Here is a 40,540-nt window from a genome sequence, read left to right as displayed (position 1 = left end):
GGGCGATGGGCGATGGGCGATGGGCGATGGGCGATGGGCGATGGGCGATGGGCGATGGGCGATGGGCGATGGGCGATCCAAATTTTTTGCAAGAGCCTGACCATGTCAAGCTCTTGCTTCTACTCTTTGCTTTTCCTCTAGCCTCTAGCCTCTAGCCTCTAGCCTCTAGCCTCTAGCCTCTAGCCTCTAGCCAAAGACTACTTAAGCTTATAAATGATACCCGGGTTACAACGGATCATCTCAAACTTATCGGTCAAGCCTGTTAGTGACTCCGACGCCCCCAGCAGCAGATAACCGCCCGGGTTGAGGCTGGCAGCCATTTGGTTGAGTACTTTCGCTTTCATCTCAGGCGAGAAGTAGATCAAGACATTGCGGCAGAAAATCACGTCAAACTTGCCGAGCAACGCATAGCTGTCCTTGAGATTCTGGGGACGGAAGTTCACCATCCGCTTGACCTTGTCATTGACCTTCAGCCGACCATCGCCATTGTCTTCGAAAAACATCCGCCGGCGCTCCATTGATAACCCGCGGCTAAGAGCCAAGTTATCATAAGCCCCGGAACGGCAGGTCTCCAGCATGGTCTGGGAGATATCGGTCGCGGTGATTTGTACTGAGTTCGCCAACATCCCCGGCCTGCGATTCTGGGTCTCCAGAACCGTCATCGCTATAGAGTATGGCTCCTGCCCCGATGAGCTGGCAGACGACCAAATTTTGATCGGCCGCTTATTCGCCGCCAGTTCTGGCAAAATACGGTCGGACAGCACTGTATAAGGGTATATATCACGAAACCACAGCGTTTCATTGGTTGTCATGGCATCAACTGCCGCCACCCGCAGCTCCCGATTACGCCCAGTATTAACCACCTGCAACAGTTCAGATAATGAAGATAATGAAAATTGACTGACTAAAGGACTGAGCCGGCTTCTTACCAAATACTGCTTACTGTCGCCCAGGACAATGCCACACTGGGCTTCGAGGAATCGGCAAAATTCACGGTATTCCTGATCGTTTATTGTTATAACTGTCATCTACTGCTCTAGTATGGTTATTCTGTGCTCGAGTATGCTTTTTATTTTGGCATTGCCGCTTTCACCGCAGCACCGAGTTCGTCAGGATTAAATTTAGGAATAAAGGCGTTAGCCCCAACACGCTCAACCATGGCTTGGTTAAAGACCCCACTCAATGAGGTATGAAGAATAACATGTAGATCCTTAAGTCGAGGATCATTACGGATTTCTGCAGTTAAGGTATAGCCATCCATTTCCGGCATCTCTATATCCGAAATCACCAATGACAACTGCTTGTAGATATCCCCTTCCTGAGCCATTTCGCGCAGCTTGATAATGGCCTCTTTACCATCTTTGACCAGAACACACTCGCAACCGATCGCCTCAATAGCTCGCTGTACCTGCTTGCGCGCCACACTGGAGTCATCAGCAACCAGTATCCTTCTGATATCAGGCAGATCTTCAATCAACTCTTCCAGCACCGTTGCGGTAATATTGGTATTAACCGGGGAAATTTCATCAAGGATCTTCTCGACATCGAGGATCTCGACCAGCTCATTATCGATTTCCGTCACTGCCGTCAGGTAATTGGCCTTACCCGCGCCCTTCGGCGGAGGAAGGATTGATTCCCAGTTCATATTGATAATGCGTTCAACCGAGGAAACCAGGAAGCCCTGAATCGAACGGTTGAATTCCGAGATAATCACAAAGCAGTTATCAAGATCGTCAATAGGACGGCCACCGGTTGCCAGGCTCATATCAATAACGGAAATAGTTTGCCCACGGATATGGGCAATCCCTTTCACCAACGGATGCAGGTTGGGCATCACCGTGAGTTTCGGGCACTGAAGCACTTCCTTAACTTTAAATACGTTGATCCCGTAACGTTGACGTCGATTAAGCCTGAAAGTGAGCAACTCTAGCCTGTTTTGACCAACCAGTTGGGTACGTTGATTCACCGAATCCAATATCCCCGACATATTTAGACGTCTCCTTGTTGTTTGTTTTTATAATTTGATACGTGTTTACTAGAGAAACAGGTGGTTAAATCACATATCATAGCCAATTAAAACTGCTTTTCTGAAACACCTACGGTGTGACGCAGTATCCCATTGTGACTAGCGACATTAAAGAGATAATTACGTGCTTAGCAAGTGGCTTAACATTCATATAATTTGTTTTATCGGCCTTCAGCTCTTTTTCTTTAGCGGTATTCGTCCGGTTTTGGCCAGCCAGGAGGCCGCCACCATGGCACCCGAAGCGATCAGCCAAGCCGCACAAGACCATGTCGCTCACCTAACCGAGCAAGCCAACGGTCGCTATACCATCACCCCCCCTAGCCTCGATAACCGCCTTCGCCTGCCTGAGTGCCCCGAGCCTCTGGTAACCGATATTCCCAACTCCAACTCACTCAGCGGTACGGTGTCGGTACTGGTGCGCTGCGAGCCGTTAAATTGGCAGATCTACGTTCCGGTCCGTGTCCAGCAAGTCCTCAACCGGGTCGTCGCTAAAGCGCCGCTACCAAGAGGCAGCGTCATTACCGCTGCTGATATCAATGTCGAAGAGATTGAACTAAGACGGCAGCGAGGTGCCTCGTTCTCGGCTCCCGAGCAACTCATTGGTTCTAAAGTAAAGCGCCCTGTCCGGCTAGGGGAAATCATATTGGCCAGCGACATCTGCTTGGTATGTCGAAATGATACGGTGCTAATTAAAGCCGGAAATGATGGGCTATCCATTATCACAGAAGGAAAGGCACTTTCAGATGGTTCGCTGGGTGAGCAGATCCGCGTACAGAACAACCGCTCGAAAAAAGTGATAACCGGTGTGGTGAGTGCTGTCGGTGAAGTCACCGTCAGGTATTAAATAGCGAAAAGGTGAAGTATTAATTACCGAAATTTTACGTACAATCCCTAAAGGTTTTGCTATCGTTGTCGATAATACAGTAGCTATAGAGCCAAACTGCACGTTCAAGGAGTTTCTAATGCCTACTATCAACAACATACGTACTAACCAGCCAATGACCAGTGGCGGCAATGTTAGCCATGCCGAAACGGGCAAAGGCAAACCGACGGCTGAAGCCAAAACCAGCGCTACCGATTCGGATTCTGTCTCCCTGAGTAGCCAAGGCCAATCTGTGGGCCAGATCCACCAGCAGCTTGCGACTCAAGAATCCTTTGATACTGAGAAAGTGAACGCGATCAAAGAAGCCATTGCTAATGGCTCCTACGTTATTGATGCCGATAAATTAGCGGCTAATATGATTAAGCTAGAAGACGATTTAAAAGGCCTTTAAGGAACGGATGAGAGTGTATGTCTACTTCTATAGAGCAACTTCTTGAACAGCAACAGAAGAACCTTACCTCTTTGGCTACCCTGCTTGAACAAGAGCAAAAAGCGATTGTCGAACGCCAGTCCGAGCAGATCCTTGAGTGTGCCGAGAAAAAAATGGCGCTAATCAACAATATCAAACTGGTCGATCATCAGCTTTCTGTTCACCCAGACAAAGCAAGGCTTATGGAAGGTGGAGACTTGGCGACTACGGTTAAGTCATTGAAGGCCCAAACCAATGATTGCCAGTCGACTAACGAGGTCAATGGTGAAGCCCTAATGCGTGCCCAGCTCAGCTTCCACAAGCTCAACAACTTGCTGCAACAAAGCCGCGGCAAGCACCAAATGACCTACAACAGCGAAGGGGCCACCCAGAATACCCGCACTCTAGGCACCGATCTCAAAGCCTAAATCCAATACATCATGTCTGCAGAACACGCTTAGAACATGATCTCTTGGCTTTGGGGAACAGCATAAATTTCTGCACTTCCCTTTAATCGCTCCATCCTGTTGATATCCAGCTGCATTTCGGTCACATAATTGTCGCCCAGCGGATAACTTCGGATCACCTCAGCTCCACGGATACTTCCATCGACCGAGCTATCATTGCTTTCAAAATTCAACTGTTGGTCATCCATCTCGGAACGGGCAGAAATACGGATCCCGTAAACCTGCTCAGTCAGCTCGCGGTAGGCGTCGAGTTTTGATGCCCGCATTGCACGCATCCGTTTCTCTTCTATGTTCTTACCAGATTGCTCGCTGATCGATGCATAGCCAATTGCTGTAATAATATCTGTGTTGCGTGTTTCAACCAAAGGCTGACACCCGACAAGAAAAGATAAAACCAACAGATACCAATAACGCATTTCTACTCCTAAGGTTTAATAACAACGGTATTTCTGTCGTGGGACAGCGTTTCATCGCGGATGATCCAGCCATTATCCATTCGCATTCTGTTCAAGCTATCAAGATCACGGCCAATTCGGTCTGCCGGCAAGAAGCCCTGTGCCGAGGCAATCACCACCCGAGAGCGAATACCGATAATACGGGCATTTACCAGCACACCTGCCGATTGGCGTAACATCGTCCCAGCCAGCACGTAATCGACTGGTTGTTCAGAGGGTAATTGCTGCCAATCGCGGCTGAGTGCAAAATCGCCATCTGGGGTTACTTTGATCCCACCCGTGACCTTATAGTCCACCACGGTATAACCACGCTGCTGCATCTGATAAATCAGACCTTCTGAGACAGTATTGCCCAGCCAGTTGGTCTCATCCATGTCTTGGAGATCAACAAACGATGTCACGGCCAACGGTGTGCGAGCAGTTAAATATTGGTTGGACTCAATCAGTTTGGTCGCCATCCCCTCAATAAAGAAGTCCATGGTATGCCGCGGCATCTCATCCAAACTGTGCCGATTACCAGTGTAAGGTTCTTTACCGTTGTAAATGGGAGAATAGGCGCATGATGTTACCAACATTGCCATCAACACAATTGCCCACTTTTTCATAATTTACAGCTCCAATTGAAAAGAGACTTCAGACCCATAGCTTGTTATCGTAGGCTCAAACAAAAACTTTATTGTTAAAGTCAAAAATTCGGGAATGCTCTTTGCATTACCCTTTGAATACTATGAAAGCCGCCATTCAATCTCGTTACCGATAGTGGCACTCTCGCTTCTACTTGTTCGCATTCAACTTACAGTAGATAAGCAATTATTATACCTAAAGTGGAAGACATGAGAAAAAAGATCCTCCTCACCCTAAGCTGTCTCTGGTTAGTCATGACCCTGCCAGTCAATGCCGCATGGTATGAAGTTACCGGCTCAGCCGTTGTCCTGCAAAGCGAGGCTCAAGCCCGACAGAGCGCACTGGAAGATGCCGTGTTACAGGTGATCCGCTATGCCGGTGCCGATCTTTCCTCCTTCAATCGCGTTAAGCCCTACCTCAAAAACAGCCGTGAACATTACCAGTTCAGTGGTAGTGAGCTGCGTCAAATTACGGTAACTAAAACGAATAAGAAAAGCGGCAACCTTTACCTAACGGCACAAGTCGAGGTATTCCCCTCGGCAAGAACTTGCCACAAGGTACAATATAAAAAAGGCTTGCTACTGGGCGAGTTTGATATCCGCTCACCGCAGCATGCCTCACTTGGCGGGATCTACCAACTCGGAGACAACTTTACCTCTGTATTGAAGCGGCAACTAGAAACCCGCTCACAAAGTTTTGTGGTCTCAGGCACTACCCGCGTTCAAATCAACCCAGGCTACCCAAGCCAAATGGTCATGCTTGCAGAAGATAATGACGCCCAATACATTATCAGTGGCCAAATCACTGATCTGACGTCCACTTTGGATCAGAAGCTTTTGCGTAGCGATACAATCAATCGGCAATTTGCTGCCGAGCTTCAGCTACTTGATGGCAAGACTGGCGAGATACTTATGCAGAACCAATACCGTGAAGTCGCCAACTGGCCGTTTTCACGCACCAGCCAAGTCGATACCGGTAGTGCACGTTTCTGGCAATCGGCTTACGGCCAAGCTGTACAGCGAGTCAGTCAGAACATGATGCTGGATCTTGAAAGCAATCTAGCCTGCCGCACCAACTTGCCTGAAGTCGTGCGTAACCATGGTAATACCGTTCATATCAACCAAGGCCGCAAGCATGGCGTCAAGCAAGGTGATCAACTCGCTCTATGGCACAGCGCTGGGTTTATTGATCAGAACGGGATCCCAAGAAACCGTATGGTGCAGACCGATATCACTCTGGTGGTAGATCGGGTTTACGAGAAGTCAGCAGAGCTAAGCGTTGAGCAAGCTGAGCTTGCCAACAGCATCCAACCTGGTGATTTGCTAACCAAACAGATTGATGATTAGTAGTAATCACTTAATTTATTGGTATTTTTTTGTATAATGGTGGAATCAAGCAATGCTTGTTGCTCCCTTAGCTCAGCTGGATAGAGCGTCCCCCTCCTAAGGGGAAGGCCGCAGGTTCGACTCCTGCAGGGAGCGCCATATTCTAAGGCCCAGCTACCATTACGTAGCTGGGCCTTTTTCATTTTGGCTTGTTGTTTACATCGTAAAATCAATACTGATGTATAGGTTACCCAACTCATACTCTTTCCAGTGCAAATCCAAGATCAATTACTTATCCAGGTTGGTATAAAGCGGAGTAACAAAGAAGTCTTAAAACGAAAAAACCTCGCCTAAGCGAGGTTTTAAAATTTGGTGGAGCTATGCGGGATCGAACCGCAGACCTCTTCGCTGCCAGCGAAGCGCTCTCCCAGCTGAGCTATAGCCCCAAATTGTGGAATTGATAATAAAAACTTAGTTAAATCATGTCAATAGATGCATTTGGGAGTTTGTCACTTCAATCATGGTTTCGTGATTTTTGTCACACCAAATTTCTTATAGCCATAACTAACCCATTCGGCACAAAGAAAAACGGAAAGGCCATAACCCTTCCGTTTAATCTTTGTGACAGAAAAATAAGCTTAGCTGTTTGCTTCACGCTCTGCGATAAATGCCAGTGCCATCTTGATACGAGCCGCGACGCGCTCTTTACCAATCAGCTGCATAACGGCGTCAACAGATGGTGACTGGCCTTGACCGGTAACAGATACGCGTAATGGCATACCCACTTTACCCATACCAAGTTCCAGCTCTTCACAGGTTTCTTTAATCACATTGTGAAGGTTTTCAGTCGTCCACTCTTCAAGTGCTTCAACTTTTGCCAGCGCCAGTTCAAGCGCACCTTTAGCAACTGGGCGTAGGTGCTTCTTCGCAGCACCGGCTTCAAACTCGCTGAAGTCCTGGTAGAAGTAACGTGACTGCTCAGCTAGTTCAATCAGCGTATTACAACGCTCACCCACCAACTTAATCACGTCAGTGATTGCTGGGCCGTCTGTAATAGCAATTTCTTTTTGATCCAAATGCCACTGCAGGTACTCTGCAACGTACTCTGGTTCAGCCGTCTTGATGTAGTGGTTATTCAACCACAACAGCTTGTCGGTATTAAATGCAGAGGCAGACTTGCTGATTGAATCGAGGCTAAATAGCTTGATCATCTCTTCCAGCGAGAAGATTTCCTGATCACCGTGAGACCAACCCAGACGAACCAAGTAGTTCAGAAGGGCCTGAGGCAAGTAACCTTCATCACGGTATTGCATCACGCTTACCGCACCATGGCGCTTAGAAAGCTTGGCACCGTCATCACCCAGGATCATTGCACAGTGAGCAAACTCTGGTACCGGTGCACCAAGCGCTTCATAGATGTTGATCTGGCGAGGCGTGTTGTTGATATGATCTTCACCACGAACAACCTGAGTGATCCCCATATCCCAGTCATCAACAACTACACAGAAGTTGTAGGTTGGGCTGCCATCGGTACGGCGAATGATAAGATCATCCAGTTCACTGTTAGCAATTTCAATACGACCACGAACGTGGTCATCAAATACTACCGTTCCCTCTTTCGGGTTACGGAAACGGATAACAAATGGCGAGTCTTCCGTTGCTGCAGCATTTGCCGCGACAATTTTTGGATGATTTGCATCGTAGCGAGGTTTTACACCTGCCGCCATCTGCTCTTCACGAAGTTCGTCTAGTAACTCTTTCGGGCAGTAACACTTATACGCCTTGTCTTCAGCCATCAACTGATCAATAAGCTGGTTGTAACGATCAAAACGTTTGGTCTGGTAGTAAGGCCCCTCATCCCAATTCAGACCCAGCCACTCCATACCTTCAAGAATGGCGTCGATCGCTTCCTGTGTAGAGCGCTCTAGGTCAGTATCTTCGATACGAAGAACAAATTCGCCACCCATATGTTTAGCAAACAACCAAGAATAAAGAGCCGTACGAGCACCACCAACGTGCAAAAAGCCTGTTGGGCTCGGTGCAAAGCGAGTTTTAACCGTCATTGAACATTACCTAGTTTATGAAGGAGCAGCAGTACCGAAAGCGTACCACTGCAAAAAAATATGGCTGATATTCTATCATTGTTAAGCAAATCTACAATCTTATCTCTTCCGCGTAGTTCAATAGGCTGTAAGCTCACCTGAAGGGGCGATTCTATCAACCCTGACCATACATAAGCGTGTCGAGTCACATGCCTGCAGGCAAATAAATGCAGGCAAAACAGTAAAGAAAAGGTTACAAGATCTAATAAACCTTAAGGTTCTGCTATCGCTAATGACAAAAACGGATCTCTGGTGTTTTAAAGGAAAAACCAAATACAAAATAACATGCAGTTTTCATAAACTTTATTTAACAACCGAAAGAGTATGAATTAACTATTATTTTTCCTTGTTAATTTACTTAATAAAAATACTCATCAAGCTAAATAAACGAATAAATAAAATTTAAACGACAAAAAAAATCACATCTTAAAAATAAGAATATCTATTTTAATAGGTTTGACCGATAACAAACCAAAGACATAAGAGATTGATCTATAAGGACAAAACAAAAATAAATCGCCATACTTATTTATTTGTATAAATTTAGGTTAATTTTCGAAATTTTTTGACCTTTCACTTATCCTATACATAAACTGAATTGGAGAGATAAGCAACGGAGTTAATTATCTGAATTTAAGCAATGGAAGGCTTACTCTAATTCATCTAATAAAGTTGAGGTTATTATGAAAAGTGTAATTGCTATAGCAATGGCAACATTCTTATTTTTATCAGGTAATGCAATGGCTAACTCAAGCTCTGGTGGTGCAAAAGCCTCTTCAGCTGCTGGCCCTTGGATCGACTGTATCCTGCCCGATGGTAAAGTTGAGTATATGCCACTGATGATTTGCAAGATTCAGAAGAATGGCAAAGTTAAATAGCACTTTGAATAGGGAGTGGTAATCATACCCCCACTCCCGTAGAATTTTTCTGCAGTTACTGAGACTGTGCCCAATGCAGGAAGGTTTGTTTCTGTTCAGCCGTCAGGCGAAGATAATCGGCCTGCAGAAGGATCAAAGCGTTATCATTTACCGCTAATGAAACTTCAGGCTGGATTTGTTGTGGCTTAGTCGCAACAGCTGGCCCTGATGCGCTGGTTAGAAGTAACTGTGGTCTTACATCTTTAGCAACAAAGCCTTGAGCAAGGTTATAATCGTCAAGCTCTTTGACATAATCGCGCATCATACCTGACGTGCGAAGTAGAATACCTTGATGAAAAGAGTCAAAAGATTGGCTTCCTTCATCAATTTTCATCACAGGATTTTTATCAAAGCCATTGATTTGATGGTCACGGACAATATGCCTGGTTGGGCCGACTGATAATTCAGTGTCTTCAACATCAAACGTCAGCACGACGGGTTCTGAAATGAGCTTTTTATATTCACCGCTATATGACACAAGCTTCGATACTCGGACCACTAATTGATTAGCGCCATTATCCAACGTTATTGATTCAGGGCTTTTGGCAAGAAGTCCCATCGACTCCCCATTGGCTACCAGCAATTCCAAGTCTTTATCAAATGTTACCTCTACTGCCGCGTTGGCTATTCCAGCAGATAGTAAAGCAGTAGTGGCAATAAAGGTTTTCAGTGTGTTTATCATATCTACCCCTAGAAGAAAAAAGCGAGCATCTGATTCCGATGCTCGCAGTTGTGTTTATACCATGTCTAAGATGACTTAGAAGTAGTATTCAGCACCTAATAGAATACGTGTACCGTCATGCTCATCGCTATTACCAAACATGTCGTAGTTACGAACATCCAAGAACAGGTAAGTGCTTGGTAGTAAGTAACCTAGGCGACCTGTGATTGCTTGAGATGCAGTGTCTTTTGTGAGGCCACGACCATCTTCAAGGTCTATAGCATTATCGGCATCCGTTGTGGCAGCATAACCCAGCTTGTATACCCACTTATCGTTCATGATGTACTGTGCAGTTGCAGAGTAGGCGTCTTGCTGATTGTCAGTCTTATCATCCCACATTGGCTTATACGCCGCGGTGAATTGGAAGTCACCGACCCACAAAGTACCACCAAGGATTGCATAAGACACATCGCCAGCTTTTTCGCCATCACTGTCCGTGTACGATGCTTGGTTGTAGTAACCCGCATGGATATTGAACATGTCTGTGGTGTAGCCTGCAGCGATACTTGATACTAGTGCATCGTTTGTCTCTGTCATGCCACTTAGGGTCGCTTGCATCTTGAAGCCGCCCCAGTTAGCTGAGTCGTAGCGGACAACGTCGTTAGCACGGTCTTGGAAGCCAACGTCCATAGCATTGTGCCAATCGAACACGTTACCAAGACCTGGGTTTGAGTGAGGCCAATCGACGTAATCGTAAGCAGCGACTAGCTGACGACCGATTTTAATTTGACCGAAGTTATCAAACTCTAGACCTAGGTATGTATCACGACCACCAAACGAACCTTGTCCATCACCGTTACCTTCACGGTTCCAAGCGTTACCTGTTTCAATCTGGTAGATGAAAGCAGGACCAAAGTTGTCATAGGCAACTTTACCACGTAGGCCTAGACGAGATTCGATTTCAACAACAGTGTTGTCTTCTGCACCTTTTGCATCAGCTTGCCATAATTGCAAACTACCTGCTGCCTGACCGTATAGCACTACGCTCTCACCAGCAAGTTCGATTGCTGCATTCGCATTGCCTGCTACTGCGGTCATTGCAATAGCCGCACCCAATAGAGAACGTTTGAACATCTTATCCATGGAATAAACTCCTAAAAATACTAGCTGTGTTTACTTGTGCCTAAAAGGTTGGCCGCCGTGGGCAACAAGTAACTCTCCCGATATGTTAGCCGGGTAGTTTCCCGACCAATTCATATTTTTTCGTTTTAAGCTGAACTGCTGTCTAACTTCACCCCTAAGACTACTTTCACAGCAAAAAACATCAAACAGAACTTAATTTATTGTTTAAAAAATATGACTCAGTGCAAACTTTGGGGCGATTAGTGATCCGGATCAACCCAGCTCACCCAAAAGCAAGCAACGACAATAAAATTAATAAAAACAATATCTTACCCACATCACCTCTTGTTGTTTATTGTTTGGGGATGTTTTTGACACATTCCTTTGTAATTGATTACATCCTTTCTGACAGTCCCATAACAGCTGAAAAGCCCCTATGATTTCGAGTCGAAAAATAACTACAAAAAAATACCATAACCATAAAAAAACAGCTCTAAGGACATAGCCTTAGAGCTGCTTAACGTTAATTCCGTCAATAAATTATATTTTAACGTTTTTAACGAGCCATGAAGTCTACAAGCTGCTGTTCATCCCAGATTTCGATGCCAAGCTCTTGAGCTTTGGTCAATTTTGACCCTGCCGCTTCACCAGCAACCAGTAGGTCCGTCTTTTTAGAAACACTTCCGGTTACCTTGGCACCCAGGTTTTGCAGTGCAGCCTTCGCATCTGAACGCGTTAACTGCGACAAGCTGCCGGTCAAAACAACGATTTTCCCTTCTAGGGGTAATTCAACATCATCATCGCGCTTTTCAATCGCCGGCCAATGGATTCCTACCGCAATAAGATCCTCAATCACAGCCAGGTTATGCGCCTCACGGAAGAAGTTATAAACATGGGCAGCAACTATCTCACCGACATCTGAGACTTCAATTAGCTGCTCTTTGCTTGCGGCTTCAATCGCTGGCAAGGTTTCAAAGTGAGCAGCCAAGTTAGCCGCTGTTGCCTCGCCCACTTCTCGAATACCTAACGAATATAAGAAACGTGCAAGTGTGGTTAGCTTAGAGGCAGCCAGTGAATCCACTAGCTTCTGTGCAGATTTCGGCCCCATCCTTTCTAACACAGTGACGACACCCGCTGATAGCTTGAACAGATCAGCAGGCGTTGCCACCATTTCGCGATCAACCAGTTGTTCAATGATTTTTACGCCACAGCCATCCACATCCAATGCTTTACGAGATACAAAATGCTTCAAGGCTTCTTTTCGTTGTGCCTGGCAGAATAGACCGCCAGAACAACGAGCAACCGCTTCACCTTCCACTCGCTCAACTTTTGAATCACACACCGGGCAAGATTCAGGAAAAACAATCGGCTTTGCATCGGCCGGACGACGGGATTCAATAACAGAGGCAATCTGTGGGATCACATCACCGGCCCGGCGGATCACTACCGTATCACCGACCATTACGCCAAGACGGGCAATTTCATCGGCATTGTGTAGCGTTGCATTACTGACAGTCACACCACCAACAAAGACGGGCTCTAATTTTGCCACCGGGGTAATTGCACCGGTTCGACCCACTTGGAACTCGACGTTATTCAATATTGTGAGTTCTTCCTGAGCTGGGAATTTATAGGCAATGGCCCAGCGAGGAGCACGAGCGACAAAACCTAGCTTCTGCTGAAGCGCAACATCATCAATCTTGATCACCACACCGTCGATTTCATACGGCAGGGCTTCACGCTTATCGCCGATCATCTTATGGTAAGTGATCACCTCATCCATACTGGCCAACTGGCGGATTTCCGGGCACATCGGCAGACCCCATCCTTTAAGCTGGACCAAGCGTTCATACTGACTTGGTGCCAACTCCAAACCTTCAACGACACCCACGGAGTAAGCATAAAAACTCAAAGGGCGAGTCGCGGTGATCTTTGAGTCAAGCTGACGCAAACTACCTGCCGCTGCATTACGGGGATTGGCAAAAGCCTTTTCGCCTTTCTTCAACGCTTTTTCATTCAGCGCTTCAAAGCCTTTTTTCGGCATGAAAACTTCGCCACGTACTTCAAGACGAGCCGGCCAACCTTCACCGCGAAGTTTCAACGGTATCGAGCGGATAGTACGCACATTCTCAGTAATATTCTCCCCCATAGCGCCATCACCTCGGGTGGCTGCCTGGATCAATACGCCATTTTCATACATCAAACTTACTGCCAAGCCGTCTAGTTTCGGCTCACAGCAGTAAGTCAGCGAGGATTCCGACAACAAGCGATCCAACATTCGCTTTTCAAAGGCATGAAGGTCATCATCATTGAACGCATTGTCCAACGACAGCATCGGAATTTCATGGGTGATCTGGGTAAAGCCGTCAAGCGGCTTGCCACCGACTCGCTGACTTGGGGAATCCACAGTTACAAGCTCCGGAGATTCAGCCTCAAGTGCCAGCAACTGCTGCATCATACGGTCGTATTCAACATCAGGAATTTCCGGGTTGTCTTCTACGTAATAGCGGTGACCGTGATAGGCGAGAAGTTCACGCAACTCGTCAAGTTGCTGCTGAATGTCGTGACTCATATATGTACCTGTTCTAATACCAAGTCGCTTTACCCTCTAGGGCTAGCTCGGAAAAGGATATAAAAAAACAAGGCCCCTTATACCAAAACGTATAAAGGGCCAATTTGTATTCGTTCCACTCAATGTGGTTATAGCGGATCAGTTAACAGTATAACGCTGGGCTTTATCTCTATAGCCACTGATCCTATGGGGGGTGATCAGGTTACGCTCATGATCAAGCACATCACCACCAAGGCTATCCGCAATACGCTGAACGGTTTGCAACATAATGTTAAAGCTCTGATCTGCCCGACCAACCGCACAAGGAAGCATCAAATAAAATGCAACTCCCGGCGTTTCAAAGCTATCACTACCGCCTTCAGGGAAATGCGCCGGATGGACCATGTTAGTAACGCTAAAGATCGCAGGCCCTGTACCAGCCGCATCAACATGGCGATGATAGACTGAGTTCTCACCAAAAATCAGGTGGTTTTGCTCAAAAGCGTTAAAAAGTCGGCTGCCGCGGAATAACTCACCATTTCGAGCATGGATATTCAGCACCAGGTAGTCAGGAGGAAGTACTTCGGCCTCCGCTGGTTGTTTTGGCTCTTCGACTGGCTTCGAGGCTTCGTCTAAAGTCGGTTCAACGACAGGCTCAAGCGCTGCCATTTCAACTGTATCGGCAGGCTGTCTCAATTCAGGGGCTGCAACCTCAACCTCTGCAGAAGAAACATTCTGCTCTTGCTCAGTTAAACTAACTGTGTGTCGAGCAACTTGCTGGTTACTTTCGATTGACTCAATGGATGCAGTTTCATCAAAAGTAACTTGCTCAGCACTTTCAACATTTAAAACAGGCTCGACCTTTTCAGCGGCCTTCTTATTAGGCTGCTGCTGGATAGGAGGCTGTGGCGCGATCAGCTCTTGCTTCACGGCTTGCGGCTCAGTTTGGACATGAGACTGTGGTTCGGCTGGCACCGAATTATCCAAAGACGCAGGCACAACCACTTTTTCTACCACAGGCTCTTCGGCTTGCATGTTCTTAGCTTCAGAAACAGACGTCATTTCACTTTGTACAGGCGCAGGCGCTGGAGTCGCAACGACTTGTCCGTCCAATAGCGGGTCAGCATCCAGCTTCGCACCAAAGTGCAATTCTGGCTCTTTCCTTTCCTGACGAGGCGCTTCAGCAGACGCATTTTCAGAGCCTAAGACCCTAACGCTGCCTACACCATCCTTATCAAAACCTTCCGAATCTCGGGAAGCCTTGTTCAACTTACCCAGTGGCTTCTCACCAAATTTTGCAGGCTTTTCCTTCCGACTACTCCACAATCCGTGAAGTAATAGCCCTGCAATAGCGAGCGCACCGACAATAATAAGAACCAGACGCAATTCCTGCATATGAATACTCTGAATTTACTTGTAACCCATAACCGGGCAAATCAACATCTGGATTACATCCACTGGCAAGCCAGTGTGTAACCTCAACGACTTAGCTTGGCACTTTTTATCACAAACTGACATGACATTATGACAATAAAGTGCAAATTAAAAAACCAACGACAGTCCTTCAGTGAAGTCGTTTACAACATTCATTATGGACTTAACTTTACTCTAATGTATCAAAACTCAAATCAGAATGAGAAGACGAATGTCGTTATTCGTGCAAGATAGTGCTACCGAGCACAAAAATGAACAAGCTTTGACCGTTTTTGCCAATATCCAGCTGACGCTATGCGGCGTTAATTTGCTTATAGCTATTAATCACCGTTACTATCACTGCCAACACTGATCATTTATGTCTGTATTCTGATTATTTGCCAAGGAGCCAATATGCAATCGTCCCGGCAGCCCCACCCCCAACTTTCAGCCCCGTTGAGTGGTGCCGGTTATTTCTTTCGTGGAATTTCGCTGGCAACCCAACCGGGCACACGACGCTTCGTGCTTTTCCCTCTACTGATTAATATCGTTCTGTTCGGTACGGCATTTGGTTTAGTGCTAAGCCAGCTCGGTACATGGATAGACGGTTGGATGAACCAGCTGCCAAGCTGGCTCGATTGGCTGTCCTACCTACTTTGGCCACTGCTTGCCATTGCGACCTTGGTCACCTTCTCCTATCTGTTCAGTACAATAGCCAACTGGATCGCCGCGCCCTTCAATGGACTCCTCGCCGAACACCTCGAAGCCAAGCTGACAGGCCAAAAGGCACCCGATACTGGTATCACCGAGGTAATGAAAGATTTTCCGCGGATCATGCACCGTGAATGGATCAAGCTGAAGTATTACATGCCCAAAGCGCTCGGACTGTTCATTTTGCTGTGGATCCCCGCCGTTGGCCAGACTGTCGGCCCGGTACTGTGGTTCTTGTTCAGTGCCTGGATGATGAGTATCCAGTACGCCGATTACCCGTTTGACAACCACAAGGTCCCTTTCACGACCATGCGCGACGCATTGAAAACCAAACGCGGTACATCATTGAGCTTTGGTAGTTTAGTCATGGTGTGCACCATGACCCCTATCGTCAACTTGTTTGTAATGCCGGTTGCGGTGTGTGGCGCAACCGCCATGTGGGTCGACCACTACCGTGAGCAGCACAGGAACTTTTAATCTGGCGACTGGCTAATGGCGACAGGCGAGCGGAAAGTAACCGCTCGTCTTTCTTAGTTACTTGGCCTTCCATACGGATTTCCCATATAACAATAAGATATAACTACAAATTACTTTGCAAACGTCGTTTACGAGTTATGCTTAACGTGTCTTATATTTTTTAACGCGTTACGAAGGAACGACAACAATGAGCAAGATCTACGAAGATAACTCCCTAACAATTGGTAACACTCCGCTCGTTCGCCTTAACCGAGTCAGTAAAGGGAACGTCTTGGCTAAAGTTGAAGCACGCAACCCAAGCTTCAGCGTTAAATGTCGTATCGGCGCTAATATGATTTGGGATGCCGAGAAGAAAGGTATTTTGAAAGAAGGTGTTGAGCTTGTTGAACCAACAAGTGGTAACACAGGTATTGCTCTTGCGTTTGTTGCTTCAGCCCGTGGCTATAAACTTACCCTGACCATGCCAGAAAGCATGAGCCTAGAGCGCCGTAAGCTGCTAAAAGCTCTGGGCGCAAACCTTGTTCTGACCGAAGCACCAAAAGGCATGAAAGGTGCTATCGAGAAGGCCGAAGAAATTGTCGCCTCTGACCCAGACAAATACCTACTACTTCAGCAATTCAACAATCCAGCCAACCCTGAAATCCACGAAAAAACAACGGGTCCTGAAATTTGGGATGCGACCGAAGGCAACGTTGATGTGTTCGTTTCAGGTGTCGGTACCGGCGGTACACTGACCGGTGTTAGCCGCTATATCAAACAGCAGAAAGGCAAGGCGATTACGACGGTTGCTGTCGAACCATCCGAGTCACCGGTTATCACTCAAGCGCTTAATGGTGATGAGATCAAACCGGCTCCGCACAAAATCCAAGGTATTGGTGCAGGCTTCATTCCTGGCAACCTTGAACTTGATTTGATTGACGAAGTTGAGCTTGTAAGCTCAGAAGATGCGATTGATATGGCACGCCGCCTAATGGAAGAAGAAGGCATCTTGGCTGGTATATCTTCTGGCGCGGCAGTGGTAGCAGCAAATCGCATCGCCGAACGTACGGAATTTGCCGGCAAAAACATCGTTGTTGTGCTACCAAGTTCAGGTGAACGTTACCTTTCAACTGCATTGTTTGCCGGTATCTTCACCGACAAAGAAACCCAACAGTGATCACACTTTTAGGTGTTACCACTCCAAATTCGCCTAAAAAGCCTCCCTACGGGGGGGCTTTTTGTTGCATTTTGGCCGTAGCTTTAATATAAATCCGTTGTGTTTATTTTTAGCTTCAAAATAAAAGGTCAAAAAACAAACTGGCCGAAGTTAGAAAAGCGAGAAAAGTCACTAAAAATTGACTTGGATTAATCTCAAACACCGAACTGTTGGGTAGTTTATAATCCCAGTTAGCGAGCTTAGCGTAAACAGGTTAAGCTTACTTTCAGTTACGTTAATATTAAATAAATAATATCTATATCGGGGTGAAAAATGTATCAGAAGCAAGTTGAGATCACTGCAGAAAACGGTCTACACACTCGTCCAGCTGCTCAGTTCGTTAAAGAAGCAAAATCTTTCGACGCTGACATCACAGTGACTTCAAACGGCAAAAGTGCAAGCGCTAAGAGCCTATTCAAGCTTCAAACTCTAGGTCTAGTTAAAGGCACAGTAGTAACTATCGCTGCTGAAGGTGCTCAGGCTCAACAAGCTGTTGACCACCTAGTTGCTCTAATGGACGAACTGCACTAATACGCAGTCTGTTTATTACTTCCCCTAGTTTCAAGTATATTTTAAGGTAAGGCTATGATTTCAGGTATCCTGGCGTCTCCTGGTATTGCTTTTGGTAAAGCACTACTTTTGCAGGAAGAAGCGATTGTTCTAAACAAAACGCCAATCACTGCGGACCAAGTTGAGAGCGAAATTCAACGTTTTTTCGACGCTCGAAAAAAATCTTCTGAGCAACTAGAAGTTATCAAAGAAAAAGCACGTGTGACCTTCGGTGAAGAGAAGGAAGCCATCTTTGAAGGCCACATCATGTTGCTGGAAGATGAAGAGCTAGAAGAAGAAATCATAGCCTTCATTAAAGAAAACAATGCCTCTGCTGATCTTGCTATCTACAGCATTATCGAAGAGCAAGCAGCAACGCTTGAGTCATTGGATGATGAATACCTAAAAGAACGTGCTACCGACATCCGCGATATCGGTAACCGTTTTGTGAAAAACGCACTGGGTATCAGCATCGTCAACCTAAGCGCAATCAATGAAGAAGTTATCCTGGTTGCAAACGACCTGACACCTTCTGAAACTGCGCAAATCAACCTAGATTACGTACTTGGCTTCATCACTGATATCGGTGGTCGTACTTCGCACACCTCTATCATGGCCCGTTCTCTAGAGCTACCTGCTATCGTAGGTACAAACGACATTACAGCTCAGGTTAAGAACGGCGATATGCTGATTCTTGATGCAATCAACAACAAGGTTGTTATCAACCCATCTGACGCTGAAGTAACCCAATTCAAAGCGATCCGTGATGCAAACATTGCCGAGAAAGAAGAGCTAGCAAAACTGAAAGATTTGCCAGCTATCACTCTTGACGGCAAGCAAGTGGAAGTCTGCGGTAACATCGGTACAGTAAAAGACTGTGACGGTATTAATCGTAACGGTGGTGAAGGTGTTGGCCTGTACCGTACCGAGTTCCTGTTCATGGACCGCGATGCACTTCCTACCGAGGAAGAGCAATACGCAGCATACAAAGCCGTTGCCGAAGCAATGCATGGCGAACCAGTGATCATCCGTACTATGGATATCGGTGGTGACAAAGATCTACCGTACATGGATCTGCCACAAGAAATGAACCCATTCCTAGGCTGGCGTGCAGTTCGAATCAGTCTTGACCGTCGCGAAATCCTACGTGACCAGCTTCGTGGTATCCTACGTGCATCTGCGCACGGCAAGATCCGCATCATGTTCCCGATGATTATCTCTGTTGAAGAAATCCGCGAACTAAAAGCAGCAATTGAAGAATACAAAGCAGAACTTCGCACTGAAGGCTTGCCATTCGACGAAAACATCGAAATCGGTGTAATGGTTGAAACACCTGCTGCTGCAGCAATCGCTCACCACCTGGCAAAAGAAGTTGAGTTCTTTAGTATTGGTACTAATGACTTAACCCAGTATACTCTTGCTGTTGACCGTGGTAATGAGCTGATTTCTCACCTTTACAACCCACTATCACCTGCAGTCCTAACTGTGATCAAGCAAGTTATCGACGCTTCTCACAAAGAAGGCAAATGGACAGGTATGTGTGGCGAGCTAGCGGGTGATGAGCGTGCAACCCTACTGCTTCTAGGTATGGGTTTGGACGAATTCAGCATGAGCGGAATTTCGATTCCACGTATTAAAAAGATTATCCGCAACGCTAATTTCGCTGATGTTAAAGCAATGGCTGAGCAAGCGCTTGCTATGCCTACTGCTGCTGAAATTGAAGCTCACGTAGAAAAATTCATCGCAGAAAAGACCATCTGCTAATATAGCTGCAGATAGAATAAAAACGCTTAGGAGCAACGATATGGGTCTGTTTGACAAATTGAAGAAGCTGGTTTCTGATGACAACACTGAAACTGGTGCTATCGAAATCATCGCACCGCTTTCTGGTGAAATCGTAAACATCGAAGATGTGCCAGATGTTGTTTTCGCAGAGAAAATCGTTGGTGACGGTATCGCTATTAAACCTGCTGGCAACAAAATGGTTGCACCAGTAAACGGTACTATCGGCAAGATCTTCGAAACAAACCACGCTTTCTCTATCGAGTCTGACGACGGCATCGAGCTATTCGTTCACTTCGGTATCGACACTGTTGAACTTAAAGGTGAAGGCTTCACTCGCATCGCAGAGGAAGGCCAGACAGTTAAAGTTGGTGACACTGTTATCGAATTCGATCTAGCACTTCTAGAAGAGAAAGCGAAATCAACTCTTACTCCAGTTGTTATCTCTAACATGGACGAAATCAAAGAGCTGAACAAACTTTCTGGCGCAACAACTGTGGGTGAAACTCCAGTTCTTCGCATCAAGAAGTAAGATTGTTTCAATCTTTGCAAAAGCGCTGCCCTCGGGCGGCGCTTTTTGTTTATCTGGCGATTGACGATTCAAAATTTACTTTTGAGTAATACCAAACTGGATAAGTAGTTGATCAAGTATTTGCGCTGGAAAAATCGTTGTTATCAAGGCAGATATTGCAGTAACTAGTGGCTCTAATTACAAAATATATAACGCAGAGAGCAGCGATTTTAACCAGCAAGACTGATCAAATATTTATGTAGCTTGGTATAATAAGACGCAATAAAAATAGGAGGCAATACAAACATTACCTCCTATCTTTCATATTCCCAAGCACCAAGCTTTACCTCTGGCCCAGCGCCCATGGCCTACAGCCACTCTTACAAAGAGTTAAGCACTTCTACCGATGGTGCGAAGAAGTACGCACCGGTTACTGCTGTAGTGAAACGCAACAACTGATCGGTTTTACCGTCTGTGTGGCCGTACATGCTCTCCAGCATCACTTTGAAGTTATGCTGAGTATGACAATATGCAATGAACAACAAGCCGTGATCGCCGCTTACAGAGCCATATGGCAAGCTATGGCGAACTATCTTCAGCCCCTTGCCTTCTTCTTTAATATCAACACGTCCAACGTGTGATGCAGCAGGTACATCTTCCAGTTCAATAGAATCAGGCTTAGTACGACCGACTACTTTTTCCTGCGCCTGTATATTCAAGCGATTCCAAGCCGGTAGGTTATGCACAAAACGCTGTAACATCACAAAGCTGCCACCAGCGAAGTCTCCCTCTTGGATCAGTGCAACATCCTGACGTGCTTCTAGCGTTTTAGGGTTCTCGGTCCCATCAACGAAATCAGTCATATCGCGCGAATCAAGATATTTGAAACCGTAGGTTTCATCCATGATTTCCACATGCTCGGCGATAGGCGAAATAAATTGACGTAGCAGGTAGAAATTCAAATCATGACGGCTTGAATTAAGATGCAGCAATACATCACCACCTGTGGCTGGTGCCGTAACCTGGCCCTCACCTAATGCTTCAAAGTCGTCAAAATCTGCAGGCAGCCCCTTTTCCAGGGATGCCCAGAATGTCTTGCCGAAGGCAATACTGGCACGAAGTTCAGCATCCGGCTGCTGACTGTTTATCTCATCGACCAATGTATGAACTTGCTGGCAGCGCTCAATAAGCGCCTTGTTGTCACCCGTTGCCTTCATGACAACATACAATGCGAATGGTCCTGCTTCAGGCAAAATCAAAGGTTGCGCCGTAGCCATATTTTTCTCCTAACTTATTATCCTTGCTGATACAGCATTATTCTGATCAGAGTATAACGAGAATACAACAAGGAAAATTGATCATTGTCAGCAGAGCAGACTTACACAAGGAAAATCAATCGCGTAGAGCACATATCACCAACGGTTATATCAACGATTACAATGTCATACTTTTCGCTCTCTCACCCTTGCGGGATATAATAACGCTGATAAGGGGACAGGCAGTGGCACAGTGCTAGATACTGCCGTTTAGTCTACGTCTTTCAAACCTACAGGCAGCAAAAAACCCGCGATTGCGGGTTTTTAAAAATATCAAGGTAACATCTAGCGCTTATACCGACGTCACTTCAACTTGAAGCTTCACTTGCTGATCACCACCGTTATCAAGCCCTTCAAACTTTGTTGGGACATTCAAGCCAGTAGATATTGTTGGCGACACCAGTGTTCGCCAGCCGCCGTCATCAAGCCGCTCCTGAACCTTGAACGCGATCTTCACTTCTTCCGCGGAGACTTCCAACAGCTCGGCGCTGCCGACTAATTCTCGACGACTATCATCATTATCGATATTACTACCAAAAAAGACTGTTTCTTCTCCTGGCAATAATGACAGCGAGGTATTCACTGACTGAGTGCTACCTGTTGCGCCCGTTAATTCAAAATTTACATCTAATAGCCAATCGGCCATGGCTAACGGGCTTAGCAGTGCGCTGAACAGCACCAACCCTTTACCCCAATCACTCATTGTACTTACCTCTCTACGGGCTTGTCCGCAAATGTATTTCTGACCCTGGAGCTTCTAAGCAGGTATCCACCAAGCCAGAATGTCAGCAGCAGGCTGACCGCTCGGGTCCAGCTGAAGGCCCCTTGGGTCAACATCAGCTGATACATTTGCAAAACACAATCTGTTGTATAGGTCAGCAGTAGGATCCCTTTCCCATGCTGCCATACCAAATTTATTAATTTATTATTTTTGTGTCGGTAACCGGCCAGCCACATATAGATCAGTGCAGGGAGTCCCAACAGCATTGCCAGATATAAGTTATCTCGCAAGGGATACAAAACTTCCAAGATCTGGGCACCTTGCTGGCGACTTGCGCCCGCCATGACAAAAATGACCCATCCCTTGGCACTGAACAACCAGCAAAGCCACAGCATGGCTGATGGTTTCAACAAGCCATGCTTGTCGTACGTTTCTATCGGATATAACACTTACTTTCCCCGCTCCTCACTGCTTAATATGCAATGGAGGTTTTGCCTCAAAATTTCAATAACCAACGTCTTCTGTGGCTATTACGGGCATAATTGTATAACCGGGGCCGATATAACAACACTGTTCAGTACTAAGCACACATTAATCGATCTGGTCACAACCGCTACCCGTAGAGGCAAATTATGTGGTTCAACGCACTGTTTGGATATTGAACTTGCAGGTATGATCACGTTTTACTGAATGAAATATGTTAATTTTCTAGTTTTATTACAAAAGTCACATCAGGAATAATTATTCTCTACTAGCTATACTTTCCTAAATAAGCTTTTAAATTCATAGCCTTAATAGATATTAATTGCAATTTAACCCCTTGTTCACTTCTCATTCATATGACGTAAAATTCCTACCACTTTTGATGAATATAAATTTCCGAAGTGTGCGAATTAATATTATCAGCGGTATAATTCGGCAAAAGAAAATGATGGTTCGGATTAACAATGGTAAACAAAAAAGTCCAAGGGACCCCGTCCCCAGAAACTCAAGCAGAAGCACTAAAGATTGCTCGTGCAACTCAGAAACCAGGGCAGACCAAAGACCAAACTAAACTGATAGCTCAAGGGATCCAGCACGGCATCGAGCAATACAAAAAACAGCAGAAAGCCAAAGCCCGTGAGCGCGATAAGCTACGGAAAAAACAAACCAGAGACAGGGCCCAGGATATAGAAGCTACAGCTGTAGAAACCGCAACACCGCAGCAGGAGGTCGTCAAGAGTAAACAACACTGGCTCCCGTGGTTATTGCTGGTTGCCTCTTGGCTAGGCTTCATTGGTTACCTTCAACTCGGTTAAATCTCACAAGGATTCATGGATGATTGAACAACATCGTTTTCGCTTTATTCCCTTAGTGGCCATGTTAGGAATGTTGGTTGGATGCGGTAGCCCAGACTCTGCTTCTAAATATGCAACAATAGAGGTAAACCAGCCTTGCGGCGAAAAGCCTAACTGTGTCAGTACCGTCGATACCCGAGAAGCGCACAACTTGGCACCGTTTGAACTTAGCCACAAGGGCCTTGAGCATTGGGAACACATTGAACAGCTGGCGCTGTCTCTTCCAGGAGCCTCCCTCGCCACAAAGAAAGACGATTATTTTCGGGTGGAATGTACCAGCAAAATCTTCCGGTTTGTTGATGATTTCGAAGTCCGAAAACAAGCCAACCAACTCATTGTTCGCTCTGAATCCCGTACCGGCTATTCCGATTTCGGGGTTAACCGAGACCGCGCAGATAGCTTTCGGGTGATGCTGGAGAAAGAAGGGTACTTAACCCTCAACTAAAAACTGAACAGATAAATCGTTGTTAATTGCAGTAGTTAGTGGCTCTAATTACAAAATATCTAACACAGAGAACAGCGATTTTAACCAGCAAGGCTGATCAAATATTTATGTAGGTTGGTATTACTTGCAGTTCGGGAGGAGAAATGCAAAAAGCCATGCTGAGCGGCATGGCTTTCATTTACCGAAGGCAGGATACGCCTCTAGATATTTTTATCCTTACCTAACGACAATAGCATGATACAAATCACCGCTACAGCCGCGAAGCCAGACAGGATAATAACAGGCATGGCCGCATAGCCCAGTACATGCCAGAAGATAGATTCTAATGTACTCATTGTTTCTCCTTATCCGGGCTTACTGCCAACCTTCAATGTCTTTCATATCAGGCAGTTTATGAGCAATACCCTTATGACAATCGACACAGGTCTTATCACCTGACGCTAGGGCCGTTGAGTGCTGCTTCGCACTGCGGCTACCCTGCTCGGAGAAATCCATGTATTCGAATTCGTGACAGTTACGACACTCCTGCGAATCATTTTCTTTCATCCTGTGCCATTCCCGGTTAGCAAGATAACCCCGTCGCTCTTCGAATTTCTCTTGAGTATCAATTGTCCCCATCGCATGAGCCACCAGCTCTTTTGATGCCTGAACCTTACGAACAATTTTATCGGTCCAATTATGCGGTACGTGGCAGTCTGAACAAATTGCACGAACCCCCGAGCGATTAGCAAAGTGAACCGTTTCACGGATCTCTTTCACGATCGGTGCGTGACAACCAGCGCAGAATTCTTCGGTGTTCGTGGCTTCCATACCGGTGTTGAACGCACCCCAGAACAGCAAGCCGCCCATAAAGCCCATAAAGAGCACCAGACCCACTGCGACCTTACTTGGTGAGGAAAACCTACGCCAAAAGGTTTTTAACATTTTCATTGATAGCCTCTCTTTAAAACTGGCTAATTAACGCAGTGCGTCGACACGCTCAAAATCATTTTCAACCAACGGCTTCGCATCCGCTTGTGGCACATGACACTGAAGACAGAAGTAACGAGCCGGTGATACATCGGACAATACCTGCCCTTCACGTGGTGACTGGTAATGCGTCACGCTGATCTTGGTTGCGCCCATTTCATTGGCATTTTTCCAGCTATGACAAGCCAGACATTTGTTGGCATTCTTTGACACTTCGTAATTACGGATCGTGTGCGGTACCAACGGCGGTTGGTACACGTAATCGCTGTCGATCGTACCTTGATCACGAGGGTAGCGTTTCATTGGATCCGCAGCACGGGTAGCTTCCAGCTCGCTTGCACCACGCAATGACTCTAGGCCACCGATACCACCAGGGTTTTGCAACTCTTCTGCACTATGCACAGCACCAGCCAGCACCATGCCTAGTGCCATTACTGCTACGACTAATCGTTTCATTGTATTCTCCGCCTACAGGCTAAACTCAGGTCAAGGTAGGGCTGTCCGGCATAATGCCAGACAGCCAACCTATTCAATTTATTGCTATTTATACTTTGGTGATTTTCACAGGGCACTTCTTGAAGTCGGTCTGCTTCGAAAGCGGATCGGTTGCATCCAGAATCAACTTATTCACCAAAATACGGGCATCAAAGAATGGGATAAATACCAAGCCCACTGGCGGGCGGTTACGGCCACGGGTCTCAACGCGACAACGTACTTCACCACGGCGAGAGGTAACTAGCACTTCATCACCGCGACGCAGACCGCGAGATTCAGCATCATCCGGGTGCAAGTAGCACAGTGCATCCGGAACCGCTTTGTATAGCTCAGGGACACGACGAGTCATGGTACCGGTATGCCAATGCTCAAGAACACGACCGGTCGACATCCATAGGTCGTATTCTGCATCAGGCACTTCCGGGGCAGGCTCAAACGGTGCAAAGATGATATTTGCTTTGCCATCGTTGTGGCCGTAGAAACGGAAACCTTCACCTGCTGGTACGTATGAGTCATGGCCCTCAGAGAAACGCCACTTGGTCTCTTTGCCATCAACAACTGGCCAGCGCAGACCACGAACCTGGTGGTAGGTGTCGTATGGTGCTAAATCGTGCGCTTTACCGCGACCGAACGCGGCATACTCTTCGAACAAGCCTTTCTGAACGTAGAAGCCTTGTGCTTTGGCATCATCGTTCAATGACTGCGCATCAGAAAGTGGGAATTTATCGATCTGGCCATTTTTGAACAGCATGTCGTACATGGTCTTGCCGCGGTACTGTGGTGCTTTCGCAACTAGCTCTTCACCCCATACTTCTTCAACGGTGAAACGCTTGGAGAACTCCATGATCTGCCAAAGGTCAGATTTAGATTCACCTTGCGTTTCTACCTGCTGATACCAAACCTGAGTACGGCGCTCTGCGTTACCGTAAGCACCTTCTTTCTCTACCCACATTGCGGTTGGCAGAACAAGATCAGCCGCTTGAGCTGTTGCCGTTGGGTACGGATCAGAACAGACAATAAAGTTATCTGGGTTACGGTAACCCGGCAGACGCTCTTCGTTAATGTTCGGACCAGCCTGCATATTGTTGTTACACATTACCCAGTAAGCGTTCATCTTACCGTCTTTCAACATACGGTCATGCTGTACGGCGTGATAGCCTGGTTTTGGCGGAATAGTGCCTTCCGGCAGTTTCCAAATTTTCTCTGCAATCGCACGGTGCTTAGGATTTGCAACCACCATGTCAGCAGGAAGACGGTGGGCAAACGTACCCACTTCACGCGCAGTACCGCACGCAGATGGCTGACCCGTTAGCGAGAATGGGCTGTTACCAGGCTGAGAGATCTTACCGGTTAGCAAGTGAATGTTATAAACAAGGCTGTTCATCCACACACCACGGGTGTGTTGGTTCATGCCCATGGTCCACAATGACATCACTTTGGTCTTTGGATCGGCGTATTGTTTCGCCAACTCAATCAGCTTCTCTTGTGAAACACCTGACATCTCAGAGGCTTTTTCTACCGTGTATTCAGCAACAGAGGCTTTATACTCGTCGAATGTCATCGCATGCATCGCACCCGAGTTAGCATGTTTCGCTTTCTGCTGCAGTGGATGTTCATCACGCAGACCATAGCCGATATCGGTTTCAGCACGCTTGAAGTTGGTGTGCTTGTTCACAAACGCCCAGTTAACCGCATCATTCTGGATGATGTAGTTCGCGATGAAGTTTGCAATCGCAAGGTCGGTCTGTGGTTCGAAGATCATGCCGTTGTCTGCAAGTTCAAACGAACGGTGGTAATACGTCGATAACACATTCACTTTAACATGTGGGTTGCTTAGGCGACGGTCAGTCAGGCGAGTCCATAGCACTGGGTGCATTTCCGCCATGTTAGAGCCCCAAAGCACAAAGGAGTCAGCATTTTCGAAATCGTCGTAACAGCCCATCGGCTCATCGATACCAAAAGTACGCATGAAGCCAACGACCGCAGACGCCATACAGTGGCGTGCATTCGGGTCAATGTTGTTTGAACGGAAACCCGCCTTCATCATTTTCGATGCCGCGTAGCCTTCCATTACCGTCCACTGGCCCGAGCCGAACATACCGACGCCAGAAGGACCGTGTTTCTTCAGTGCTTCTTTCCATTTCTCAGCCATTACATCGAATGCTTTATCCCAAGATACTGACTGGAAATCGCCGTCTTTAGCGTATTGACCATTTTTCATACGCAACATTGGCGTTTGTAGACGATCCTTGCCGTACATAATCTTCGACAGGAAATAACCTTTGATACAGTTCAAGCCCTTGTTGACTGGTGCTTCAGGATCACCCTGAGTAGCCACAACACGACCATTCTGCGTACCAACAAGTACCGAACAACCTGTACCACAAAAACGACAAGGCGCTTTATCCCACTTAATTTTGGTTTCGTCAGAACTAACGATTAAGTTAGTTGCTGATGCTGGCAACGAAATCCCCGCCACAGCTGCTGCCGATGCAGCGGCGTTTGCTTTCACAAACGCGCGTCTTGTCATTTTCATGAATCTTCCTCAGATTGCGAGTCGAACTGTTCGATTTGGTGATACACTAAAAACGTGGTTAAAACGTGTTCTAAGTTATTAATTTTATCTATTGTGTCAGTCACATAGCCCTGGTTTTCAGTTTCCAGAACCACGATAATCTTACCTTCTTCACTGTCGCCGTATATTTCTGCATTCGGCATTGCTACGATCTGCTCTTTCACAGAGGTCAGATACTCCGGCTTTACATGAACAACCAAGCTGGAAATGTGTACTTCTTGTAATGCCATCGTTAATTCTCTTCGTTTTTGTGATTCACCATGATGATCGCCGATGCCGGACATACCGACACACATGCGCCACATCCTGTACAGGCTGACGTATCCAGTTCTGGCCGAGCGACACCGCCCACTTGCAACCGAAACCGGATAGCCATTACCTCACACGCATCGCCGCAGCTTCGGCACTCAATATTCCGGTGGGCAAGGCAACCCTCATTAACTTGCGCCACCAAAGGCCATGGCTGCTCTGATTTCGGCTGGAATAAGGGCTCGGGACAAGCCTCGGCACAGCGGTAACAGAATGTGCATTCACCACGCTGAAAGTCGACAGCAGGAAAACCACCGTCGCCTTTGGCAATAATCTGTGTTTCACACGCGTTGATACACTTGTTGCACCGGGTACAGGTATCGGTGAACGTCTCTTCATCCACCACCCAGGGCATTCGCTGCAGGTCAGGCTTGCGACGCCGTGTCATTAACCGACGACGGGAACGATCAAACATTGACTCAGTCCTTCGTAAAATATTATTAATAAAAATAGTGATTACGGGCAGCAGCTTGGCTATAAAAGCAAGGTGTACCAATAAACAGCTTGAATGATTTACAACAAATAATCACAAGCTGTCATTTTTTTACACGACAAGTGTAAATCCCGTAATAAATGCTTAAATACCTAGTAAGGGCTAATTAGGGGCTAAATTTGTCTTGGATCAATAAATTCAAATGCGTGCCCTCTCAATATAGAAAAGCCAATTTTTCTTTTGGGCAGCTAATATTTACCCCGATAACATTAAAATCACCCGCTCATCCATTAAACATAGACCAGAAATAAAAAGTAAAAACGCTTTCTCTTTATCTTTAAGATAACGATTTAAAAGGAAAATTTGTGAAAAATAGGCCTCTAAAGCCCGTCACTACTACGATAGCTAGAACCATGCTAGCAATCTTGCTTCTTTCTGTGGTCACAACCAGTTTTGCCCTGCTGACCCTAGCGTCTAGCTTAAATGATGCTGAAGCGGTTAATGTCTCTGGTTCATTAAGGATGCAAAGCTACCGGTTAGCCTATGATATCCAGACCCAATCTCACCACCTAGAAGCCCATTTAGATATGTTCGAGAAGTCCTTGTTCTCGCCATCCATGGCTGCACTCGAACATTGGACGGTACCGACCAATATCAAGATGCACTACTACAATTTAATTGGCCGTTGGGAAGATCTGCACCCCTTGCTACACAATGGCAATGAACAACTATTTCTCAGCGAAGTTGTCAATTTTGTCGACCGGATCGATCAATTTGTCTATGAGTTACAAGAATTCTCTATCATCAAGTTGCAGGTGCTGTCGGTCGTGGGGGGACTTGGCTTGAGTTTGATTCTGATTGCGGCTCTGTTCACCATTCATTACACCCAGCGCAAGATCGTGACCCCTCTCAATCAAATGGTCACTGCCAGCGAACAAATACAGGAAGGGAAATTCGAACTCATCCTCGATGTCAAAAGTGATAATGAGCTGGGGATCTTAGCCGGTACCTTCACCACCATGGCGGCAGAGCTCGGCAAGCTATATCGCAACCTTGAGATGAAAGTCGATGAAAAAACCCGCCGCCTGCGCCAAGCCAATGATTCGCTTCAGGTCCTGTATGACTGCTCGCAGGAATTATCCCGAAGCCGCCTCAGCACAAAAAACTTTGCGGTCATGCTCGATACCCTGCTTGATATTGAAGGGCTAACCGCCGCCAAGTTGATCATCGAAGAAAGCAGTGGTAACAACACCGAAATTATTGCAGGCGAGCCGTCTGGCAATAACTGGCATTACCATGATCTTGAGCTAGACGGCCAAGTACTCGGCCAGTTGTGGTGGCAAGACACCCTGCCTTGCCCTGATAAAAACTTGATTGACAACCTGTCCCGTACGCTAGCCCGTGGGATCTACTATAACCGGGCGCAAAAGCAATCTGAGCAGTTATTATTGATGGAAGAGCGTGCTACGATTGCCCGTGAGTTGCATGATTCTTTGGCACAATCACTGTCTTACCTTAAAATCCAAGTCACCCTACTAAAAAGGCAACTTGGGCAAGGTGATCAGCAACAGACCATGGCGATCATCAGTGATATAGATCAAGGCCTTTCAGGCGCTTACACCCAGCTTCGAGAATTACTAAGCACCTTTCGCCTCACAATCAAAGAAGCGAATTTTGGTGAAGCATTGGTAGAAATGCTAAAACCATTGGAAGAGCAAAGTAATGCGTTACTGATTATTGATAACCAACTCTCATCACTCAGTTTGGATGCCCACCACCAAGTACACCTGTTGCAGTTAATCAGGGAGGCTGTACTTAATGCGATTAAGCATGCACAGGCTGACGAAATCATTGTTACCTGCCAACAAGAGTTGGATACCGTAACGATTAATATCAGTGATGATGGAATAGGCTTTGACCCGGCTAATGAAAAGCTCAATCATTACGGCCTAGCAATTATGACCGAACGTGCTTCACGCCTATACGGTACACTGGAAATCAATACAACCAAGGGGACTGGTTGCGAAGTCACCCTTCAATTTCAACCTGAGCCCCAAGGATAAAATTATGACGTGTTGGAAAATTATGATTGTTGATGATCACCCCTTAATGCGCAGGGGGATCAGCCAGCTTCTTAGCTTTGAAAATGACTTCGAGATAGTTGGTGAAGCGAGCAACGGTGCAGATGCGGTGTTACTTGCTCAGGAAAAAGATCCCGATCTTATCCTGCTTGACCTGAACATGAAGGGTATGTCCGGCCTCGATACCCTCAATGCCATGCGTGCAGAAGGGATCCAAGCACGCATTGTCGTGCTGACGGTGTCTGACAGCCGCTCAGATGTTAAAGCATTGGTCAATGCCGGTGCCGACGGCTATCTTCTGAAAGATACCGAACCCGATCAACTGATTGCCTTACTGAAACAGGCAATGTGCGGTGGTCAAGCCTTCAGTGATTTGGTCCGCGAGTACCTAGCTGACAACACCGAACAAGATTCCCTGCTTGATACCCTGACTGATCGGGAAATGCAGATCCTAAAAGAGGTGGCAAGAGGATATCGCAACAAACAAATAGCCGATAACCTCTTCATCTCAGAAGCAACCGTTAAGGTGCACATGAAGAGTTTGTTGAAAAAACTCCAAGTGAAATCAAGAACAGCCGCCACGGTGCTTTACCTGGAATCTCAGGGGCAATAATGGGCAAAGCGGGACCCTGCCCCTACACTTTGGGTGCCAACCAAGTCTCGCTATACAGCCCTCCGGGCTTCTCGAGTTCAGTGAACTTGATTGGTAACGCTTATTATTGTGAAAGCACTAAGTAATAAAAAAACCGCACGAATGCGGTTTTTTTATTAACACGATACTGAAGAGATAATATCCCTTTCTTTCGATTCAACCCAGCTAACATCAAACGGCCCCCAATCACTGAGCTGATAGTAGCCATCGTTATGGCGCTTGCCATCTTGGACAAAAGCCAATTCAATGCCAAACCCTGGTAAGGCTTTAAGTACATCCTGAATGGTACGACGTGGCCAACCGGTAATTTCAATCAGCTTAGGAACATTGGGACGATCTAGCTGCTCAACAAGCAAAGCAAGATAAAGACGACGGGCAAAAACCGGATTCAATTCCATTGAGACCTCCATAATTTAAGGTTTTCATTATTCCGACTTCTGCCCAAAGGGTGTTGAGTTTGATCAATATGAGGGAGGATTTCCCTGTATTGGTCGTTATTTTCGGTGATCTAGGTCTCAATATTCAAGACCTTGTCATTCCGGAAACAAAAAATACATGTTTAAACAACAACTTGAAATATCACACAAAAGTACTCTATTCAGCGCTGTATCACAACTTGGCAAGCACTTTTTTGTCATGGCCAGGTATGCATTCTCACACTTATCATTATCCATACTTCATCTTGTCTTCTATACTTTCGCCAATCGCCCCTACACCCGCCTACAAAGGAGCAACTATGACCCCAGCCTTCTGGTGCATTATCGTCATGATACTGATTAACTATTTACTGGCGGGTATTGGTGGCTGGTTGACGGTCCGCCAGACCGGTAAACTCAATATCAACCAGCCACGCATCCAAGACCGCGAACTCACCGGAGCGGCTGCCAGAGTAAAAGCAGCCCAGGCTAATGGCTGGGAAATCCTATCGGTCTTCTCGAGCTGTGTTTTTATTGCCCAGCTCTCAGGTGTACCAGCCCATGAATCGGCCCTGCCCGCCTACTTATTTATCATCAGCCGGGTGCTCTATTTTATTTGTTATGCTTTCAAACTCAGCCCATGGCGTACTATCGTTTTTGTCCTTGGGATCTTGGCCAATATGTGGCTGATAAAACTGGCTATCAGCTACGGCGGCTGAAGCCATTGCACCCCCCGCCTAATCCCGCTATAAAGAGAGACCAAGTTCACAAAACAAGTCAGCCAGAATAACTATGAGTACAATTGCTTACGGCATCAAAAATTGCGACACCATCAAAAAAATGAAAAAGTGGCTAGAAGCCGAAAATGTTGAGTACGCCTTCCATGACTACCGTGTCGACGGCCTAGACCGTGGCATGCTCGAGCAGTTTGAATCAAAACTAGGCTGGGAAGCCATGGTCAACAAGCGCGGTACCACTTACCGCCAGCTAACCGACGAGCAAAAAGCCGGCCTGAACCAGCAAAGCGCGATTGAGTTAATGCTGGAATACCCAGCCATGATCAAACGCCCGCTGTTGGTTCACAACAACAGCTACCACTTGGGCTTCAAGCCTGCCCAGTACCAAGAAATTTTCCAAACGAACTAAGGAAGGATACAAGGATGTCAGATAGCCCGGTTCTCGCCCTGGCGAAAGACTTTATCAGCCGCCAGTCAGTGACCCCTGAAGATGCTGGCTGCCAGGACGTTATGATTGAACGCCTGGAAAAACTCGGCTTTAAAATCGAAACCATGGTGTTTGAAGATACCACCAACCTTTGGGCCCGCCGCGGCACCGAAGCACCACTGTTTGTCTTTGCTGGCCATACTGATGTCGTGCCTGCGGGTAACCTCGATAAATGGCATACCGCGCCTTTCGAGCCAACCATCATCGATGGCTACCTGCATGGCCGCGGCGCAGCCGATATGAAAGGCTCACTGGCCTGTATCATTGTGGCCATCGAGCGCTTCCTGGCCGAAAACCCTGATCACAAAGGCTCTATCGCTTTGCTGATCACCTCGGACGAGGAAGGGCCTTTCATTAATGGAACCACCCGCGTCATTGATACGCTGGAAGCCCGTAATGAAAAAATCGATATGTGCATTGTCGGTGAGCCATCAAGCACCCATGCAGTCGGTGATGTGGTCAAAAATGGCCGTCGTGGTTCTATCACTGGTGATATCAATATCAAAGGTACCCAAGGCCATGTTGCCTATCCACACCTTGCCGATAACCCGGTTCACCGTGCAATGCCTGCACTGGCCGAGCTGGCTGCAACAACGTGGGACAATGGCAATGCCTACTTCCCGCCGACGAGCTTCCAAATCGCCAACTTATCTGCAGGGACCGGCGCTTCGAATGTGATCCCGGGCGAGTTCCACGTTCAGTTCAATTTCCGGTTCAGTACCGAACTGACTGTCGATGATATTAAGCGCAAGGTCCACTCTGTGCTTGATGCCCACGGCCTAGATTACGAGCTCGCTTGGACCTTCAGTGGTCACCCGTTCCTCACCGATGAAGGCACCCTGCTTGACGCTGTGATCGAAGCGATAGAAGAAGTGAACCATAAAAAACCTGAGCTACTAACCACTGGCGGTACGTCTGACGGCCGTTTCATCGCCCGCACCGGTGCGCAAGTTATTGAGCTTGGTCCCGTCAACGCCACCATTCACAAAGTGAATGAATGTGTGAAGGTCGCTGATCTGGAAAAACTCACCGATATGTACCAGAAAGTGATGGAAAAAGCCCTTTAATGGTTAACCACCCAAGCAAAGCCCGGCAGCATACCGCCGGGCAACTTACCGGGCAAGAGACCAGCCATCTGGTCTCATTAAACCCAACTGGCGGGCACCCTTATGTCCACCAGCAAATGCTCCCGGCCTTTCAAGCGCTAAAAGAGACAGCCAACCAAAACGGTTTTGACCTTCAGCTTGCCAGTGCCTTCAGGCCTTTTGAGCGCCAATTGCTGATTTGGAACAACAAGTTTTCCGGCAAGCAGCCACTGCTCGATAGCAATAGCCAGCCGCTTGATCCTGCTACCCTCGATGCACTTGAGAAAATCCACGCCATCATGCGCTGGTCAGCCCTGCCCGGCGCTAGCCGCCACCACTGGGGAACCGATATCGATGTGTACGCGGCAAACTGCTTACCCAAAGATACACAACTGCAGCTCGAGCCTTGGGAGTACGCGAAAGGTGGCCACCAAGCTGAGTTCAGACAATGGCTAGCAGCCAATATGGCCAACTTTGGCTTCTACCTTCCCTATGCCGATGATCGCGGTGGCGTTGCGTGTGAGCCTTGGCATATTAGCTACTTTCCCGTGAGCGAATATTTACTTTCACAGCTCACACCAGATCTGCTCAAGCGCACACTTAGCCAATCAGAGCTTGCAGGAAAGTCGCACATACTGGAAAACCTTGATAGTCTCTATAGTAAGTACATAGAGAATATCTGTGAGGTGTAAATGGAATGGCTACTCAACCCGTGGGTTATCAGCATCATTGTCGTCAGCGTGGTGGTCGGTAACATTGCGGCGCTGAAATACACCGCTAACATGAAATTTGGCTACAAGGACAAAGTCAAATACATGTACGATAAGAGTCGGCGCGAGCAAGAGCTCGACGAGCTAATAGAAAAACAAACCGCTAACGATAAAAACCAAGATTTAAAAAACCTCAAAAACCACATATAAAAAAACGAGAGCATCACGCTCTCGTTTTTTTATATCTCTATCAGTCAACTCTTGGCTTTATACCAACCATTTTTCCTACGTAATAAATAGATCAATTACTTATCCAGATTGGTATTAATACGGAAGCACTTCACCATATAAATTTCTGCACTGCCTTAGTAGCAATGAGTTCTATGTCAGTTTATCTAGAACCAAGAGGAAGCGCGGAGTTTACGATAGTAAATGAGCACTTCCGATGCAGTTATCGCATTAACTGACGACGATAAATCAATTAAGCTCGTGGGAGGTAGTCTGCGATACCAACCCACTTATAGCTTGTTAACTCTTCCAGCCCCATCGGACCACGGGCATGCAGCTTCTGGGTCGACACGGCAACTTCCGCGCCGAGACCAAACTGTGCGCCATCGGTAAAGCGGGTTGAAGCATTGACGTAAACCGCCGCTGAGCCGGCTGCATTGACGAACCGCTCTGCCGCGACCAGATCGTTGGTCATGATCGCATCGGAGTGGCTGGCGTTGTGCTTACGCATATGGGCGATGGCTTCTTCCACATCTTTGACAACTTTGATCCCTAGCGTGAAGCTCAACCATTCGGTGTCGTAGTCACCTGTAGCTACACGGCGTAGGCTTGCCGCTTTGCCTTCAAGTAGCTCGTAGGCATTCTCGTCAGCCACTAGGTCAACATTGCTTACATTTAAGCGCTCGGTCAGACGAGGCAAGAAAGCCTCTGCGACTTTCTCATGGACCAGTAAGGTATCAAGGGCATTACAGGCCGACGGACGCTGTACCTTGGCATTCTCCACTACATCTAGCGTGCGCGAGAGATCTGCCGAGGCGTCAACGTAAACATGGCTAATACCGAAACCGCCAATTATCACTGGGATAGTGCTGTTTTCCTTACACATCTTGTGTAGGCCTGCACCGCCGCGCGGGATGATCATATCAACATACTGATCCATCTTCAGCAATTGGGAAACCAACTCACGATCAGGTTTTTCAATGTACTGTACCGAAGCTGTTGGCAGCCCAGTTTTCTCAAGAGCAACCTGGATCACTTTAACCAGCTCCATATTGGAATGGAACGTCTCGCGACCACCACGAAGGATACTGGCGTTACCGGTTTTCAGGCACAAGGCAGCGATATCGATAGTCACATTCGGCCGAGCTTCATAAATCACGCCAACCACACCTAGCGGTACGCGACGGCGGCTCAGTCGCATTCCGTTTTCCAGTACTTTGCTATCTAGCTCAGCACCCACAGGATCGTTAAGGCTGATCACGTTGCGGACATCATTGGCAATACCGACCAAACGCTCGGCATTGAGTAACAGGCGATCAACGAGCGCATCAGTCATACCAGCTTCTTTAGCAGCGGCAATATCTTTGGCGTTGGCCGCCAAAATCACGTCTTGGTTTGCTTCTAGCTCATCGGCAATCACAGCCAATGCACGGTTTTTCTGTTTTGTTGCTGCCGTTGCCAGTTCGAAGGCAGCCTGTTGCGCCGCTTGGCCCATCAGTTCAAGATTCATGTTCTTTTCCCTTACGTTTCAATACGAGTTAGATGACTACCAAGTCGTCACGGTGTACAGCAACTGGGCCATATTCATAACCCAACACCTGATAAATATCTTGACTGTGCTTACCAGCAATTTTCGCCAGATCGTCGCTAGAGTATCGGCTGATCCCGCGGGCAAGCAGTTCGCCTTGGGTATTGAAAATCCGAGCCACTTCTCCACGCTCGAACTCGCCTTTCACCTTGGTGATCCCTTTCGACAGCAGGCTACTTCCGCGCTGCTGCACAGCAACCGCTGCACCTTGGTCGATCACGATATCTCCAGCAGGCGGAGGACCAGCCAAAATCCAACGTTTACGGCTTTCCAGCGGTGACTCCAACGGTAAGAAACGGGTACCGACAGACGTACCTAGCGCTAAATCTGCCACCACATCAGGACGGCTACCGGCAGCGATAATCACTTCAATACCCGCACGACGTGCAACATCAGCTGCTTGCAACTTGGTTGCCATGCCACCGGTACCCAGACCACCGACACTGCCACCTGCGATCTTACGCAAGGTTTCATCGATAGTATGAACTTCACGGATCAACTCAGCGTCTGGGTTGTTGCGAGGGTCGGCAGTAAACAGCCCTGGCTGATCAGTCAGCAGCAATAGCTTATCGGCCCCAGCCAAGATACCGACCAATGCCGAGAGATTATCGTTATCACCCACTTTGATCTCAGTGGTTGCAACGGCATCATTCTCGTTCACAACCGGGATAATACCGTTATCCAGTAGGGCAACAATCATATCGCGGGCATTGAGGTAACGCTCGCGATCATCAAGATCCGCACGGGTTAACAACATCTGCCCCACGTGCAAGCCATAGATTCCGAACAGGCTCTCCCACTCTTGGATCAAGCGGCTTTGACCAACAGCTGCCAGTAATTGCTTACTCGCCATGTTTTTGGGCAGTTCGGGGTATCCTAAATGTTCTCGGCCAGCGGCAATCGCGCCAGATGTCACGATAATGATCTTGTGGCCCTGACGGCGCAATTGTGCGCACTGACGAACCAGTTCAACCATATGGGCACGATCCAGCTTTAGTGTTCCGCCGGTCAATACGCTGGTACCCAGCTTGACAACGATAGTCTGCGAACTGTGCCTGACGTCTTGGTTTTGAGACCCGTTTTTCGAGCCTACGGTTACCAAGTCCTTGTTTTTTTCATTTAGGATATTTGTCTCTGCCATGGGGATAAAACAAAAAGAATAAGTAGAATGATGTTGTATCAATACCCTATCTAAATCACAAGAAAAATGCGCCAATTAGGCGCATTTTTCTTCATTTAACATCAGGCTGGATAGTTAGGCGACACTACCTAGTTCAGGCTCTTTTAAGACCTTTGAGGGCGATAAGGTCAGTTCAAACTCTTTTTGCAACAAACCTTCTAATTTCGGATAAAAATCGTCTAATGTTTGCTGCACCGCTTTCTCATGTTTGGCAGGAACCGGATCTTTCACCCATTCACCAGCACCGTCATAACGACCAAAGCCATAGTGATAGTCAAAGCCCTCATCATTGGCCTCGATGATGAACCACCAGCCCCAAAATTCACGCTCATCAGGCGCCTTTTTGGCGCTAACACAGCTTGAAAGGCAGTCAAAGAAAAAATGCCCTTCAGAAGACAGAGGCTGACGTAAATAGGGTCCCAAAGCCGTCAGTTTTGTCATCAAACGCCCATGGGGCGGGAAAGTCTTTTCGGTCGTCATAGTCATCTCCATCCCTAGCAATAATTTACCTATTCCATTTAAGCCATAAACCGCTCGCTTGGCAACAATTTATTTACAAAACAGACATATTGATAAAGACTTCTTGATATTGATACGTGCTAGGCGAGCTTTTCCTTCAGCCAATCAACAACCGTGATCATTGCGCGGTGGTAGCCATCATGCAGCGGCTTATTTGGCATAGTAACGGCTTTCCCCCCTCTGCTCGACATCGCAATAAGCTGGTTATCGAATTCCGAACACACCGGATCATCCTTAAGGCCAATACCCAACATCGGCACATCAACCTTACGGCGCCCTAACAAGCCCTGATTCTTCAGCGACCAAGCTGAAAGGTGGGCGACTAGACTCGATTTAGAAACGCCATTTTTACCTAATCGTGATGCAATCATGTCGAGGTACATTCTAGGCATAGCATCCAAACGCTTAGGATCAGCCAAGAAGCTATGGATAATTCCGCCAATGCTAACACAGGTTTTCAGCCTGGACGGCTCAAGAAAACCAAGCCGGATGGCCGCATTTCCCCCCAAGCGCAGCCCCAGCATTGCAACACGGGTATGATCAACCCATGGCACATCCATAAGCTGCTGCAGCAGTGCCTGATGCAGTCGGCTGGTATCTTCGGTCAATGACCAATGGCTACTGTGGCCGACCGAAGGCATATCCAGGGTGATCATCGCAAAGCCCGCAGGCCCGAAGTACTTTTGATACAAACGCAATAGATCTGACTGCAGGGTATCCAAACCACCACTGACAATCACTGTTGGCAATAGCTTGTCGGTACGAGGCAAGTGAATAAAAGCTTGGAATGTCTTGTTCTCGTATTTGACATCAATGGTCCGCATTTGGTGTGGCATGTTTTCCATTGCATCGCGATAAGCCTGGTTGGCTTGCAACTCAGCTTGGGTAGAAAGATCATCCCCCTTTAGATGCGGGTAGGCACCGATGCTGTAATGCATACTGGCAGTGATTAACTGTTCGGCTGCTTTTTCCTTTTCGCCCTGCGCCAGCAAATCTCGCGCAGCCTTGTGGTACATCCCCCCGGATTGGCACCACTCATACACCCAGTTTCCCGGCTTGTAACCGATAACAGTATCAAGTAAATCATCGCGGGTACGTGGTGCATCGGAATTGGCCATCCTAGAAAGGATCGCTTCGAGCTCTATCGGATCAACCCCCTGCCAGATCCATTGCGGTCGCCGCATTACACGGTACCAGCCAACTTCACTATCTCCGTCAAGGGCGCTGTGGATTGGTGTATCGACGACATTGGCCAATTTCACCAAACTCGACGTTTCTTTGGAGGTTTGCCTAGGGGCAAAGAGCTTTTCGGAAAGATTGGTATTGGACGATTCAGACACGTTCAGCTCCATATTGATACGCACAAGCCGAACTAAACAGATTAAACAAACTGGGCAGCCTCAGCATAGTCATCAGCGCCCAGCACCTGTTCAGTTATCTGCATGTGCTTATAGTGTTTATATTTTTAAAGTATACCACCCAACAGGTACTTACAGTATGAGCCGACAGACAAATCCCACCAGTTGCAGAACCAGTACACCTCAGCAAAAGAACTCAGCTATGCTTTTACTTACCTATCAGTATTTCATACGGTGGTAAGTATGCGATATGCCCTTTGTCTTTGTGCTTCGCTTTTTTTCTCTTCATCAGTACTCGCTTTTGGTAGTGGCGGTTCATTGGGGGGCAACCCCGGCGAGGCCTCTGGCGGTGTCAATGCCAAAACCCCTCTATGCTTAGACGTATCAGGTGAACGGATCCCCGATAGTTTCCAGACCAAATACCAACGCCAATGTACAATCACCGGTAATACTATGGTTGATCTCATCAACTACAACAACTACTACCGCAACAAACCCAATGGCGAGTCCCTATCGGATATCAGAGCTAAAGCCAGTTAATACCATGCTTTTCAAGAATACCAATCTGGATAAGTAGTTGATCAAGTATTTATGTAGGTTGGTATAACATTTTAAGCATAAAAAAAGGAGCCATAGGCTCCTTCAGATTGATGACAAAGGCCTGGCTTTTAAGCTAGGCCTTTGATCTAATAGAGGTATCGAAATATGGATATCTCGAC

43 protein-coding genes and 2 tRNA genes are annotated in these 40,540 nt (G+C 47.1%); 21 read left to right on the top strand and 24 right to left on the bottom strand.

Features of this window, described 5'->3' with window-relative positions; all coding sequences use genetic code 11:
- Positions 1 to 197 precede the first annotated feature (197 nt).
- On the bottom strand, positions 198 to 1,028 hold the full coding sequence (locus tag ACVA53_RS21690; RefSeq protein WP_446506229.1) for a CheR family methyltransferase: 831 nt from the start codon (positions 1,026 to 1,028) through the stop codon (positions 198 to 200).
- 41 nt (positions 1,029 to 1,069) lie between these two features.
- On the bottom strand, positions 1,070 to 1,987 hold the full coding sequence (locus tag ACVA53_RS21685) for a chemotaxis protein CheV (RefSeq protein WP_255042132.1): 918 nt from the start codon (positions 1,985 to 1,987) through the stop codon (positions 1,070 to 1,072).
- A gap of 268 nt (positions 1,988 to 2,255) precedes the next feature.
- Between ACVA53_RS21685 and flgA the strand changes: the two genes are divergently transcribed.
- From flgA to ACVA53_RS21670, 3 genes are all read left to right on the top strand, one after another.
- A complete protein-coding gene (gene flgA / locus ACVA53_RS21680; protein ID WP_255042130.1) occupies positions 2,256 to 2,870 on the top strand; it encodes a flagellar basal body P-ring formation chaperone FlgA in 615 nt (204 codons plus the stop codon).
- 118 nt (positions 2,871 to 2,988) lie between these two features.
- On the top strand, positions 2,989 to 3,300 hold the full coding sequence (gene flgM, locus ACVA53_RS21675) for a flagellar biosynthesis anti-sigma factor FlgM (RefSeq protein WP_446506228.1): 312 nt from the start codon (positions 2,989 to 2,991) through the stop codon (positions 3,298 to 3,300).
- A gap of 17 nt (positions 3,301 to 3,317) precedes the next feature.
- A complete protein-coding gene (locus ACVA53_RS21670) occupies positions 3,318 to 3,746 on the top strand; it encodes a flagella synthesis protein FlgN (protein WP_255042125.1) in 429 nt (142 codons plus the stop codon).
- A gap of 29 nt (positions 3,747 to 3,775) precedes the next feature.
- Here the strand turns inward: ACVA53_RS21670 and ACVA53_RS21665 are convergent, their stop codons facing one another.
- Both ACVA53_RS21665 and ACVA53_RS21660 read right to left on the bottom strand, forming a co-directional pair.
- Positions 3,776 to 4,201, bottom strand: coding sequence for an LPP20 family lipoprotein (locus ACVA53_RS21665; RefSeq protein ID WP_255042123.1), 426 nt, complete (start codon positions 4,199 to 4,201; stop codon positions 3,776 to 3,778).
- 8 nt (positions 4,202 to 4,209) lie between these two features.
- On the bottom strand, positions 4,210 to 4,845 hold the full coding sequence (locus ACVA53_RS21660; RefSeq protein WP_446506227.1) for a FlgO family outer membrane protein: 636 nt from the start codon (positions 4,843 to 4,845) through the stop codon (positions 4,210 to 4,212).
- 228 nt (positions 4,846 to 5,073) lie between these two features.
- On the opposite strand from ACVA53_RS21660, the gene ACVA53_RS21655 reads away from it, so the two are divergent.
- Both ACVA53_RS21655 and ACVA53_RS21650 read left to right on the top strand, forming a co-directional pair.
- Positions 5,074 to 6,210 carry a flagellar assembly protein FlgT gene (locus ACVA53_RS21655; protein ID WP_446506226.1) on the top strand — a complete coding sequence of 379 codons (1,137 nt, stop codon included), beginning with the start codon at positions 5,074 to 5,076 and terminating at the stop codon, positions 6,208 to 6,210.
- Between the two features lie 61 nt (positions 6,211 to 6,271).
- A tRNA-Arg gene (locus ACVA53_RS21650) sits at positions 6,272 to 6,348 on the top strand.
- A 211-nt stretch (positions 6,349 to 6,559) separates the two neighbouring features.
- Here the strand turns inward: ACVA53_RS21650 and ACVA53_RS21645 are convergent.
- Both ACVA53_RS21645 and gltX read right to left on the bottom strand, forming a co-directional pair.
- Positions 6,560 to 6,635: transfer RNA gene (locus ACVA53_RS21645), tRNA-Ala, on the bottom strand.
- Between the two features lie 192 nt (positions 6,636 to 6,827).
- On the bottom strand, positions 6,828 to 8,252 hold the full coding sequence (gltX, locus tag ACVA53_RS21640; protein ID WP_446506225.1) for a glutamate--tRNA ligase: 1,425 nt from the start codon (positions 8,250 to 8,252) through the stop codon (positions 6,828 to 6,830).
- Between the two features lie 722 nt (positions 8,253 to 8,974).
- Between gltX and ACVA53_RS21635 the strand changes: the two genes are divergently transcribed.
- The gene (locus ACVA53_RS21635; protein WP_255042119.1) at positions 8,975 to 9,169 is read left to right on the top strand and encodes a hypothetical protein; all 195 of its coding nucleotides are present in this window, start codon (positions 8,975 to 8,977) and stop codon (positions 9,167 to 9,169) included.
- A gap of 55 nt (positions 9,170 to 9,224) precedes the next feature.
- Here the strand turns inward: ACVA53_RS21635 and ACVA53_RS21630 are convergent, their stop codons facing one another.
- From ACVA53_RS21630 to zipA, 4 genes are all read right to left on the bottom strand, one after another.
- Positions 9,225 to 9,890: a DUF2057 family protein gene (locus tag ACVA53_RS21630; RefSeq protein WP_255042117.1), complete on the bottom strand. Its 666-nt coding sequence runs from the start codon at positions 9,888 to 9,890 to the stop codon at positions 9,225 to 9,227.
- A 75-nt stretch (positions 9,891 to 9,965) separates the two neighbouring features.
- Entirely contained in the window at positions 9,966 to 11,012 is a 1,047-nt protein-coding gene (locus ACVA53_RS21625; protein ID WP_255042116.1) for a porin, read from the bottom strand.
- A gap of 535 nt (positions 11,013 to 11,547) precedes the next feature.
- On the bottom strand, positions 11,548 to 13,563 hold the full coding sequence (gene ligA / locus ACVA53_RS21620) for an NAD-dependent DNA ligase LigA (RefSeq protein ID WP_446506224.1): 2,016 nt from the start codon (positions 13,561 to 13,563) through the stop codon (positions 11,548 to 11,550).
- Positions 13,564 to 13,701: 138 nt separating this feature from the next.
- Positions 13,702 to 14,937 (bottom strand): cell division protein ZipA, encoded by a 1,236-nt coding sequence (gene zipA / locus ACVA53_RS21615; RefSeq protein ID WP_446506223.1) that lies wholly within the window; start codon positions 14,935 to 14,937, stop codon positions 13,702 to 13,704.
- A gap of 432 nt (positions 14,938 to 15,369) precedes the next feature.
- On the opposite strand from zipA, the gene cysZ reads away from it, so the two are divergent.
- From cysZ to crr, 5 genes are all read left to right on the top strand, one after another.
- Positions 15,370 to 16,143 (top strand): sulfate transporter CysZ, encoded by a 774-nt coding sequence (cysZ, locus tag ACVA53_RS21610; protein ID WP_446506222.1) that lies wholly within the window; start codon positions 15,370 to 15,372, stop codon positions 16,141 to 16,143.
- A 187-nt stretch (positions 16,144 to 16,330) separates the two neighbouring features.
- Positions 16,331 to 17,299 carry a cysteine synthase A gene (gene cysK, locus ACVA53_RS21605; protein WP_446506221.1) on the top strand — a complete coding sequence of 323 codons (969 nt, stop codon included), beginning with the start codon at positions 16,331 to 16,333 and terminating at the stop codon, positions 17,297 to 17,299.
- Positions 17,300 to 17,611: 312 nt separating this feature from the next.
- Positions 17,612 to 17,869, top strand: coding sequence for an HPr family phosphocarrier protein (locus ACVA53_RS21600; RefSeq protein ID WP_255042110.1), 258 nt, complete (start codon positions 17,612 to 17,614; stop codon positions 17,867 to 17,869).
- A 54-nt stretch (positions 17,870 to 17,923) separates the two neighbouring features.
- Positions 17,924 to 19,651, top strand: a complete 1,728-nt coding sequence (gene ptsI, locus ACVA53_RS21595; RefSeq protein WP_446506220.1) for a phosphoenolpyruvate-protein phosphotransferase PtsI — start codon at positions 17,924 to 17,926, stop codon at positions 19,649 to 19,651.
- Positions 19,652 to 19,691: 40 nt separating this feature from the next.
- Positions 19,692 to 20,201 carry a PTS glucose transporter subunit IIA gene (crr, locus tag ACVA53_RS21590; RefSeq protein WP_446506219.1) on the top strand — a complete coding sequence of 170 codons (510 nt, stop codon included), beginning with the start codon at positions 19,692 to 19,694 and terminating at the stop codon, positions 20,199 to 20,201.
- A 359-nt stretch (positions 20,202 to 20,560) separates the two neighbouring features.
- On the opposite strand, the gene ACVA53_RS21585 is transcribed toward crr, so the two are convergent.
- From ACVA53_RS21585 to ACVA53_RS21575, 3 genes are all read right to left on the bottom strand, one after another.
- A complete protein-coding gene (locus ACVA53_RS21585) occupies positions 20,561 to 21,457 on the bottom strand; it encodes a Dyp-type peroxidase (protein ID WP_446506218.1) in 897 nt (298 codons plus the stop codon).
- A gap of 331 nt (positions 21,458 to 21,788) precedes the next feature.
- Positions 21,789 to 22,199 carry a hypothetical protein gene (locus ACVA53_RS21580; RefSeq protein ID WP_446506217.1) on the bottom strand — a complete coding sequence of 137 codons (411 nt, stop codon included), beginning with the start codon at positions 22,197 to 22,199 and terminating at the stop codon, positions 21,789 to 21,791.
- 5 nt (positions 22,200 to 22,204) lie between these two features.
- A complete protein-coding gene (locus tag ACVA53_RS21575) occupies positions 22,205 to 22,666 on the bottom strand; it encodes a DUF2919 domain-containing protein (protein WP_446506216.1) in 462 nt (153 codons plus the stop codon).
- A gap of 498 nt (positions 22,667 to 23,164) precedes the next feature.
- On the opposite strand from ACVA53_RS21575, the gene ACVA53_RS21570 reads away from it, so the two are divergent.
- Both ACVA53_RS21570 and ACVA53_RS21565 read left to right on the top strand, forming a co-directional pair.
- Positions 23,165 to 23,515, top strand: coding sequence for a DUF2956 domain-containing protein (locus ACVA53_RS21570; RefSeq protein ID WP_446506215.1), 351 nt, complete (start codon positions 23,165 to 23,167; stop codon positions 23,513 to 23,515).
- Positions 23,516 to 23,534: 19 nt separating this feature from the next.
- Positions 23,535 to 23,999, top strand: a complete 465-nt coding sequence (locus ACVA53_RS21565) for a DUF1499 domain-containing protein (protein ID WP_446506214.1) — start codon at positions 23,535 to 23,537, stop codon at positions 23,997 to 23,999.
- A 200-nt stretch (positions 24,000 to 24,199) separates the two neighbouring features.
- Here ACVA53_RS21565 and ACVA53_RS21560 read toward each other — a convergent pair whose 3' ends face one another.
- From ACVA53_RS21560 to napF, 6 genes are all read right to left on the bottom strand, one after another.
- Positions 24,200 to 24,334 carry a TIGR02808 family protein gene (locus ACVA53_RS21560; protein ID WP_107350611.1) on the bottom strand — a complete coding sequence of 45 codons (135 nt, stop codon included), beginning with the start codon at positions 24,332 to 24,334 and terminating at the stop codon, positions 24,200 to 24,202.
- A gap of 19 nt (positions 24,335 to 24,353) precedes the next feature.
- A complete protein-coding gene (locus ACVA53_RS21555; RefSeq protein WP_255040720.1) occupies positions 24,354 to 24,929 on the bottom strand; it encodes a NapC/NirT family cytochrome c in 576 nt (191 codons plus the stop codon).
- Positions 24,930 to 24,956: 27 nt separating this feature from the next.
- Positions 24,957 to 25,424 (bottom strand): nitrate reductase cytochrome c-type subunit, encoded by a 468-nt coding sequence (locus tag ACVA53_RS21550; protein ID WP_255040719.1) that lies wholly within the window; start codon positions 25,422 to 25,424, stop codon positions 24,957 to 24,959.
- An 88-nt stretch (positions 25,425 to 25,512) separates the two neighbouring features.
- Positions 25,513 to 27,999 (bottom strand): periplasmic nitrate reductase subunit alpha, encoded by a 2,487-nt coding sequence (gene napA / locus ACVA53_RS21545; protein ID WP_446506213.1) that lies wholly within the window; start codon positions 27,997 to 27,999, stop codon positions 25,513 to 25,515.
- Positions 27,996 to 28,268, bottom strand: a complete 273-nt coding sequence (locus tag ACVA53_RS21540; protein ID WP_255040717.1) for a chaperone NapD — start codon at positions 28,266 to 28,268, stop codon at positions 27,996 to 27,998. The genes napA and ACVA53_RS21540 overlap by 4 nt, the downstream gene beginning before the upstream one ends.
- Before the next feature lie 2 nt (positions 28,269 to 28,270).
- Positions 28,271 to 28,762, bottom strand: a complete 492-nt coding sequence (gene napF, locus ACVA53_RS21535; RefSeq protein ID WP_255040716.1) for a ferredoxin-type protein NapF — start codon at positions 28,760 to 28,762, stop codon at positions 28,271 to 28,273.
- Between the two features lie 383 nt (positions 28,763 to 29,145).
- Between napF and narQ the strand changes: the two genes are divergently transcribed.
- Positions 29,146 to 30,843, top strand: coding sequence for a nitrate/nitrite two-component system sensor histidine kinase NarQ (narQ, locus tag ACVA53_RS21530; protein WP_446506212.1), 1,698 nt, complete (start codon positions 29,146 to 29,148; stop codon positions 30,841 to 30,843).
- Between the two features lie 4 nt (positions 30,844 to 30,847).
- The gene (locus tag ACVA53_RS21525) at positions 30,848 to 31,474 is read left to right on the top strand and encodes a response regulator (protein WP_446506211.1); all 627 of its coding nucleotides are present in this window, start codon (positions 30,848 to 30,850) and stop codon (positions 31,472 to 31,474) included.
- 155 nt (positions 31,475 to 31,629) lie between these two features.
- Here ACVA53_RS21525 and ACVA53_RS21520 read toward each other — a convergent pair whose 3' ends face one another.
- Positions 31,630 to 31,911, bottom strand: coding sequence for a winged helix-turn-helix domain-containing protein (locus tag ACVA53_RS21520; RefSeq protein WP_107350603.1), 282 nt, complete (start codon positions 31,909 to 31,911; stop codon positions 31,630 to 31,632).
- 338 nt (positions 31,912 to 32,249) lie between these two features.
- On the opposite strand from ACVA53_RS21520, the gene ACVA53_RS21515 reads away from it, so the two are divergent.
- The 5 genes from ACVA53_RS21515 (at position 32,250) to ACVA53_RS21495 (ending at position 35,158) form a co-directional block, all read left to right on the top strand.
- Positions 32,250 to 32,648, top strand: a complete 399-nt coding sequence (locus ACVA53_RS21515; protein ID WP_255040713.1) for an MAPEG family protein — start codon at positions 32,250 to 32,252, stop codon at positions 32,646 to 32,648.
- A 73-nt stretch (positions 32,649 to 32,721) separates the two neighbouring features.
- Positions 32,722 to 33,075: an ArsC family reductase gene (locus ACVA53_RS21510; RefSeq protein WP_446506210.1), complete on the top strand. Its 354-nt coding sequence runs from the start codon at positions 32,722 to 32,724 to the stop codon at positions 33,073 to 33,075.
- Between the two features lie 14 nt (positions 33,076 to 33,089).
- Positions 33,090 to 34,220, top strand: coding sequence for a succinyl-diaminopimelate desuccinylase (dapE, locus tag ACVA53_RS21505; protein ID WP_446506209.1), 1,131 nt, complete (start codon positions 33,090 to 33,092; stop codon positions 34,218 to 34,220).
- On the top strand, positions 34,220 to 34,930 hold the full coding sequence (locus ACVA53_RS21500; protein ID WP_446506208.1) for a M15 family metallopeptidase: 711 nt from the start codon (positions 34,220 to 34,222) through the stop codon (positions 34,928 to 34,930). The genes dapE and ACVA53_RS21500 overlap by 1 nt, the downstream gene beginning before the upstream one ends.
- On the top strand, positions 34,931 to 35,158 hold the full coding sequence (locus ACVA53_RS21495; RefSeq protein ID WP_255040709.1) for a DUF2897 family protein: 228 nt from the start codon (positions 34,931 to 34,933) through the stop codon (positions 35,156 to 35,158).
- Between the two features lie 271 nt (positions 35,159 to 35,429).
- Here ACVA53_RS21495 and ACVA53_RS21490 read toward each other — a convergent pair whose 3' ends face one another.
- The 4 genes from ACVA53_RS21490 to frsA form a co-directional block, all read right to left on the bottom strand.
- On the bottom strand, positions 35,430 to 36,686 hold the full coding sequence (locus tag ACVA53_RS21490; RefSeq protein ID WP_255040708.1) for a glutamate-5-semialdehyde dehydrogenase: 1,257 nt from the start codon (positions 36,684 to 36,686) through the stop codon (positions 35,430 to 35,432).
- 28 nt (positions 36,687 to 36,714) lie between these two features.
- A complete protein-coding gene (gene proB, locus ACVA53_RS21485) occupies positions 36,715 to 37,905 on the bottom strand; it encodes a glutamate 5-kinase (protein WP_255040707.1) in 1,191 nt (396 codons plus the stop codon).
- A gap of 114 nt (positions 37,906 to 38,019) precedes the next feature.
- On the bottom strand, positions 38,020 to 38,424 hold the full coding sequence (crl, locus tag ACVA53_RS21480; RefSeq protein ID WP_255040706.1) for a sigma factor-binding protein Crl: 405 nt from the start codon (positions 38,422 to 38,424) through the stop codon (positions 38,020 to 38,022).
- 119 nt (positions 38,425 to 38,543) lie between these two features.
- Complete coding sequence (frsA, locus tag ACVA53_RS21475; RefSeq protein ID WP_255040705.1) at positions 38,544 to 39,803, bottom strand: esterase FrsA; 1,260 nt, start codon at positions 39,801 to 39,803, stop codon at positions 38,544 to 38,546.
- A gap of 261 nt (positions 39,804 to 40,064) precedes the next feature.
- Here frsA and ACVA53_RS21470 point away from each other — a divergent pair, with 261 nt between their 5' ends.
- Positions 40,065 to 40,361 carry a hypothetical protein gene (locus ACVA53_RS21470; RefSeq protein ID WP_255040704.1) on the top strand — a complete coding sequence of 99 codons (297 nt, stop codon included), beginning with the start codon at positions 40,065 to 40,067 and terminating at the stop codon, positions 40,359 to 40,361.
- The last annotated feature ends 179 nt before the right edge of the window (positions 40,362 to 40,540 follow it).

It is taken from the genome of Photobacterium sp. DNB23_23_1, assembly GCF_052873815.1.
Note: the sequence above shows the minus strand (reverse complement) of the source record. Positions and strands in the feature narration are given on the sequence as shown.

What these genes read in the sequence shown, in the direction of transcription:
- ACVA53_RS21665 (WP_255042123.1), bottom strand. Translation starts at nt 4,201, where the DNA reads ATGCGTTATTGGTATCTGTTGGTTTTATCTTTTCTTGTCGGGTGTCAG.
- ACVA53_RS21685 (WP_255042132.1), bottom strand. Translation starts at nt 1,987, where the DNA reads ATGTCGGGGATATTGGATTCGGTGAATCAACGTACCCAACTGGTTGGT.
- ACVA53_RS21600 (WP_255042110.1), top strand. Translation starts at nt 17,612, where the DNA reads ATGTATCAGAAGCAAGTTGAGATCACTGCAGAAAACGGTCTACACACT.
- ACVA53_RS21490 (WP_255040708.1), bottom strand. Translation starts at nt 36,686, where the DNA reads ATGAATCTTGAACTGATGGGCCAAGCGGCGCAACAGGCTGCCTTCGAA.
- proB (WP_255040707.1), bottom strand. Translation starts at nt 37,905, where the DNA reads ATGGCAGAGACAAATATCCTAAATGAAAAAAACAAGGACTTGGTAACC.
- ligA (WP_446506224.1), bottom strand. Translation starts at nt 13,563, where the DNA reads ATGAGTCACGACATTCAGCAGCAACTTGACGAGTTGCGTGAACTTCTC.
- cysZ (WP_446506222.1), top strand. Translation starts at nt 15,370, where the DNA reads ATGCAATCGTCCCGGCAGCCCCACCCCCAACTTTCAGCCCCGTTGAGT.
- flgA (WP_255042130.1), top strand. Translation starts at nt 2,256, where the DNA reads ATGGCACCCGAAGCGATCAGCCAAGCCGCACAAGACCATGTCGCTCAC.
- ACVA53_RS21630 (WP_255042117.1), bottom strand. Translation starts at nt 9,890, where the DNA reads ATGATAAACACACTGAAAACCTTTATTGCCACTACTGCTTTACTATCT.
- zipA (WP_446506223.1), bottom strand. Translation starts at nt 14,937, where the DNA reads ATGCAGGAATTGCGTCTGGTTCTTATTATTGTCGGTGCGCTCGCTATT.
- ACVA53_RS21500 (WP_446506208.1), top strand. Translation starts at nt 34,220, where the DNA reads ATGGTTAACCACCCAAGCAAAGCCCGGCAGCATACCGCCGGGCAACTT.
- ACVA53_RS21585 (WP_446506218.1), bottom strand. Translation starts at nt 21,457, where the DNA reads ATGGCTACGGCGCAACCTTTGATTTTGCCTGAAGCAGGACCATTCGCA.
- ACVA53_RS21495 (WP_255040709.1), top strand. Translation starts at nt 34,931, where the DNA reads ATGGAATGGCTACTCAACCCGTGGGTTATCAGCATCATTGTCGTCAGC.
- ACVA53_RS21525 (WP_446506211.1), top strand. Translation starts at nt 30,848, where the DNA reads ATGACGTGTTGGAAAATTATGATTGTTGATGATCACCCCTTAATGCGC.
- ACVA53_RS21550 (WP_255040719.1), bottom strand. Translation starts at nt 25,424, where the DNA reads ATGAAACGATTAGTCGTAGCAGTAATGGCACTAGGCATGGTGCTGGCT.
- ACVA53_RS21670 (WP_255042125.1), top strand. Translation starts at nt 3,318, where the DNA reads ATGTCTACTTCTATAGAGCAACTTCTTGAACAGCAACAGAAGAACCTT.
- ACVA53_RS21560 (WP_107350611.1), bottom strand. Translation starts at nt 24,334, where the DNA reads ATGAGTACATTAGAATCTATCTTCTGGCATGTACTGGGCTATGCGGCC.
- gltX (WP_446506225.1), bottom strand. Translation starts at nt 8,252, where the DNA reads ATGACGGTTAAAACTCGCTTTGCACCGAGCCCAACAGGCTTTTTGCAC.
- crr (WP_446506219.1), top strand. Translation starts at nt 19,692, where the DNA reads ATGGGTCTGTTTGACAAATTGAAGAAGCTGGTTTCTGATGACAACACT.
- cysK (WP_446506221.1), top strand. Translation starts at nt 16,331, where the DNA reads ATGAGCAAGATCTACGAAGATAACTCCCTAACAATTGGTAACACTCCG.
- ACVA53_RS21540 (WP_255040717.1), bottom strand. Translation starts at nt 28,268, where the DNA reads ATGGCATTACAAGAAGTACACATTTCCAGCTTGGTTGTTCATGTAAAG.
- ACVA53_RS21635 (WP_255042119.1), top strand. Translation starts at nt 8,975, where the DNA reads ATGAAAAGTGTAATTGCTATAGCAATGGCAACATTCTTATTTTTATCA.
- ACVA53_RS21510 (WP_446506210.1), top strand. Translation starts at nt 32,722, where the DNA reads ATGAGTACAATTGCTTACGGCATCAAAAATTGCGACACCATCAAAAAA.
- crl (WP_255040706.1), bottom strand. Translation starts at nt 38,424, where the DNA reads ATGACGACCGAAAAGACTTTCCCGCCCCATGGGCGTTTGATGACAAAA.
- ACVA53_RS21625 (WP_255042116.1), bottom strand. Translation starts at nt 11,012, where the DNA reads ATGGATAAGATGTTCAAACGTTCTCTATTGGGTGCGGCTATTGCAATG.
- ACVA53_RS21570 (WP_446506215.1), top strand. Translation starts at nt 23,165, where the DNA reads ATGGTAAACAAAAAAGTCCAAGGGACCCCGTCCCCAGAAACTCAAGCA.
- dapE (WP_446506209.1), top strand. Translation starts at nt 33,090, where the DNA reads ATGTCAGATAGCCCGGTTCTCGCCCTGGCGAAAGACTTTATCAGCCGC.
- flgM (WP_446506228.1), top strand. Translation starts at nt 2,989, where the DNA reads ATGCCTACTATCAACAACATACGTACTAACCAGCCAATGACCAGTGGC.
- ACVA53_RS21555 (WP_255040720.1), bottom strand. Translation starts at nt 24,929, where the DNA reads ATGAAAATGTTAAAAACCTTTTGGCGTAGGTTTTCCTCACCAAGTAAG.
- ACVA53_RS21655 (WP_446506226.1), top strand. Translation starts at nt 5,074, where the DNA reads ATGAGAAAAAAGATCCTCCTCACCCTAAGCTGTCTCTGGTTAGTCATG.
- ACVA53_RS21660 (WP_446506227.1), bottom strand. Translation starts at nt 4,845, where the DNA reads ATGAAAAAGTGGGCAATTGTGTTGATGGCAATGTTGGTAACATCATGC.
- ptsI (WP_446506220.1), top strand. Translation starts at nt 17,924, where the DNA reads ATGATTTCAGGTATCCTGGCGTCTCCTGGTATTGCTTTTGGTAAAGCA.
- ACVA53_RS21520 (WP_107350603.1), bottom strand. Translation starts at nt 31,911, where the DNA reads ATGGAATTGAATCCGGTTTTTGCCCGTCGTCTTTATCTTGCTTTGCTT.
- ACVA53_RS21515 (WP_255040713.1), top strand. Translation starts at nt 32,250, where the DNA reads ATGACCCCAGCCTTCTGGTGCATTATCGTCATGATACTGATTAACTAT.
- napF (WP_255040716.1), bottom strand. Translation starts at nt 28,762, where the DNA reads ATGTTTGATCGTTCCCGTCGTCGGTTAATGACACGGCGTCGCAAGCCT.
- ACVA53_RS21580 (WP_446506217.1), bottom strand. Translation starts at nt 22,199, where the DNA reads ATGAGTGATTGGGGTAAAGGGTTGGTGCTGTTCAGCGCACTGCTAAGC.
- ACVA53_RS21690 (WP_446506229.1), bottom strand. Translation starts at nt 1,028, where the DNA reads ATGACAGTTATAACAATAAACGATCAGGAATACCGTGAATTTTGCCGA.
- napA (WP_446506213.1), bottom strand. Translation starts at nt 27,999, where the DNA reads ATGAAAATGACAAGACGCGCGTTTGTGAAAGCAAACGCCGCTGCATCG.
- ACVA53_RS21470 (WP_255040704.1), top strand. Translation starts at nt 40,065, where the DNA reads ATGCGATATGCCCTTTGTCTTTGTGCTTCGCTTTTTTTCTCTTCATCA.
- ACVA53_RS21565 (WP_446506214.1), top strand. Translation starts at nt 23,535, where the DNA reads ATGATTGAACAACATCGTTTTCGCTTTATTCCCTTAGTGGCCATGTTA.